Source organism: Serratia sp. H402Y (genome assembly GCF_051172415.1).
Classification (GTDB): Bacteria; Pseudomonadota; Gammaproteobacteria; order Enterobacterales; family Enterobacteriaceae; genus Serratia; species Serratia ureilytica.
On the sequence record NZ_JBPIYZ010000008.1, the window covers coordinates 56,104 to 112,258 of the forward strand.

Annotated in this window: 54 protein-coding genes (1 of these 54 cut by a window edge); 33 read left to right on the forward strand and 21 right to left on the reverse strand. The window is 59.7% G+C overall.

Translation table 11 applies throughout. The features are described 5' to 3' along the window. The 3 genes in view from gpmM to ACSBQS_RS23715 are tightly spaced (at most 9 nt apart) and all read left to right on the forward strand, a layout consistent with a single transcriptional unit that may run on beyond the window. A protein-coding gene (gene gpmM / locus ACSBQS_RS23705; RefSeq protein WP_033645200.1) for a 2,3-bisphosphoglycerate-independent phosphoglycerate mutase crosses the window boundary here: on the forward strand, positions 1-525 show its 3' end. It extends 1,020 nt beyond the left edge of the window; 525 of the gene's 1,545 nt are visible here — the last part of the coding sequence; its start codon lies off the left edge, out of view; its stop codon occupies positions 523-525. 9 nt (positions 526-534) lie between these two features. Then, positions 535-1,869: a murein hydrolase activator EnvC gene (envC, locus tag ACSBQS_RS23710; RefSeq protein WP_028128084.1), complete on the forward strand. Its 1,335-nt coding sequence runs from the start codon at positions 535-537 to the stop codon at positions 1,867-1,869. A gap of 2 nt (positions 1,870-1,871) precedes the next feature. Further along, complete coding sequence (locus tag ACSBQS_RS23715; RefSeq protein ID WP_342165399.1) at positions 1,872-2,825, forward strand: divergent polysaccharide deacetylase family protein; 954 nt, start codon at positions 1,872-1,874, stop codon at positions 2,823-2,825. Between the two features lie 41 nt (positions 2,826-2,866). On the opposite strand, the gene tdh is transcribed toward ACSBQS_RS23715, so the two are convergent. Both tdh and kbl read right to left on the reverse strand, forming a co-directional pair. Further along, complete coding sequence (gene tdh, locus ACSBQS_RS23720; protein ID WP_342165397.1) at positions 2,867-3,892, reverse strand: L-threonine 3-dehydrogenase; 1,026 nt, start codon at positions 3,890-3,892, stop codon at positions 2,867-2,869. A 9-nt stretch (positions 3,893-3,901) separates the two neighbouring features. Then, the gene (gene kbl / locus ACSBQS_RS23725) at positions 3,902-5,098 is read right to left on the reverse strand and encodes a glycine C-acetyltransferase (protein ID WP_033645197.1); all 1,197 of its coding nucleotides are present in this window, start codon (positions 5,096-5,098) and stop codon (positions 3,902-3,904) included. 240 nt (positions 5,099-5,338) lie between these two features. Between kbl and rfaD the strand changes: the two genes are divergently transcribed. Genes rfaD through ACSBQS_RS23755 form a run of 6 tightly spaced genes read left to right on the forward strand, consistent with a single transcriptional unit; the run spans position 5,339 to position 11,715 of the window. Then, a complete protein-coding gene (rfaD, locus tag ACSBQS_RS23730) occupies positions 5,339-6,268 on the forward strand; it encodes an ADP-glyceromanno-heptose 6-epimerase (protein WP_033645196.1) in 930 nt (309 codons plus the stop codon). Positions 6,269-6,290: 22 nt separating this feature from the next. Next, positions 6,291-7,337: an ADP-heptose--LPS heptosyltransferase RfaF gene (gene rfaF, locus ACSBQS_RS23735; protein WP_047025854.1), complete on the forward strand. Its 1,047-nt coding sequence runs from the start codon at positions 6,291-6,293 to the stop codon at positions 7,335-7,337. A 2-nt stretch (positions 7,338-7,339) separates the two neighbouring features. Continuing rightward, positions 7,340-8,305, forward strand: coding sequence for a lipopolysaccharide heptosyltransferase RfaC (rfaC, locus tag ACSBQS_RS23740; protein WP_047025855.1), 966 nt, complete (start codon positions 7,340-7,342; stop codon positions 8,303-8,305). Beyond that, positions 8,302-9,468 (forward strand): glycosyltransferase, encoded by a 1,167-nt coding sequence (locus ACSBQS_RS23745; RefSeq protein WP_042785577.1) that lies wholly within the window; start codon positions 8,302-8,304, stop codon positions 9,466-9,468. Before rfaC ends, ACSBQS_RS23745 begins: the two co-directional genes overlap by 4 nt. 28 nt (positions 9,469-9,496) lie before the next feature. Further along, the gene (locus ACSBQS_RS23750) at positions 9,497-10,738 is read left to right on the forward strand and encodes an O-antigen ligase family protein (RefSeq protein WP_047025856.1); all 1,242 of its coding nucleotides are present in this window, start codon (positions 9,497-9,499) and stop codon (positions 10,736-10,738) included. Continuing rightward, positions 10,735-11,715: a glycosyltransferase gene (locus tag ACSBQS_RS23755; RefSeq protein WP_149542944.1), complete on the forward strand. Its 981-nt coding sequence runs from the start codon at positions 10,735-10,737 to the stop codon at positions 11,713-11,715. Before ACSBQS_RS23750 ends, ACSBQS_RS23755 begins: the two co-directional genes overlap by 4 nt. Before the next feature lie 36 nt (positions 11,716-11,751). Here the strand turns inward: ACSBQS_RS23755 and ACSBQS_RS23760 are convergent, their stop codons facing one another. Both ACSBQS_RS23760 and ACSBQS_RS23765 read right to left on the reverse strand, forming a co-directional pair. After that, on the reverse strand, positions 11,752-12,846 hold the full coding sequence (locus tag ACSBQS_RS23760) for a glycosyltransferase family 9 protein (protein ID WP_047025858.1): 1,095 nt from the start codon (positions 12,844-12,846) through the stop codon (positions 11,752-11,754). 8 nt (positions 12,847-12,854) lie between these two features. Next, positions 12,855-13,811 carry a polysaccharide deacetylase family protein gene (locus ACSBQS_RS23765; protein WP_047025859.1) on the reverse strand — a complete coding sequence of 319 codons (957 nt, stop codon included), beginning with the start codon at positions 13,809-13,811 and terminating at the stop codon, positions 12,855-12,857. Between the two features lie 210 nt (positions 13,812-14,021). Here ACSBQS_RS23765 and rfaQ point away from each other — a divergent pair, with 210 nt between their 5' ends. Genes rfaQ through ACSBQS_RS23780 form a run of 3 tightly spaced genes read left to right on the forward strand, consistent with a single transcriptional unit; the run spans position 14,022 to position 17,331 of the window. Next, entirely contained in the window at positions 14,022-15,104 is a 1,083-nt protein-coding gene (rfaQ, locus tag ACSBQS_RS23770; protein ID WP_033652252.1) for a putative lipopolysaccharide heptosyltransferase III, read from the forward strand. Continuing rightward, positions 15,101-16,228 carry a glycosyltransferase family 4 protein gene (locus ACSBQS_RS23775; protein WP_047025860.1) on the forward strand — a complete coding sequence of 376 codons (1,128 nt, stop codon included), beginning with the start codon at positions 15,101-15,103 and terminating at the stop codon, positions 16,226-16,228. The genes rfaQ and ACSBQS_RS23775 overlap by 4 nt, the downstream gene beginning before the upstream one ends. Positions 16,229-16,230: 2 nt before the next feature. Next, on the forward strand, positions 16,231-17,331 hold the full coding sequence (locus ACSBQS_RS23780) for a glycosyltransferase (protein ID WP_033652254.1): 1,101 nt from the start codon (positions 16,231-16,233) through the stop codon (positions 17,329-17,331). Between the two features lie 44 nt (positions 17,332-17,375). On the opposite strand, the gene ACSBQS_RS23785 is transcribed toward ACSBQS_RS23780, so the two are convergent. Beyond that, positions 17,376-18,389, reverse strand: coding sequence for a glycosyltransferase family 9 protein (locus ACSBQS_RS23785; RefSeq protein ID WP_042785588.1), 1,014 nt, complete (start codon positions 18,387-18,389; stop codon positions 17,376-17,378). 125 nt (positions 18,390-18,514) lie between these two features. On the opposite strand from ACSBQS_RS23785, the gene waaA reads away from it, so the two are divergent. Genes waaA through coaD form a run of 3 tightly spaced genes read left to right on the forward strand, consistent with a single transcriptional unit; the run spans position 18,515 to position 21,055 of the window. Then, positions 18,515-19,792 carry a lipid IV(A) 3-deoxy-D-manno-octulosonic acid transferase gene (waaA, locus tag ACSBQS_RS23790; protein ID WP_019452200.1) on the forward strand — a complete coding sequence of 426 codons (1,278 nt, stop codon included), beginning with the start codon at positions 18,515-18,517 and terminating at the stop codon, positions 19,790-19,792. Continuing rightward, positions 19,793-20,566 (forward strand): glycosyltransferase family 2 protein, encoded by a 774-nt coding sequence (locus tag ACSBQS_RS23795; RefSeq protein WP_033645184.1) that lies wholly within the window; start codon positions 19,793-19,795, stop codon positions 20,564-20,566. Positions 20,567-20,569: 3 nt separating this feature from the next. After that, the gene (coaD, locus tag ACSBQS_RS23800; RefSeq protein ID WP_033645183.1) at positions 20,570-21,055 is read left to right on the forward strand and encodes a pantetheine-phosphate adenylyltransferase; all 486 of its coding nucleotides are present in this window, start codon (positions 20,570-20,572) and stop codon (positions 21,053-21,055) included. A 3-nt stretch (positions 21,056-21,058) separates the two neighbouring features. Here the strand turns inward: coaD and mutM are convergent, their stop codons facing one another. From mutM to radC, 4 genes are all read right to left on the reverse strand, one after another. Beyond that, on the reverse strand, positions 21,059-21,874 hold the full coding sequence (mutM, locus tag ACSBQS_RS23805; protein ID WP_047025862.1) for a bifunctional DNA-formamidopyrimidine glycosylase/DNA-(apurinic or apyrimidinic site) lyase: 816 nt from the start codon (positions 21,872-21,874) through the stop codon (positions 21,059-21,061). 81 nt (positions 21,875-21,955) lie between these two features. Next, positions 21,956-22,123: a 50S ribosomal protein L33 gene (rpmG, locus tag ACSBQS_RS23810; RefSeq protein WP_002442576.1), complete on the reverse strand. Its 168-nt coding sequence runs from the start codon at positions 22,121-22,123 to the stop codon at positions 21,956-21,958. A gap of 11 nt (positions 22,124-22,134) precedes the next feature. Beyond that, positions 22,135-22,371, reverse strand: coding sequence for a 50S ribosomal protein L28 (rpmB, locus tag ACSBQS_RS23815; protein WP_004931195.1), 237 nt, complete (start codon positions 22,369-22,371; stop codon positions 22,135-22,137). Positions 22,372-22,633: 262 nt separating this feature from the next. Then, positions 22,634-23,317, reverse strand: a complete 684-nt coding sequence (gene radC / locus ACSBQS_RS23820; RefSeq protein ID WP_016929682.1) for a RadC family protein — start codon at positions 23,315-23,317, stop codon at positions 22,634-22,636. Positions 23,318-23,500: 183 nt separating this feature from the next. Between radC and coaBC the strand changes: the two genes are divergently transcribed. From coaBC to slmA, 3 genes are all read left to right on the forward strand, one after another. Continuing rightward, positions 23,501-24,718, forward strand: coding sequence for a bifunctional phosphopantothenoylcysteine decarboxylase/phosphopantothenate--cysteine ligase CoaBC (gene coaBC / locus ACSBQS_RS23825; RefSeq protein WP_033634306.1), 1,218 nt, complete (start codon positions 23,501-23,503; stop codon positions 24,716-24,718). After that, positions 24,696-25,154, forward strand: coding sequence for a dUTP diphosphatase (dut, locus tag ACSBQS_RS23830; protein WP_033652257.1), 459 nt, complete (start codon positions 24,696-24,698; stop codon positions 25,152-25,154). Before coaBC ends, dut begins: the two co-directional genes overlap by 23 nt. A 251-nt stretch (positions 25,155-25,405) precedes the next feature. Then, positions 25,406-26,002, forward strand: coding sequence for a nucleoid occlusion factor SlmA (slmA, locus tag ACSBQS_RS23835; RefSeq protein ID WP_025304700.1), 597 nt, complete (start codon positions 25,406-25,408; stop codon positions 26,000-26,002). A 31-nt stretch (positions 26,003-26,033) separates the two neighbouring features. Here the strand turns inward: slmA and pyrE are convergent, their stop codons facing one another. Next, positions 26,034-26,675, reverse strand: coding sequence for an orotate phosphoribosyltransferase (gene pyrE, locus ACSBQS_RS23840; protein WP_042785593.1), 642 nt, complete (start codon positions 26,673-26,675; stop codon positions 26,034-26,036). Positions 26,676-26,771: 96 nt separating this feature from the next. Then, positions 26,772-27,488: a ribonuclease PH gene (gene rph / locus ACSBQS_RS23845; RefSeq protein ID WP_025160305.1), complete on the reverse strand. Its 717-nt coding sequence runs from the start codon at positions 27,486-27,488 to the stop codon at positions 26,772-26,774. A gap of 126 nt (positions 27,489-27,614) precedes the next feature. On the opposite strand from rph, the gene ACSBQS_RS23850 reads away from it, so the two are divergent. Further along, a complete protein-coding gene (locus ACSBQS_RS23850; protein WP_033652259.1) occupies positions 27,615-28,478 on the forward strand; it encodes a YicC/YloC family endoribonuclease in 864 nt (287 codons plus the stop codon). A 54-nt stretch (positions 28,479-28,532) separates the two neighbouring features. Here the strand turns inward: ACSBQS_RS23850 and ACSBQS_RS23855 are convergent, their stop codons facing one another. Then, entirely contained in the window at positions 28,533-28,922 is a 390-nt protein-coding gene (locus tag ACSBQS_RS23855) for a hypothetical protein (protein WP_197790825.1), read from the reverse strand. A gap of 375 nt (positions 28,923-29,297) precedes the next feature. Here ACSBQS_RS23855 and ACSBQS_RS23860 point away from each other — a divergent pair, with 375 nt between their 5' ends. Further along, positions 29,298-30,482 carry a NupC/NupG family nucleoside CNT transporter gene (locus tag ACSBQS_RS23860; RefSeq protein WP_004931212.1) on the forward strand — a complete coding sequence of 395 codons (1,185 nt, stop codon included), beginning with the start codon at positions 29,298-29,300 and terminating at the stop codon, positions 30,480-30,482. A 34-nt stretch (positions 30,483-30,516) separates the two neighbouring features. Here the strand turns inward: ACSBQS_RS23860 and ACSBQS_RS23865 are convergent, their stop codons facing one another. Beyond that, positions 30,517-30,951, reverse strand: coding sequence for a DUF3574 domain-containing protein (locus ACSBQS_RS23865; RefSeq protein WP_434991369.1), 435 nt, complete (start codon positions 30,949-30,951; stop codon positions 30,517-30,519). 253 nt (positions 30,952-31,204) lie between these two features. Between ACSBQS_RS23865 and ACSBQS_RS23870 the strand changes: the two genes are divergently transcribed. The 6 genes from ACSBQS_RS23870 to recG all read left to right on the forward strand — a co-directional run bounded on the left by ACSBQS_RS23870 (position 31,205) and on the right by recG (position 37,896). Beyond that, positions 31,205-31,822, forward strand: coding sequence for a trimeric intracellular cation channel family protein (locus ACSBQS_RS23870; protein WP_025304704.1), 618 nt, complete (start codon positions 31,205-31,207; stop codon positions 31,820-31,822). A gap of 211 nt (positions 31,823-32,033) precedes the next feature. Continuing rightward, complete coding sequence (gmk, locus tag ACSBQS_RS23875) at positions 32,034-32,657, forward strand: guanylate kinase (protein ID WP_033636481.1); 624 nt, start codon at positions 32,034-32,036, stop codon at positions 32,655-32,657. Positions 32,658-32,711: 54 nt separating this feature from the next. After that, on the forward strand, positions 32,712-32,987 hold the full coding sequence (gene rpoZ, locus ACSBQS_RS23880; RefSeq protein ID WP_004931221.1) for a DNA-directed RNA polymerase subunit omega: 276 nt from the start codon (positions 32,712-32,714) through the stop codon (positions 32,985-32,987). Between the two features lie 18 nt (positions 32,988-33,005). Continuing rightward, positions 33,006-35,117, forward strand: coding sequence for a bifunctional GTP diphosphokinase/guanosine-3',5'-bis pyrophosphate 3'-pyrophosphohydrolase (spoT, locus tag ACSBQS_RS23885; protein ID WP_015379445.1), 2,112 nt, complete (start codon positions 33,006-33,008; stop codon positions 35,115-35,117). Between the two features lie 5 nt (positions 35,118-35,122). Next, a complete protein-coding gene (gene trmH, locus ACSBQS_RS23890; RefSeq protein ID WP_041037384.1) occupies positions 35,123-35,818 on the forward strand; it encodes a tRNA (guanosine(18)-2'-O)-methyltransferase TrmH in 696 nt (231 codons plus the stop codon). Continuing rightward, on the forward strand, positions 35,815-37,896 hold the full coding sequence (gene recG, locus ACSBQS_RS23895; RefSeq protein WP_033645178.1) for an ATP-dependent DNA helicase RecG: 2,082 nt from the start codon (positions 35,815-35,817) through the stop codon (positions 37,894-37,896). Before trmH ends, recG begins: the two co-directional genes overlap by 4 nt. Positions 37,897-37,938: 42 nt before the next feature. Here the strand turns inward: recG and gltS are convergent, their stop codons facing one another. Continuing rightward, complete coding sequence (gltS, locus tag ACSBQS_RS23900) at positions 37,939-39,150, reverse strand: sodium/glutamate symporter (RefSeq protein ID WP_033645177.1); 1,212 nt, start codon at positions 39,148-39,150, stop codon at positions 37,939-37,941. A gap of 240 nt (positions 39,151-39,390) precedes the next feature. On the opposite strand from gltS, the gene ACSBQS_RS23905 reads away from it, so the two are divergent. Further along, positions 39,391-40,791, forward strand: coding sequence for a nucleobase:cation symporter-2 family protein (locus ACSBQS_RS23905; protein ID WP_434991370.1), 1,401 nt, complete (start codon positions 39,391-39,393; stop codon positions 40,789-40,791). A 128-nt stretch (positions 40,792-40,919) separates the two neighbouring features. Further along, positions 40,920-42,581, forward strand: a complete 1,662-nt coding sequence (locus ACSBQS_RS23910) for an AsmA family protein (RefSeq protein WP_047025864.1) — start codon at positions 40,920-40,922, stop codon at positions 42,579-42,581. A 38-nt stretch (positions 42,582-42,619) separates the two neighbouring features. Here ACSBQS_RS23910 and fabY read toward each other — a convergent pair whose 3' ends face one another. From fabY to typA, 5 genes are all read right to left on the reverse strand, one after another. Further along, entirely contained in the window at positions 42,620-43,567 is a 948-nt protein-coding gene (gene fabY / locus ACSBQS_RS23915; protein ID WP_004931235.1) for a fatty acid biosynthesis protein FabY, read from the reverse strand. 21 nt (positions 43,568-43,588) lie between these two features. Then, on the reverse strand, positions 43,589-44,026 hold the full coding sequence (gene dtd, locus ACSBQS_RS23920; protein WP_016929644.1) for a D-aminoacyl-tRNA deacylase: 438 nt from the start codon (positions 44,024-44,026) through the stop codon (positions 43,589-43,591). Further along, the gene (locus tag ACSBQS_RS23925) at positions 44,023-44,916 is read right to left on the reverse strand and encodes a virulence factor BrkB family protein (RefSeq protein WP_033652264.1); all 894 of its coding nucleotides are present in this window, start codon (positions 44,914-44,916) and stop codon (positions 44,023-44,025) included. The genes dtd and ACSBQS_RS23925 overlap by 4 nt, the downstream gene beginning before the upstream one ends. Positions 44,917-44,967: 51 nt before the next feature. Next, entirely contained in the window at positions 44,968-45,558 is a 591-nt protein-coding gene (yihX, locus tag ACSBQS_RS23930; RefSeq protein ID WP_042785601.1) for a glucose-1-phosphatase, read from the reverse strand. 166 nt (positions 45,559-45,724) lie between these two features. Further along, a complete protein-coding gene (typA, locus tag ACSBQS_RS23935; protein ID WP_004931243.1) occupies positions 45,725-47,548 on the reverse strand; it encodes a ribosome-dependent GTPase TypA in 1,824 nt (607 codons plus the stop codon). A gap of 370 nt (positions 47,549-47,918) precedes the next feature. On the opposite strand from typA, the gene glnA reads away from it, so the two are divergent. The 4 genes from glnA (at position 47,919) to ACSBQS_RS23955 (ending at position 52,229) form a co-directional block, all read left to right on the forward strand. After that, positions 47,919-49,328, forward strand: coding sequence for a glutamate--ammonia ligase (gene glnA, locus ACSBQS_RS23940; RefSeq protein WP_033645173.1), 1,410 nt, complete (start codon positions 47,919-47,921; stop codon positions 49,326-49,328). Between the two features lie 194 nt (positions 49,329-49,522). Next, complete coding sequence (gene glnL, locus ACSBQS_RS23945) at positions 49,523-50,572, forward strand: nitrogen regulation protein NR(II) (protein ID WP_004931246.1); 1,050 nt, start codon at positions 49,523-49,525, stop codon at positions 50,570-50,572. 8 nt (positions 50,573-50,580) lie between these two features. Continuing rightward, positions 50,581-51,993, forward strand: coding sequence for a nitrogen regulation protein NR(I) (gene glnG, locus ACSBQS_RS23950; RefSeq protein WP_033652266.1), 1,413 nt, complete (start codon positions 50,581-50,583; stop codon positions 51,991-51,993). 113 nt (positions 51,994-52,106) lie between these two features. Next, positions 52,107-52,229, forward strand: a complete 123-nt coding sequence (locus ACSBQS_RS23955; protein WP_015379453.1) for a YshB family small membrane protein — start codon at positions 52,107-52,109, stop codon at positions 52,227-52,229. Positions 52,230-52,263: 34 nt separating this feature from the next. Here ACSBQS_RS23955 and hemN read toward each other — a convergent pair whose 3' ends face one another. Beyond that, positions 52,264-53,637, reverse strand: a complete 1,374-nt coding sequence (gene hemN, locus ACSBQS_RS23960) for an oxygen-independent coproporphyrinogen III oxidase (protein ID WP_197666903.1) — start codon at positions 53,635-53,637, stop codon at positions 52,264-52,266. Positions 53,638-53,819: 182 nt separating this feature from the next. Beyond that, positions 53,820-54,362: a Der GTPase-activating protein YihI gene (yihI, locus tag ACSBQS_RS23965; RefSeq protein ID WP_015379455.1), complete on the reverse strand. Its 543-nt coding sequence runs from the start codon at positions 54,360-54,362 to the stop codon at positions 53,820-53,822. Between the two features lie 734 nt (positions 54,363-55,096). Here yihI and yihA point away from each other — a divergent pair. Continuing rightward, positions 55,097-55,741 (forward strand): ribosome biogenesis GTP-binding protein YihA/YsxC, encoded by a 645-nt coding sequence (gene yihA, locus ACSBQS_RS23970; RefSeq protein WP_004931258.1) that lies wholly within the window; start codon positions 55,097-55,099, stop codon positions 55,739-55,741. The last annotated feature ends 414 nt before the right edge of the window (positions 55,742-56,155 follow it).

The following is a 56,155-nucleotide window of genomic DNA, read 5'->3' on the forward strand; positions in this document are numbered from 1 at the left end:
GTCACCTTCTTCTATAACGGCGGCGTGGAAGCGCCGTTCAAAGGGGAAGACCGCGTGCTGGTCAATTCGCCGAAGGTCGCCACCTACGATTTGCAGCCTGAGATGAGCGCCGCCGAGCTGACCGACAAACTGTTGACCGCCATCCGCAGCGGCAAATACGACGCCATTATCTGCAACTACCCGAACGGCGACATGGTGGGGCATACCGGCGTGTATGAAGCGGCGGTCAAAGCGGTGGAAACGCTGGACGCCTGCATCGCCCAGGTGGTTGACGCGGTGCGCGACGTCGACGGTCAGTTGCTGATCACCGCCGATCACGGCAACGCCGAGCAGATGCGCGATCCGGCCACCGGCCAGGCGCATACCGCCCACACCAGCCTGCCGGTGCCGCTGATTTACGTCGGCAAACCGGCGCAGGCGGTCGAAGGCGGCAAGCTTTCGGACATCGCGCCAACCCTGTTAACGCTGATGGGAATGGAAATCCCGCAAGAGATGACTGGTAAGCCGCTGTTCATCGTGGAATAATCCTTCTCCATGAGGGAGAAGGCGTTTTTTGCACTATCAAGGGTAACCCGAAGCGCAAACGCAGGCAGCCGGCCGCTGCCTGAACGCACCGCGCCAAGGACGTTCACCGCCATGTGCGCCAGCGTATTTTGCGCTGGCGTCTTGCTGTTGCCGCTCGCCGGCCAGGCGGCGGAAGACAATAAATCCCAGCTGAAAGACATTCAGCAGAGCATCGCCGAGAAAGAAAAAGCGGTGAAGCAGCAGCAACAGCAGCGCAGCTCGCTGCAGGATCAGCTGCGGCAGCAGGAAAAAACCATCGCTCAGGCCAGCCGCCAGTTGCGCGACACCCAGGGCACGCTCACCCAGTTGGGCAAGGACATTTCCGGCCTGAACGCCTCGATCGCCAAGCTGCAAAAGCAGCAATCGACCCAGCAAAACCTCCTCGCCAAACAGCTTGACGCCGCCTTCCGGCAAGGGCAGCACAGCGCCGTGCAGCTGATCCTCAGCGGTGAAGAAAGCCAGCGCAGCGAACGTATTCTGGCCTATTTCGGTTATCTGAACGAAGCGCGCCAGAAAACCATCGAAGAACTGAAACAGACCCGCGCCGAGCTGGCGAAGCAAAAAACCACGCTGGTGGCCAAACAGGGCCAGCAAAAATCCTTACTGAGCGAACAACAGACGCAGCAGCAGAAGCTGGAGCAGGCGCGCGGCGCCCGCAAGAAAACGCTGACCGCGCTGGAAGCCTCGCTGGAAAAAGACCAACAACGCCTGGTGGAACTGCGCCAAAACGAAGCCCGCATGCGCGACAAGATCGCCCGGGCGGAGCGCGAAGCCCGCGCGCGCGCCGAACGCGAAGCGCGTGAAGCTGCCAAGGTGCGCGAACAGGTGCGCATCAAGGAACAGCAGGCGAAGAAAACCGGCACCACCTACAAACCTAGCGAAGCCGATCGCTCGCTGATGGCGCGAACCGGCGGCCTCGGCCGTCCGGCCGGCCAGCTGATGTGGCCGGTGCGCGGCCGCACGCTGCACGGCTTTGGCGAGCAGCAGCAGGGCGAGCTACGCTGGAAAGGCATGGTGATCGAAGCCCGCGAAGGCAGCGAAGTGAAAGCCGTCGCCGATGGCCGCGTGCTGCTGGCCGACTGGCTGCAAGGCTATGGCCTGATGGTGGTGGTCGAACACGGTAAAGGCGACATGAGCGTGTACGGCTATAACCAAAGCGCGTTGGTCAACGTCGGGGCGCAGGTGCGCGCCGGCCAGCCGATCGCTCTGGTCGGCACCAGCGGCGGCCAGGGAACGCCGTCGCTCTATTTCGAAATCCGTCGTCAGGGACAGGCGGTTAACCCACTGCCGTGGTTGGGAAGATAGATTTGCGCTATGTCAAAACCCGTACAGCTCTGTTAATGGGCTGTCTGCTGCAGGCTTACGCTGCGCAGGCAGGAAAACTCTCCATCGTCATCGATGACGTGGGCTACCGCCCCCACGAAGAAAATGCGGTGCTGCAAATGCCGACGGCGATCTCGGTCGCAGTCTTGCCCAACGCGCCGCACGCCCGCCTGATGGCCACCCGCGCCCACAGCCAGGGCCGCGAAGTGCTGATCCACATGCCGATGGCGCCGCTCAGCAAGCAGCCGCTGGAGCGCGATACCCTGCAGCCCGCCATGAGCAGCGACGAGATCCAGCGCATCATCCGCAACGCGGTGAACAACGTGCCTTACGCGGTCGGCATGAACAACCACATGGGCAGCGCCATGACTTCCAGCCTGCCGGGCATGCAGAAAGTGATGCAGGCGCTCGAAAGCTACCGTCTGTACTTCCTCGACAGCATGACCATCGGCAACAGCCAGGCGACCCGCGCCGCGGCCGGCACCGGCGTGAAGGTGATCAAACGCAAGGTGTTCCTCGACGATACCGCGAACGAAGCCGATATCCGCCGTCAGTTCAACCGCGCGGTTGAATTGGCGCGGCGCAACGGTTCCGCCATCGCCATCGGCCACCCGCGCCCGGCGACGGTGAAAGTGCTGCAGCAGATGCTGCCGTCGCTGCCCGCCGATATCGTGCTGGTCAAACCGAGCGCGCTGCTGAACGAACCGCAGGGCAACGGTGGCGGCAGCTACGTCCCGCCGCCGGTCAAACCGCAAAAACCGCAGCCGAAGAACCCGTTCAGCGGCGGCATCAAACAGTGCAAGGTCAAACCGCCGAAGGAAAAAACCAACGCCGGCATCGCGCTGGGCGTTATCGCCGACAGCATTGCCACCTCGCCGCCGGTGACCTTCATCAAGCGTCATTGGCAGCACTGGACGCAAACCAAACCGCAAGCATAAAAAAAGGGCCGGAATTCCGGCCCTTTTCACGCCTGCCGAGATCAATCCCAGCTCAGCACCACTTTGCCCGACTTGCCGGAGCGCATGGCGTCGAAGCCCTGCTGGAACTCGTCGATCGAGAAACGGTGGGTGATGATCGGGGTCAAATCCAGACCGGACTGGATCAGCGCCGCCATCTTGTACCAGGTCTCAAACATTTCGCGGCCGTAAATCCCTTTGATAAACAGCCCTTTGAAAATCACCTGGTTCCAGTCGATCGACATATCCGAAGGCGGAATGCCCAGCATGGCGATGCGCCCGCCGTGGTTCATGGCGTTCAGCAGCGTGCGGAACGCCGGCGGCGCGCCGGACATTTCCAGACCGACGTCGAATCCTTCGGTCATGCCCAGCTCGGCCATCACGTCGTTGAGGTTTTCCTTGCTGACGTTCACCGCGCGGGTCACGCCCATCTTGCGCGCCAGTTCCAGACGGTATTCGTTAACGTCGGTGATCACCACATGACGGGCGCCGACGTGTTTGCACACCGCCGCCGCCATGATGCCGATCGGGCCGGCGCCGGACACCAGCACGTCTTCCCCGACCAGATCGAACGACAGCGCGGTATGCACCGCGTTGCCGAACGGATCGAAGATCGAAGCCAGTTCGTCGGAGATGTTATCCGGGATCTTGAAGGCATTGAACGCCGGGATCACCAGATATTCCGCGAAGCTGCCCGGACGGTTCACGCCCACGCCGATGGTGTTGCGGCACAGGTGCGTGCGGCCGCCGCGGCAGTTGCGGCAGTGGCCGCAGGTGATGTGGCCTTCGCCGGACACGCGATCGCCGAGGCTGAAGCCTTTGACTTCCTGACCGATCGCCACCACTTCGCCCACGTATTCATGGCCGACCACCATCGGAACCGGAATGGTTTTTTGCGACCACTCGTCCCAGTTGTAGATATGCACATCGGTGCCGCAGATCGCGGTTTTGCGGATTTTGATCATGATGTCGTTGTGGCCCAGCTCCGGCTGAGGCACGTCGGTCATCCAAATCCCTTCTTCCGCTTTCAGTTTTGACAGTGCTTTCATGGTTTTACCTTATGCAATAACGCCAAGATCCTTACCGATACGTGTAAACGCCGCCACTGCGCGTTCGATTTGCTCCGGGGTGTGGTCGGCGGACATCTGGGTGCGGATGCGCGCCTGGCCTTTCGGCACCACCGGATAGAAGAAACCGGTCACATAGATGCCTTCCTTGAGCAACGCATTGGCGAATTCCTGCGCCAGCTTCGCCTCCCCCAGCATGACCGGGATGATGGCGTGATCGGCGCCGGCCAGGGTGAAGCCGGCGGCGGTCATTTTTTCGCGGAACAGACGCGCGTTGGCCCACAGGCGATCGCGCAGCGCATCGCCCTCTTCCAACAGTTCCAGCACTTTGATCGACGCGGCGACGATCGCCGGCGCCAGCGAGTTGGAGAACAGGTACGGGCGCGAACGCTGGCGCAGCCACTCCACTACTTCTTTCTTGGCGGCAGTGTAGCCGCCGGACGCGCCGCCCAGCGCCTTGCCTAACGTACCGGTAATGATATCGACGCGGCCCATCACTTCGCAGTATTCATGGGTGCCGCGCCCGTTGGCGCCGACAAAGCCCACCGCGTGGGAGTCATCCACCATCACCAGCGCCTGATACTCGTCCGCCAGATCGCAAACCCCTTTCAGGTTGGCGATCACGCCGTCCATCGAGAACACGCCGTCGGTGGCGATCAGAATGTGGCGCGCGCCGTCGGCTTTGGCCTGTTTCAGCTGCGCGGCCAGCTCGGCCATGTCGTTATTGGCGTAGCGATAGCGCTTGGCCTTGCACAGCCGCACGCCGTCGATGATCGACGCATGGTTCAACGCATCGGAGATAATGGCGTCTTCCGGGCCGAGCAGGGTTTCGAACAGCCCGCCGTTGGCGTCGAAGCAAGAGGAGTACAGGATCGCGTCTTCCATGCCCAAAAAGGCCGCCAGTTTCTGTTCGAGCTGCTTGTGGCTGTCCTGGGTGCCGCAGATGAAGCGCACCGACGCCATGCCGAAACCGTGGCTGTCCATCCCCGATTTGGCGGCGGCGATCAGCGCCGGATGGTTGGCCAGGCCCAGGTAGTTATTGGCGCAGAAGTTGATCACATGGCTGCCGTCGGCGACGGCGATGTCCGCCTGTTGCGCGGAGGTAATGATGCGTTCTTCCTTGAACAGCCCTTCACTGCGCGTGGCGGCAAGCTGTTGTTCCAACTGCTGATAAAAAGACGCTGACATTCGGTTATCTCCAGGATTGGGCTAATTGCGGCATATTTTACTGATTTGTAACCAAACTGACGAGAATGCGCGGGAGAGAATATTAAAATTGCAGCAGATATCACGGCAAACGGCGGACTTCAATGGCAATGCGGGATATTCGGAGCCCTTCCGCTGTTTGCCGCGGCATGAAATGCTATGATAACCGCCATTGAGCGTGGGGCATTGTGCCCCACCAGGCAGCTTAGCAGGGGTAACCCAATGATTATCGTTACTGGCGGCGCCGGCATGATCGGCAGCAACATCATTAAGGCACTGAACGACAAGGGATATCGCGATATCCTGGTGGTGGACAACCTGAAAGACGGCACCAAGTTCGTCAACCTGGTCGATCTGGACATCGCCGACTATATCGATAAAGAAGACTTTATCGCCAGCATCGTGGCCGGCGACGATCTGGGCGAGATCGAAGCGGTGTTCCACGAAGGCGCCTGCTCTGCGACCACCGAGTGGGACGGCAAGTACATGATGGACAACAACTATCAGTACTCCAAAGACCTGCTGCACTACTGCCTGGATCGCGAAATTCCGTTCCTGTACGCCTCCTCCGCCGCCACTTACGGCGGCCGCGAAGAGTTTATCGAAGAGCGTCAGTATGAAGCGCCGCTCAACGTGTACGGCTATTCCAAATTCCTGTTCGATCAGTACGTGCGTGAGATCCTGCCGGAAGCGGACTCGCAGATCTGCGGCTTCCGCTACTTCAACGTTTACGGCCCGCGCGAAGGCCACAAAGGCAGCATGGCCAGCGTCGCCTTCCACCTGAACACCCAGATCAACCGCGGCGAAAACCCGAAACTGTTCGCCGGCAGCGAAAACTTCAAGCGTGACTTCATCTACGTCGGCGACGTGGCGGCGGTCAACCTGTGGTTCTGGGAAACCGGCAAATCCGGCATCTTCAACTGCGGCACCGGTCGGGCGGAAACCTTCCAGGCGGTGGCTGACGCGGTGGTGGACTTCCATCAGCAAGGCGCGGTGGAATACATCGAGTTCCCGGAGAAGCTGAAGGGCCGCTATCAGGCGTACACCCAGGCCGATCTGACCAAGCTGCGCGCCGCCGGCTACGACGCACCGTTCAAAACGGTCGCCGAAGGCGTGAAAGAGTACATGGCCTGGTTGAACCGCACCGCATAAGCTGAAGGAATTAACGCTGGGTATGAAAATACTGGTTATCGGCCCTTCTTGGGTTGGCGACATGATGATGTCGCAAAGTCTCTATCGCACCCTGAAGGCCGAATACCCGTCGGCGGAGATCGATGTGATGGCGCCGGCCTGGTGCCGCCCGTTGCTGGCGCGCATGCCGGAAGTCAATCAGGCGCTGGCGATGCCGTTGGGCCACGGCGCGCTGGGGCTCGGCGAGCGCCGCCGCCTGGGGCGCGCTCTGCGCGCCAACCGTTACGATCGCGCTTACGTTCTGCCCAACTCGTTCAAATCCGCGCTGGTGCCTTTCTTCGCCGATATCCCGCAGCGCACCGGCTGGCGGGGCGAAATGCGCTACGGCCTGCTGAACGACGTGCGCGTGCTCGACAAGGCGGCTTTCCCGCTGATGGTGCAGCGCTATGTGGCGCTGGCCTATGACAAAGGCCGCGTTCAGCGCGCAGACGATCTGCCGCAGCCGCTGCTGTGGCCGCAGCTGCGGGTGAGCGACGAAGAGATCGCCGAAACCACCTCGGCCTTCAACCTGACCGACAGCCGCCCGATCGTCGGCTTCTGCCCAGGCGCGGAGTTCGGCCCCGCCAAGCGCTGGCCGCACTATCACTACGCGGCGCTGGCTCAACGGCTGATCGAGAGCGGCTATCAAATCGCGCTGTTCGGTTCGGCAAAAGACCATGAGGCCGGCGAACAGATCCGCGCCGCGTTGCAGGACGACGCGCGCGATTTCTGCCTTAATCTGGCCGGAAAAACCCAGCTGGAGCAGGCGGTGATCCTGATCGCGGCCTGCCGGGCGGTGGTCAGCAACGACTCCGGTTTAATGCACGTTGCCGCAGCGTTGAACAAACCGCTGATAGCCTTGTACGGCCCAAGCAGCCCCGACTTCACGCCGCCGCTCTCCGACAAGGCGCGGGTGATTCGCTTGATCAGCGGCTACCACAAGGTGCGTAAGGGCGATGCCGAACAGGGGTATCACCAAAGTTTGATCGATATTCAGCCGCAGCAAGTGTTGGATGCGCTGACGCCGTTGCTTGTCGCCAGCGAGGAATAGTCATGCAGGTGTTAATCGTAAAAACGTCCTCGATGGGAGACGTGCTGCATACGCTGCCCGCCCTGACCGATGCGCTGCAGGCCATTCCCGATATCCGCTTCGACTGGGTAGTGGAAGAAGGTTTCAGCCAAATCCCCACCTGGCACCCGGCGGTGGATCGCGTGATCCCGGTGGCCATTCGCCGCTGGCGCAAAAACTGGTTCGGCAGCGACACCCGACAGCAGCGCTGCGACTTCAAGCGCGCGCTGCAAGAACGCCGTTACGACGTGGTGATCGACGCGCAGGGCCTGATGAAAAGCGCCGCGCTGATCACGCGCGTCGCCAAGGGCAGCAAACATGGCCCGGACTGCAAAAGCGCGCGCGAACCGTTCGCCAGCTGGTTCTACAACGTGCGCCATGAGATAGACAAACGGCAGCACGCGGTGGAACGCACGCGCGAGCTGTTCGCCAAAAGCCTCGGCTACGATAAACCGGGCAGCTACGGCGACTATGCCATCGCCGCGCGTTTTCTCAGCCAGCCGCCGGTCGATGCCGGTCAATATCTGGTGTTTTTGCACGCTACGACCCGCGACGACAAGCATTGGCCGGAGCAGAACTGGCGCGAGCTGATCGCGCTGACGGCCGACAGCGGGCTGAAGATCAAACTGCCCTGGGGGGCGGAGCATGAACATCAGCGCGCGCTGCGGTTGGCGGAAGGTTTCCCACATGTCGAGGTGCTGCCGAAGCTCAGCCTGCAGCAGGTGGCTGACGTGCTGGCGGGTGCCAGGGGCGTGGTCTCGGTCGACACCGGGCTCAGCCATTTGACCGCCGCGCTCGACAAACCGAACATCACGCTGTTTGGGCCGACCGATCCCGGCCTGATCGGCGGCTACGGGCAAAATCAGCACTCGCTGATTTCGCCGGAAAAAAGCATGGCGACAATCGACGCCGATACGGCATGGCAGGCGTTGCAAAAGGTTATAGCATGAAAAAACTGCACATTATCAACCTGGGTAAAATGGGCGGCGTCGAGCGCCTGTTCCTGCAGTACATCAACGATACCACCGACGGCAGCAACCAGGTCCTGTGCATCAGCGGCGACATCGGCGAGGAGATCCGCCGCCAGTTGCCGGCGCACCAACCCGTCACCTTCGCCAACCGCCTGATCAATGCGCTGCCGCTGCGCTGCCCGCAGTTCCTGCGAAAATTTCTGTTGAAGTGGAAAATCGAGCGGGCCAACGCCGACGTGGTGATCGTCTGGGACCTGGTGCCGGGGCTGGCGGCCAAACCCAAGCGCGGCAAGCTGGTTTACTACGATCACGGCTGCTCCTGGCGCTACCCGAAAAATCAAAAGACGCTGCGTTTCTTCGCCATGCTGGACGGCGTGATTTCCGCCTCACACGCCTCGAAGCGGGTGATGGAGCTGCGCTTTAATCTGCCTTGCCCAAACCACGTGGTGATCAACCGCATCAAGACGCCGGCGGGGATCGACAACACGCCGAAAACGCTGTCACAGCCGATCAGAATCGGCACCGCCTCGCGTCTGGTCAGCCTGAAAGGCATCAGCGTTTCATTATTGATGATGCAGGAACTGCTGCGACGCGGGCATGACGTCACGCTGGAAGTGGCCGGCAAAGGGCCGGATCGCGCGGCGTTTGAGGCGCTGGCGGCCCGGCTCCAGCTCGGCGATCGCGTCACCTTCAGCGGCTACCAGGATGACGTCGCCGGCTTCTTCAATCGCACACACATTTACATGAGCACGCCGATCACCGAGCCGTTCGGCTTGTCCTGCATGGAATCGCTCTATTTCGGCGTGCCGGTCATCTTCCCGCAGGTTGACGGCCAGCCGGAAGCGGTGAAAGACGGCGTCTGCGGCATTGGCCTGGTTCCGTCGGTCACCATCGAACAACACCGGCAGCTCACCGATATCGAGGTCGACTTCCCGCATGAAGTCTACGATCCGTTAACCGACAGCCTGGTGTCGCCCAAGCTGTTGTCGCATATCGACTGCGCGGATGCCGTTGAGACATTGCTGGCGGGCGAAACCTACCAGACGTTGAGCCGAAACGCGCAGCGCTATCCTGCTGAACATTTCAACTATGCTCAGTTCAAAGCTGAGTTTGACGACACGCTGCGATCCTTCATCGTTTAATCAACACGTGAGCCGGAAAACACGCCCGATGCTAAAACAAAAAACGCCGCACCCTGCCTTCAGTTATCTGATTTATCTGGGATGCGCCATCGCTTTTTGCACCATTCCTTTCGGTTCCGCGACCGGACGCAATCTGTTTTACGTTTCCAGCTACATCGCCTTTATCGCCGTTTGCCTGTACCCGCGCTACTACTTCAGCAACGTTAAAAATCTGCTGTTGCCCGCGCTGATGTTCTGCGTCGGCATGGGCACCATCCTGTGGATGCATCACTTCAAACAGCCGGGTGAGTACATCAACATTTATCGCTCTTATATGTCGACCGGCAAACTGCAGCTCGCAACCGCTTTCATCTTGCTGATTGCGCTCAATGAGCGGCTGTGCGTGCAGCGCCTGCTGATCGTCGTGGCCCTCGTTACCGGCCTGGCGATCAACGGCTATTCTCTCTATCAGGGATTGCGGCTGGATATTCCTCGCGTGGAGCTTAACTTCGATCGCGCCACGGTCGCTGCCTATCTGATGACCGCCATCGATCTGGTGATGATGCAAGCCATCCTGATGCTGCGCACCCGCTACCGCCTGGTGCTGTACATTGCGGCGTTCCTGCTTTCCTTCTCTGCGCTGGTGCTGACCGGCACCCGCGCGGCGATGCTGGTTTACCCGGTGGCGATTTGTCTGTCGCTGCTGGCGACCAAGCATCTGGTTTCCAGGAAACACAAGCTCGCGTTGATGGCCTCGGTACCGCTGCTGCTCGTAGCCTGCGGCCTGGTGTTCAAACCGCAGATAGAAGAACGCATTCAGGCCTTTGAGACCGACATGCGTCTGATGGATCAGCCACAGACTGAAAACTCGATCATTTCCCGACTGTCGATGCAAACGCTGGCATGGCGCACCGGCTCACAAGCTCCTTGGGGTCAATCCGCCGAGCAGCGCGGTGAAGAGATCCGCGCCATCGTCGCGCAGCAACCTCGCCTGTCTGGCGTCATGCCTTACATCAACGTGCATCTGCATAACGAGCTGCTGGAAACCTATTCGCTCAAGGGGGTCTGGGGGGCGTTGCTGTTGCTGGCGCTGTATGTCGGCCTGTTCTTCTCTTCATTCCGGCCGCAGCGCAACGCGCTGTTGCTGAGCGTGAGCGCCAGCCTGTTCGTTTACGGTCTTAGCGACGTCATCTTCTTCAGCACGGAAGGCACCGTCATGTTCTGTCTGGCGCTGATCGCCGCCGTGCTCTCCGTGGCGAAACCGCCTTCCGCCCAGGAGCAGACCGCGTGAAAACTCATCAGCCACCGCTGCTCAGCGTTATCGTGCCGTTTTACAATAACGAAGCGTTCGTCATCGCTGCGCTGGATTCGTTATTTACGCAGATTTCTGATGAGATTGAGGTGGTCATCATCGACGATGGCTCTACCGATGCGTCAGGGGCGCTGGTCAGCCGGTATCTGGCGCAGCGGCAGCATCCGCACGTGGCTTTTATTTCACAGGCCAACGGCGGCATTGCGCACGCCCGCAATGTCGGCCTGCAGCATGCCGCCGGCCGCTACGTCACCTTTCTCGACGGCGACGATCTGCTGAGCGACGACTATCTGGCGATCCTGCGGCCCCTGCTGATCGCCGATGAATATGACCTGATCGATTTTAATTATCAGAAGTTCACCGAACAACCGCCGAAACCCGAGAACCGCGCGACGCAGCCCGCAGCCTACGACTTTTCCTCGTTGGGGCTGGGCAGCCTGCAACCGCTGTTCGCACGCTCGATGTGGCATCTCTGGAGCCGGGTATATAAGCGCACGCTGCTGGCAGGGGAAACGTTCGAAGACGGCAGGCGTTATGAAGACGTGATTTTCACGCCTTTTCAGTATTTCAAAACTCGCCGCATCGCCCATCTTGACTGCGAACTCTATTTCTACCGGGATAACAGCCAGGGCATCACCCGCAATATCAAACCCAAAGATATTGAAGATTTGCTGTTCGCCATGGAGAAGATGCTGCGCTTTGTGGCGCAGCATCCTGGGGATGAGCCGCTGCGCCGGTTGGCCGCCCTGATGCTGGCCAACTGCTTTTCCGAGGTGAAAAGCATGTCGAAGGCGGTGTACGGTTATTATCATTACGCGCCGGCAACGCTGCAAATTCTGCGCCGCGCCGCCGCTGTCTGCCGCAACAGCGACGTGCCGGGCAAAAAAGTCCGCCAGATGCGCTATGCGCGAGTGGATACCTTTCTTTCGAAGCTGCGCGGGCGCAAACCACGCTAACCGCATCGGCCTGGCGGCCGATGCGTCGCCGCACCTCTAGCGCGCTAAAGGCACGTGCGCGACCAGTTCGTCATAAATCCGCTGCGGCTGAATGACCCCCATCGGGCTTTCCGCCTCCAGCGGCATCGTATAGCCGGTGCGCGACACCTGAATGATGCGGTGCAGTTCAGGATCCTGAATCGGCCCGGTGGAGCGTGAATCGGCGGTCACGAACAGGCTGATGGTTTTCACCTTCAACGCCACCGCCAGATGCAGCGGCCCGGTGTCGCCGGTGACCAGAACATGGAAACTGTCGAGCAACGTCAGCAAGCCTTGCAGCCCCGTTTTACCGATCTGATTATCCACGCAGGCCTGCGTTTGCGGGCCGATCAGGCTCATAAACTGCTGGGCCTTGCCGTCGTCAAGCGGTGCGCCAATCAGCACGATACGCACATTGGGGTGCTTCGCCACCAGCTCATCGGCCAGGCGCGCATAGTGCGACACCGGCCAGCAACGCGACTCCGTCGATGCCCCCAGTTGAAAACCGATGGTGGGATGGTCGCTGCTTTTGACGCCGCGCTGATAGTCCACGGGAATTTCCATCGTCGGATCGTCGCTACGGCAGCCCAAAATGGAAATCAGCTCCAGTTTGCGGCGCACGAAATGGCCGTAATAATGGAAGATATAGTTGGTTAACCAAGGTTCCAGCCCGCAAATACCCGAGCTGTAGTTATCCCTGATGATGTACTTTGCCCCCGCCATGATGGCGCTGATGATGTCATAAGGCAGGTGAGAGTGCAGGATCAGCGCCAAATCCGGCTGATGTTCGCGCAGCGATTTCAGCAATGGGCGTATCGTCTTGATCTTGCTGTCCCAATACACCACGCGATCGTAATAGCGGCCGTTCTCCACCAGTTCGCGGTTTTTCTTGTGCACCACCAGCGTGATGTGCGCGTTGGGATAGCGTTCCCTCATCGCCCTCAATGCCGGCGTGTTGAACATGAAGTCGCCCAACGCCGTGGTGGAATAGATGACGATATTGTCAAACTGCTGGGCGCCGTCGAACGTCGCCTTGTCCTGAAAACGGCCGTACTTCGCCGTATAGCGCCGCAAAAACCAGTCGGCAACCTTAATTTTCCATTTCTTCGACATGTGCGTGCTTAGTTCGCTTTAAGTTGATAATACTCGGCCAGCGTCATGCCCACCGTGCGCTGCTGCAGCCAGTCAAACAGCTGCTCCAGATCGCGGTACAGCACTTCGATATCCTGCTCGGTTTTGAACGTCGGGCTGCCGCCCGGCATAAACTCGGAGGAGTGCAGCATAAACTCGACAAAATCATTTCCTTGAGACAAGGAAGCTTCTGCCACGGCTTTCATCAGATCCAGGTTGCTGCCACTTGGCCGCAACCAATAGACCGATGCCGGACGCCGTTTGCCGCGCAGCCGATCGTACCCTTGCTTGAATGCGTTAACGAACGCGGAGTGTTTGTACTGGATGCTCATCGGCACTTCCAGCAGCGACGAAGCACCCGGCTTGGCGATGTTCTGCGGATCGATGAAATAGGCGTGCGACGGGAACCGGCTGTAATCGGTACCGCCGTTGCCCTGCGGGTTGCCCGGCGAAAACTGCCAGTTGACCCGCGGCGTAACCGAACAATCCACCTGATAGCCGTATTCCAGCAGCAGTGAGGCATAGTATTCGTTGAACGCCCAACGGCCGGCGCGATGGCTGAGCATTTTGGTCTGGAAGGCGTCCTCCAGCAGTTTGGTCATGTGGTCGACCTTGGCGCGTATCTGATCGGCGGGATACTCGATCAAATAAGGCTTGTGGCGCCAGTCGTCATCGGTGAGCGGCGTCAGCGGTGGGCTGTTCCAGGCGTGCAGATGCATGCCGACTTCACCGGCGCCGCGGGCGATCACGTCACGCGCGAACTCGACGTAAGCCGGATCCATCGCCATTTCATAGTTGGTGAGATAAACCGGCTTGAAGGCATATTTCTCGCACAGCGCCTGAAAGCGCGGCAAGAAACGCGTGTTTTCGGTCGCGATGCGATCGTGGTTTTGCCACAGATTATCGCCTTCGGTATCAATGGTGATGAGAAACGCCGGTTTAGTCATGAATATCGAACCTGATATCAACAGAATACGCTATGTTACGCAGGCCGTTTCGCCAGGGCAAACGACTTTGCTGCCTGGTTTGGACAACGTTGAAGCGCATTCGTCCCTGCTCCGGCGATTTTTTTGCGGCTCGGCAAGAAAACCGAGCAACAGTAGCCACATGCGATCGGGTCATTTAGAATCAAAGATTGGTTTCCCAGAAAGCGACTCATGATGAACGACGCGCCAGCCCTAACTTCCGCCCCATCCGTACAGCGTATTCTGATCATAAAATTGCGCCACCACGGCGATATGCTGCTGGTCACGCCGGTCATCAGCAGCCTGCGGCAAAACTACCCGCAGGCCCGGATCGATGTGCTGCTGTATCAGGAAACGCAGGAGATGCTGGCCAGTAATCCGGAACTGTCGACCCTGTTCGCCATCGATCGCCAATGGAAAAAACAGGGCGCCCGCGCTCACCTCGGACATGAGCTGGCGCTGCTGCGCCGCCTGAAGGCGCAGCGCTACGATCTGGTGGTCAATCTGGCCGATCAGTGGCGCAGCGCCATCATCACGCGCCTGACCGGCGCGCGCATCCGTTTGGGCTTCGATTTCCCCAAACGCCGCGGCTTCCTGTGGCGCCACTGCCACACGCAGCTGGTGCCGGTAGACAATCACGCCCACTTGCATACCGTCGAACAAAATCTCTCGTTGCTGGCGCCGCTGAACCTGCCCGCGCTCAATGAGCATGTCACCATGAGTTATGATCCGCAGGATTGGCAGACCTGTGAGCAACTGTTGCAGAAACAGGGCGTCGCCGGCAGTTATATTGTGGTGCAGCCCACCTCGCGCTGGTTCTTCAAATGCTGGAGCGAAGAGAAAATGGCCGCCACCCTCACCGCCTTGCAGGCCGACGGCCACCAGTTGGTGATCACCTCCGGCCCCGACGCCAGAGAAAAAGCCATGGTCGAGCGCATTTTGGCGCTCTGCCCGCCGCAGGGCGTAATCTCGTTGGCCGGCCAGCTGACGCTACGCCAACTGGCCGCCCTGATTGACCACGCCAAGCTGTTTATCGGCGTGGATTCGGTGCCGATGCATATGGCCGCCGCGCTGCAAACGCCGTGCGTGGCGTTATTCGGCCCTTCCAAGCTGACTTTCTGGCGGCCATGGCAGGCTACCGGCGCCGTGATCTGGGCCGGCGACTTTGGCGAACTGCCCGACCCGGACGCCATCGATACCGGCACCGATGAACGGTATCTCGACCTCATTCCTACAGACGCGGTGATTGCAGCCGCGCGGAGCACGCTGGCATGAAAGCATTTCGTTTGGCGATCGTTCGCCAAAAATACCGCCCGGACGGCGGAGCCGAACGTTTCGTTTCCCGCGCCCTGGAGGCGCTGGAGCAACAGGATCTCGATCTGAACGTCATCACTCGCGAATGGCAGGGTGACGCCAATCCAAACTGGCATATTCACCTGTGTAACCCGTTGAAACTCGGCCGCATCAGTCGCGAACGGGGCTTCGCCGTGGCGGCCAGGGCGCTGTGGCAGAAAGAGCGCTTCGATCTGGTGCAAAGCCATGAGCGCATTCCCGGCTGCGATATCTACCGCGCCGGCGACGGCGTACACCGCCGCTGGCTGCTGCAACGCGCGCGGCTGCTGCCCGAGTGGCGCCGCAAGTGGCTGTTTTCCAACCGTTATCACCGCTATGTGATGTGCGCCGAGCGCGCCATGTACGCCGCACCGGAGCTGAAAGCCGTCATCTGCAACGCCGAGATGATCAAACGGGAAATCATCGCCGACTTTGGCGTGCCCGCCGACAAAATCACGGTGATCTATAACGCCATCGACAATCAAAAGTTCCCGCCCGCCGACGAGGCCCAGCGCCGACGCCTGCGTGAGCAATATCAGATCCCGCAACAGGCGCACTGCCTGATCTTCGTCGGCTCCGGTTTCGAGCGCAAAGGGCTGGCCGCCGCCATCCGCGCCGTGGCGGCGACCGACAGCCACCTCTTGGTGGTCGGTAAAGACAAAGCCGAAAAGCGTTACCGGGCGCTGGCGCAGTCGCTGGGCTGCGGCGATCGCATTCACTTTATGGGCGTGCAGAAGCAGACCCTGCCGTTCTATCAGGCCGCGGATGCGCTGCTGCTGCCGACGCTGTACGATCCGTTCCCGAATGTGATTCTGGAAGCGATGTCCTGCGGCCTGCCGGTTATCACCAGCACCACCTGCGGCGGAGCCGAGTTTATCACCCCGGGCCAGAACGGCTTCGTGACCGACGCGCTCGACGTGCCGGCCATCACGGAAGCCATTCGGGCGCTGCCGCGCCAGGCGCTGGGATCCTCCATGGGCGAAGCGGCAAGATTGCGCATTATGACGGCTACGCCGGCGCATCTCTCCGAACAGCTCATTTCCCTCTATAACCGGTTACTGGATTAGCTATGCGTATTCTGATGATCATCGATGGCCTGCCGGGAGGCGGCGCGGAAAAAGTGGTGCTGACCCTGTGTCAGGGCATGCAGCAACAGGGGCATGACGTCAGTCTGATCTCGCTGCGTGACGTCTGCAATTACCCTATCCCGTCAGGCATTGATTATCAGGTGGTGGCCGATCGCAGCCGAGCCCCCTGGCGCAAGCTGACCGAGCTGTCGCGCCGCGCCGCCGCGCTGGATCGGGCGATAGCCGAACACGAGCGCCAACACGGCGCGTTCGATCTGGTGTTCTCCAACCTGCACAAAACCGATCGCATCGTCAGCCGCAGCAAGCGGCTGGCTTCGGATCGCCTGTGGTTCTGCATTCACGGCATTCTCTCCACCTCCTACCTCGGCCACCGCAAAGGCCTGGATCGCTGGCTCAAGCAACGTAAAATCGCCAACGTTTACCAGGGGAGAAATATCGTCGCCGTTTCACAGGCGGTCGGCGGCGATCTGCAGCAGAATTTGCCGATCCGCCCGCGTCGGCTGGCGGTCATCAATAACCCGTTCGACATCGACGCCATCCGGCAACAGGCAGCGGCGCCTTGCGAACTGGCCGGTCAGGACTATCTGGTGCACGTCGGCCGCTTTCACGCCACCAAGCGGCATGACCGCCTGCTGAAAGCCTATGCGCAATCCGGCATTCAGGCACCGCTGGCTTTGATCGGCACCGGGGATGACGCCCGCGTCGCCGAGGTCAAGCGTCTGGCGGCAGACTTGGGTATCGCAGAGCGCGTGCTGTTCCTCGGCTTCCAGGCCAATCCCTATCCGTTTATCCGCCATGCCTCGCTGTTGGTGCTCAGCTCCGATAGCGAAGGGTTTGGCAATGTGCTGGTAGAATCGCTGTTGTGCGGCACGCCGGTGGTCAGCACCCGCTGTCCGGGCGGCCCTGCGGAAATTCTGGAAAAAGCCGGCATGGCTAACGCGTTGGCGGAATTAAACGAAGCGTCGCTGGCAGAAAAAATGGCGGAAATTTACGCCAACCCGCCGCAGATAAATCAACAGCAATTGCTGAGCTATGGGCTGGAGCCTATTTGCCGTCAATATATTGAGCTGAAAGAAAAATAATAAATTAATAAATAAGGCAGGTGATGCCTGCCTTATTTTCTTCGCTAGCTTAGCGCCTGCATTTTCTGCCAAACCTCATCGACAGAAACATCTTCACAGTGCCCCGACTCACTCTGCAAAATATGATGACGGCCGGTCCATGGATGCCAGGACGTTTTATCGGTATCGCCAAAGAACACCACCATATCCTTATTCAGCGCGGCGGCAAGATGCATCTGCCCGCCGTCGCTGCACAACACCCGGTCGCATAAATCGAACCCGCCCAACAGCTCGCGCACCGAGGCCGTCGGATAAAGCGCGACGCGTTCGTTTTGGCACAGCGCCAACAGCTGTTCTGCGCGCTGCTGATCGCCGATGTCGTCCGGCGCCAGCGTGCCCTGCGGCGACCAGAAGATCAGCACGCCGGTGCGGGGATCGGCGGTCAGGCGGTTGATGATTTCGGCATAGCGTTCAACCGGCCAGCGCCTTTTCGGGCTGCGGCTGCTGATATGCACGGCGCAAACCCGTTCGACCGATGGCAGGCGTTCCTGCAGCCGCTGCGCCGCCAGCTGCCGCTCTTCCGGCGTCAGGAATACCCGCACCGGCGGGATCGGAATGGTTTGATCGGTTATCGCCGATAAATAGCTGTAGGTGTGTTCGACCTGATGTAGACCGCGGAAATCGTCCTTGCGGAACGGGCGCTGAATATCTTTCGTGCCCAAATCGGCGCCGATGATATGGGTGGCGCCGGCCATTTTCGCTAAACGCAGGCTGTATTTGCAAGGCACCGGGTTGGCCAGAATGACCGCATCGAACTTTATTTTGCGCAGCTTCAGGAAGATCATCAGACGTTCGAAATAAACGCCCAACGTCGTTTCATTTTTCGCCTTGTGCTTGGCCTTTTTATAGACAAAGACTTTCTCGAGATGAGGGTTGTTTTTAACAACGTCCTGGCTGACTTTATTGATCAGCAGATAAACTTTTGCGTCTGGATAGGCAATTTTCACCCCTTCAATCAGAGGCGTGGTGCAAACAAGATCGCCGATGTTGTCGCGGCGAATAATTAAAATATTCTTCATTCCGAGCCTATCGGCGAAATCGCTCGCCGGTTGTCTGAAACTGACACCCAAGGTTACCAAATTAGCGCCTTTCCCTTCCAGTTATGGTACTATTCCGAATAACCCATATAAATGAAATTGATAGAATGTTGCTGCGTTTATATCAGGTACTACTCTACCTCATCCAACCCCTGATCTGGCTCCGCTTACTGCTGCGCAGCCGCAAAGCTCCAGCCTACCGTAAACGCTGGGCGGAACGCTATGGCTTCTGCGCCGGGAAAGTCGTGCCGGGCGGCATTATGCTGCATTCCGTCTCCGTCGGCGAAACGCTGGCGGCCATCCCGCTGGTGCGGGCGCTGCGCCATCGTTACCCCGCTTTGCCGATAACTGTGACCACAATGACCCCGACAGGTTCAGAACGCGTCCAGTCCGCTTTCGGCAAAGACGTGCATCATGTCTATCTGCCCTACGATCTGCCCGGTTCCATGAACCGCTTCCTCGACCAGGTGAATCCCAAGCTGGTGATCATCATGGAAACCGAGCTATGGCCTAACCTGATCAACGCACTGCATCAGCGGCAAATCCCCCTGGTGATCGCCAATGCGCGCCTGTCGGCGCGATCCGCCGCCGGCTATAAGAAAATTGGCGGATTCATGCGCGATATGCTGCGCCGCATTACGCTGATCGCCGCACAGAACCAGGAAGACGGCGATCGTTTTATCGAACTGGGCCTGAAACGCTCGCAGCTGGCCGTTACCGGCAGCCTGAAATTCGATATCTCCGTCACCCCGGAACTGGCCGCCCGCGCCGTTACGCTGCGCCGCCAATGGGCGCCGCGCCGCCCGGTGTGGATCGCCACCAGCACCCATGAAGGCGAAGAAACCATCCTGCTCGAAGCGCACCGCAAGCTGCTGGAAAAACACCCCGACCTGCTGCTGATCCTGGTGCCGCGTCACCCGGAACGCTTCCCGACCGCCAAGGAACTGGTACAGAAGGCCGGCTTCAGCTACACCCTGCGCAGCAGCGGCGAAATCCCGTCCGGCAGCACCCAGGTGGTGATCGGCGATACCATGGGCGAACTCATGCTGCTGTACGGCATCGCCGATCTGGCCTTTGTCGGCGGCAGCCTGGTGGAACGTGGCGGCCATAACCCGCTGGAAGCCGCCGCCCACGCCATCCCGGTGCTGATGGGCCCGCACACCTTCAACTTTAAAGACATCTGCGCCAAGCTTTCGCAGGCCGAAGGCCTGATCACCGTGACCGACGTGGATTCGCTGGTAAAGGAAGTGGAAACCCTGTTGACCGACGAAGACTACCGCCGTTACTACGGCCGCCATGCGGTGGAAGTGTTGTATCAGAATCAGGGCGCGTTGCAGCGCCTGCTGCAGCTGCTGGAACCGCACCTGCCGCCCCGGAGTCACTGAATGAGCAGCCGCAAAAGCCTGTCGGTGGTGATGATCGCCAAAAACGAAGCCGGGCTGTTGCCGGACTGCCTGCGCTCTGTCGCCTGGGCCGATGAAATCATCGTGCTGGACTCCGGCAGCGAGGACGACAGCGTCGCCGTCGCCGAAAGTCTGGGCGCCAAAGTCTTCACGCACACCGACTGGCAAGGATTCGGCAAGCAGCGCCAGCTGGCGCAAAGCTACGCCAGCCATGACTACGTATTGATGATCGACGCCGACGAACGCGTCACCCCCGAACTGCGACAATCCATCGAGCGGGTGTTGAACGCGCCGGACGACGGCGCCGTTTACAGCTGCGCGCGGCGCAACCTGTTCCTTGGCCGCTTCATGCGCCACAGCGGCTGGTATCCCGACCGCGTCAACCGCCTGTACGCCAATTCACGCTATCGCTATAACGACGATCTGGTGCACGAGTCGCTGAACATCGGCGACGCCAAAGTGATCCCCCTCAGCGGCGATATGCTGCACCTGACCTGCCGCGACTTCTTCGCCTTTCAGCGCAAACAGCTGCGCTATGCCGAAGAGTGGGCCACACAGCGCCACCGGGCCGGCAAGCGTTGCGGCTATCTGTCCATCCTGACCCACACGCTCGGCGCCTTCGTCAAAACCTGGCTGCTGCGGGCCGGCTTCCTCGACGGTAAACAGGGGTTGCTGTTAGCGGTGGTCAACGCGCAATATACCTTCAATAAATATGCCGCATTATGGGCATTGGGCCGCAACTACTCAGAGAAGTGAATCATGACCAGCAAAGCCATCTATCCCGGGACGTTCGATCCCATGACCAACGGCCACCTGGATTTAGTGACGCGCGCGTCGCTGATGTTCGATCACGTGATTCTGGCCATCGCCGCCAGCCCGAGCAAAAAGCCGCTATTCAGCCTGGATGAGCGTGTGGCGCTGGCGACGCAGGTCACCTCGCATCTGGACAATGTGGAGGTACTGGGCTTCAGCGAGCTGATGGCGCATTTCGCCGCTCACCAAAATGCCAATATCCTGGTGCGCGGCCTGCGGGCGGTGTCTGACTTTGAGTACGAACTGCAGCTGGCGAACATGAACCGCCATTTGATGCCTACGCTGGAAAGCGTGTTCCTGATGCCTTCCGAAGAGTGGTCGTTCATCTCCTCATCACTGGTGAAGGAGGTCGCCCGCCACGGCGGCGATATCGCGCCTTTCCTGCCCGATGTGGTCACTCAGGCGCTGATGGCGAAGCTCGCCGCCGCGTGATACTCAGCGCTGGCAGCGTCGGCAAAAGAAGGTGCTGCGCTGCCCGTGCTTGGCGGATTCAATCGGCGTGCCGCATGTGCGGCACGGTTCTCCCGCCCGTCCGTAAACCTGCAGCTCCTGCGCGAAGTACCCCGGTTTCCCGTCCGACTGCAAAAAGTCGCGCAATGTGGTGCCGCCCTGCTCGATGGAGCGTTGCAACACCGCCTTGATGGTCTTCGCCAACAGCGCCGCTTCGGCTTTGGTCAAGGATCCCGCCGGACGATCGGGCAGGATCCCGGCGCTGAACAGCGATTCACTGGCGTAAATGTTACCGACCCCGACCACCAGCTTATTATCCATCAGCCACGGTTTGATCAGCGTGCGCTTATTACGTGATTTTTCATACAGGTAGTCGCCGTTGAACGCCTCACTCAGCGGTTCCGGCCCCAGATGCGCCAACACGCTGCTGGTCGCCAGGTCTTCGCACCACAGCCAGGCGCCGAAGCGGCGCGGATCGGTATAGCGCAGGATCATACCGTTGTTGATCACCAGATCGACGTGGTCGTGTTTGCCGGCTTCGTCTTCGTTTTCCTCACGCAGCATGCGCAGGCTGCCCGACATGCCCAGATGCACGATGATCCAACCGCGCTCCAGCTCAATCAGCAGGTATTTGGCCCGACGCTGCACGCTGAGCACCGGCTGATCGCTCAGCGTCAGGATCTGCTCGGAAACCGGCCAGCGCAGGCGCGCGTTGCGCACCACCGCATACTGAATGCTGTGGCCGACAAGATAAGGCTCTATACCGCGTCTGCTCGTCTCAACTTCCGGTAATTCAGGCATCTGGCTTCCCCTCCGATGTTTTCTACCCTTTATAAAACAAAAAACCCGGCCAAGGCCGGGTTTTTCATTAATCCACTAAAATTATTTAATTTTAGCTTCTTTGTATACTACGTGCTGACGGACAACTGGATCGAATTTCTTCAGTTCCAATTTTTCCGGCTTAGTACGCTTGTTCTTCGTGGTGGTATAGAAGTGACCAGTACCAGCAGAAGAAACCAGCTTGATCTTCTCGCGAACACCTTTAGCCATGATTCAGTTCCTTAATACTTCTCACCACGGGCACGCAGATCGGCCAGAACCGTCTCAATACCCTTCTTATCGATAACACGCATACCTTTAGCAGATACACGCAGAGTTACAAAGCGCTTCTCAGCCTCAACCCAAAAACGGTGTGAGTGCAGGTTAGGCAGAAAACGGCGTTTGGTCGCGTTCATTGCGTGGGAACGGTTGTTACCGCTCACCGGGCGCTTGCCAGTAACTTGGCAGACTCGGGACATGTCTATTCTCCAAAAATCAAATCAGCTCGAGCTTCGTATAGGGTATGGCCGCCTCGTCAGGCTTTTAGAGCCCATCTCAGCAAACTTCATACTGAGGAGACTCTCGTCATCAGGTAGAAACCACACATCAGGTCAGAAACCTGCTGAGATAGGCTCTTGCGCCAAACCCAAGATTCTCAAAGGTGGCGTAGTATACGCTCTGAAGCGTAAGTGCTCAAGTCCCGAACAGCTAAAGATCCCACAAGGATCGCGAAAAAATCGCTTAAAGCCATCCGCGCTCGGCAAAAGAGACGCATTCACCCCGACCGATCACCAAATGATCGAGCACTCGGATCTCCAATAACTGGCAGGCTTTCACCACCTGTTCAGTTATCAAACGATCGGCATGACTGGGTTCAGCCTTACCCGAGGGGTGATTATGCGCGAGAATCAGCGCGGCGGCATTAGCCTTCAACGCTTCACGCACAATTTCTCTCGGGTAGACGACGACGCTGCTGATGGTACCAGCAAACATCTCCTGATGGCGAATAACCCGATGCTGATTGTCTAAAAACAATACCAAAAAGACCTCTCGCTCACGATGCGCCAGCAGGCTTTGCAGATAATGCTGGGTGACGCGCGGGTTAAGCATGGCGTTTTCCTGCGAGAGATGGCTGGAAAAGAAGCGAAGCGCCAGCTCGGCAATCGCCTGCAGCTGCGTATAGCTGGCGTCGCCCAGGCCTTTTTGACTGCAAAACGCCTGATGATCGGCCGACATCAGATGGTAAAGCGAGCCGAATCGGCGCAGCAGCTGCTCCGCCAGCTGCATTACGTGCACGCCGGGCAACCCGGTGCGCAAGAAAATGGCCAACAGCTCTGCGTCGGACAGCGCCGCGGCCCCCTGCATCAACAGCTTTTCACGCGGCGCCAGCGCGCCCGGCCAGCACGCCACAGTCGGGTTGCTCATCGTGTTCCTCCCTGAAAGGGCTACAGCATGCCATGCGCCCCCCGGCGCGTTCGACAGGTGTTTGATAACATTGCGAAGTGTTTCGCAAAGCACAATGTAACGCCCTGCAGCCATTGCGGAATCGCTCACCTGAACGGCGGATATGCTAAAATGGCGCATCTTTCGGCTTTCAATCGGACAATGATGATGACGGGACTTTCCGGCAAACATATTGTGCTTGGCATCAGCGGCGGCATCGCCGCCTACAAATGCCCAGAGCTGGTGCGCCGCCTGCGCGACAGGGGCGCGGAAGTGCGCGTGGTGATGACCCACGCCGCCAAGGCGTTCATTACGCCGCTGACGCTGCAGGCCGTTTCCGGCCACCCGGTGTCCGACGATCTGTTGGATCCCGCCGCCGAAGCCGCCATGGGCCACATCGAACTCGGCAAATGGGCGGATCTGGTGATTCTGGCGCCGGCGACCGCCGATCTGCTGGCGCGCGTCGCCGCCGGCATGGCCAACGATCTGCTGACTACCGTCTGCCTGGCGACCGACGCCCCTATCGCCGCCGCCCCCGCCATGAACCAGCAGATGTATCGCGCCGCCGCCACGCAGGCCAACCTGCAAACGCTGCAGGCGCGCGGCATGCTGCTCTGGGGGCCGGACAGCGGCAGCCAGGCCTGCGGCGACGTCGGCCCGGGCCGCATGCTGGATCCGCTGGACATCGTCGAGCTGGCGAACGGTCATTTCTCCGCCCCGCAGGATCTGCAACATTTGCAGGTTATGATCACCGCCGGCCCGACGCGCGAAGCGCTGGATCCGGTACGCTTCATCAGCAATCACAGCTCCGGCAAAATGGGCTTCGCCATCGCCCGCGCCGCCGCCGCCCGCGGCGCGCAGGTGACGCTGATCGCCGGGCCGGTGAGCCTGCCGACGCCGCCGAAGGTCACACGCGTGGACGTCACCAGCGCGCTGGAGATGGAACAGGCGGTGCAACAGCGCGCCGCTCAGCAGCAGATTTTCATCTCCTGCGCCGCCGTAGCCGACTACCGTCCCGAGCGGATCGCCGATGAAAAAATAAAAAAACAGGGTGATGAAATCGTCCTCAAGATGGTAAAAAACCCCGATATCGTCGCCGGCGTGGCGGCGATGACCAAAAATCGACCGTTTGTCGTGGGGTTTGCCGCCGAAACCCAGAATGTGGAAGAATACGCGCGGCAAAAACTGGCGCGTAAGAAGCTGGATTTGATTTGCGCTAACGATGTATCGCTCGCAGAGCACGGGTTCAACAGCGACACCAATGCCCTGCACCTTTTTTGGCAGGATGGAGAGAAACGCCTGGCGCTGAGCGACAAGGCACTCCTTGGCCAACGTTTAATAGACGAGATAGTCAGCCGTTATGATGAAAAAAATCGACGTTAAGATCCTCGACCCGCGCATCGGTCAGGATTTCCCGCTACCGACCTACGCCACTCCGGGCTCCGCCGGTCTCGACCTGCGCGCCTGCCTGGACAGCGCGGTGGAGCTGGCGCCGGGTGAAACCACGCTGCTGCCTACCGGTCTCGCGATCCATATCGCCGACGCCGGCCTGGCGGCGGTGATCCTGCCGCGCTCAGGCCTGGGCCATAAGCACGGCGTCGTGCTGGGCAATCTGGTCGGCCTGATCGACTCCGATTATCAGGGCCAGCTGATGGTGTCGGTCTGGAACCGCGGCCAGAAGTCATTCACTATCGAACCGGGCGAACGCATCGCGCAGATGGTCTTCGTGCCGGTGGTGCAGGCCGAGTTCAACCTGGTGGAAGAGTTCGACAGCAGCGAGCGCGGCGAAGGCGGCTTCGGCCACTCGGGGCGCCACTAAGCGCCACCCAATGCACGATGGCCGGCAGGGAAACGTCGCCTGAACCTTGCCTTTCCGGGGAGAAGGATGTCTCTGCGGCAAGGTTTTACCGCGACAATTGCAGCGCACACCAGGCAGCGCGGAAAAAGGCCGTTAAGGCCGCTGACCCCAGCATCGTAAAAAAGCTATCACATAAGCCGCACAGAGCCTGCTCTGCAGCGGCCGGTGCCCGGGTTTCCGTCAGTTAAGTTTTAGCAAGGGTCTAATCAGACATGGCAGAAAAAGAAAATACGAAAAGGAATCGGCGCGAGGAAATATTGCAGGCGTTAGCCCAGATGCTGGAATCCAGCGACGGCAGCCAGCGCATTACCACCGCCAAGCTCGCCGCGAACGTGGGTGTTTCTGAAGCTGCGCTGTACCGGCATTTCCCCAGCAAGACACGGATGTTCGACAGTCTGATCGAGTTTATCGAAGACAGCCTGATCACCCGCATCAACCTGATCTTGCAGGACGAGAAAGAGACGTTTAATCGTCTGCGCCTGATTTTACTGCTGATTCTGGGCTTTGCAGAACGCAACCCGGGGCTGACGCGCATCATGACCGGCCACGCGCTGATGTTTGAACAGGATCGCCTGCAGGGCCGCATCAACCAGCTGTTCGAACGCATCGAGGCGCAGCTGCGTCAGGTGCTGAAAGAGCGCAAATTGCGCGAAGGCAAAGGCTTTATCGTCGATGAAACGCTGCTGGCCAGCCAGCTGCTGGCCTTCTGCGAAGGCATGTTGTCGCGCTATGTGCGTTCGGAATTCCGCTATCGTCCAACGCAGGAATTCGACGCCCGCTGGCCGCTCCTGGCGGCCCAGCTGCAATAACGATAACGCCGGGCATGCCCGGCGTTTTTACTTATATCCCGTACTGCTCGCGGTAAGCGCGCACCGCCGCCAGGTGGTCCGCCATTTCCGGTTTCTCTTCCAGATAGGCGATCAGATCCTTCAGCGTCACGATCGAAATCACCTTGCAGTGGTAGTCGCGTTCCACTTCCTGAATGGCGGAGATGTCCGCGCGGCCGCGTTCCTGGCGGTCGAGGGAGATCAGCACGCCCGCCAACGAAGCGCCGCTGGCGCCGATGATTTCCATCGACTCACGGATCGCGGTACCGGCGGTGATCACATCGTCCACCAGCATCACGCGGCCCTGCAGCGGGCTGCCCACCAGCGAACCGCCCTCGCCGTGGGTCTTGGCTTCCTTGCGGTTAAAGCAGTAAGGCACGTCGCGCTCATGGTGTTCCGCCAGCGCAACCGCCGTGGTGGTGGCGATAGGAATGCCTTTATAGGCCGGGCCAAACAGCAGATCGAAATCGATGCCGGAATCCATCAGGGCTTCGGCGTAGAAGCGCCCCAACAACGCAAGATCGCGCCCGGTATTAAACAGACCGGCGTTGAAGAAATACGGGCTGGTGCGGCCGGATTTCAGGGTGAACTCGCCGAATTTCAATACCTGCTTGTTAAGCGCGAACTCGATAAACTGGCGCTGATAGGCTTTCATTACTGCTTCTCCTCGTCTGAATCTGCTTGGGTCTTATCATTACTGCCGCCCGATCGGCGGGCATAAAAAAGGCGACTTCTCAGTCGCCTTGAAAAATTAGTCCGCCAGCGCCGCTTTCTGCGCCTGGAAGATGGTTTCGATGCCCCCTCGGGCCAGCGCCAATAGCGCCAACAGCTCATCGTGGCTGAACGGCTCGCCTTCGGCGGTGCCCTGCACTTCAATCATGCGGCCGTCTTCCATCATCACCACGTTCATGTCGGTTTCCGCCGCGGAATCTTCCACATACTCCAGATCGCACAGCGCTTCGCCGTTGACGATGCCGACGGAAACCGCCGCCACCATGCCCTTCATCGGATTGGCTTTCAGCTTACCGTTGGCCACCAGGGTGTTCAGTGCATCGGCCAGCGCCACGCAGGCGCCGGAGATGGAAGCGGTGCGGGTACCGCCGTCGGCCTGCAGTACGTCGCAGTCGAGAGTGATGGTGAATTCACCGAGCTTTTTCAGATCCACCGCGGCGCGCAGCGAACGGGCGATCAGGCGCTGGATCTCCAGCGTGCGGCCACCCTGTTTGCCTTTGGCGGCTTCACGGGCGTTGCGGCTGTGGGTGGAGCGCGGCAGCATGCCGTACTCGGCGGTGATCCAACCTTGCCCCTGGCCTTTCAGGAAGCGCGGAACGCCCTCTTCTACCGTGGCGGTGCACAAGACTTTGGTATCGCCAAACTCAACCAGCACTGAACCTTCAGCGTGTTTGGTATAGTGACGGGTCAGTGTCAGGGGGCGAACTTGCTGTGGTGCTCTGCCTGCAGGACGCATGGGCTCTCTCCGGCTTCAAATCAACTATTGGCTGCGCATTATACGGGCTTCGTGACGTAATGCCTATCCTGCCCGCAGCCGCGACGCTATAATCGCCCCATCTTTTCCTATTACGGGTACGCATCAATGATCCGCAGCATGACCGCCTACGCCCGGCGTGAAATCAAGGGTGAATGGGGCAGCGCAGCCTGGGAGCTGCGTTCCGTTAACCAGCGCTACTTAGAAACCTACATCCGCCTGCCGGAACAATTCCGCAGCCTGGAGCCGGTGATCCGTGAACGTATCCGTGGCCGCCTGACCCGCGGCAAAGTCGAATGCAACCTGCGTTTTGAACTGGATCCAAGCGCGCAAAGCTCGCTGATCCTGAACGAAAAACTGGCCAAACAGCTGGTCGAAGCCGCCAACTGGGTGAAAATGCAGAGCGACGAAGGGGAAATCAACCCGATCGACGTGCTGCGCTGGCCGGGCGTGATGTCCGCGCAGGAGCAGGATCTGGACGCCATCAGCGCCGAGCTGATGAAGGCGCTGGACGGCGCGCTGGATGACTTTATCGTCGCACGCGAAAGCGAAGGCGCCGCGCTGAAAACGCTGATCGAACAGCGCCTCGACGGCGTCAGCGCCGAAGTGGTCAAAGTGCGCGCACAGATGCCGAACATCCTGCAATGGCAGCGCGAGCGCCTGGTCAGCAAGCTGGAAGAGGCGCAGGTGCAGCTGGAAAACACTCGCCTGGAGCAAGAGCTGGTGCTGATGGCGCAGCGCATCGATGTCGCCGAAGAGCTGGACCGCCTGGAAGCGCACGTGAAAGAGACGCACAACATCCTGAAGAAGAAAGAAGCCGTCGGCCGCCGCCTCGACTTTATGATGCAGGAATTCAACCGCGAATCGAACACCCTGGCCTCCAAGTCAATCAATGCCGACGTCACCGCCTCCGCCATCGAGCTGAAGGTGCTGATCGAACAGATGCGCGAGCAGATCCAGAACATCGAGTGATCCGCTCCGCACGCCATCAAGCCCGCGCCACGCGGGCTTTTTTATGGCTATAGATCAGCGATAGGCGGCCGCCTGTTCCTCACCGATCAACCCCATTTTCTGCAGTTGCACCGCAATGCTCCAGGTTGAACGCTCGAACTCATCGCTCAGCGCCTCCAGCGTCGCCCCGGCCGCATGGCTCTCGCGCAGCCGCAGTTTTTCTTCTTCCGGCCAGGGGAAGTAGGCATTGGCCGGCCGGCCCTCGGCCAGATTCTTCTGCCGCTTTTCTTCCGGCGTCAGCCTGGCTTTTTTCTGCAGTTCAGATTCACCGTCAAACTCGTCGGCCAACGCGAACAGCAGGCGGATAGCCTCCGGCGCGCAGGCCGCTGAAGCCGGTCTCAATAGCTCGCCGGTGTCGGGATTAACGCCGTTGGCCAGCGCCCTGAGCAACATGCCGATATTCATCGTTCGCCTCCTTGTTCGATAAAATGCGCGCCGATCGCGACCGGCGCCTTGTCCAAACATGTTTCTCTTCCTCAGCCAAGAAAGCCACGCTTTGCGCCATGAAAAATCGCCCATTGCGAGCCAGATTCCAGGTGCCTGAACGTGCGGGACGGTGGTTGCATCAGGCTGCGAGCCGGCAGGCATCATGGAAGACGGCTCACTAAGGCACTTCGGGGGCTTATGAAAAACTGCCGAGCAGCGCGTGCGGATGACAATCGGCAAGATATCCCGCACGCCATAAGTATTTTGTTCTAATTATCACGCAAGGTAATGAAAGGACGGCGATGCTGTGGCTAAATGTGTTTTTTTCCTGCCCGTGAACCGTACGGACCGTTTATGCCACAAATTCTGCAATTTATTATGGCCCTGGTGGTGATCATCGCCCTGGCGCTGCTGGTCAGCAATAATCGCAAGAAAATCCGCCTGCGCTATATCATCCAGCTGTTGGTGATCGAAGGCGCGCTGGCCTATTTCTTCCTGCACTCCGCCAGCGGGCTCAGCGTGATCAAACACGTCGCCGGCTTCTTCGACACCCTGCTCGCCTACGCCGCACAAGGGTCGGAGTTCGTGTTCGGCGGCATGAGCAAAGATGGCCTGGCGTTTATCTTCCTCGGCGTTTTGTGCCCTATCATCTTTATTTCCGCCCTGATCGGCATTTTGCAGCATTTCCGCATCCTGCCGCTGATCATCCGCCTGGTGGGCACCCTGCTGTCCAAGGTCAACGGCATGGGCAAGCTGGAATCGTTCAACGCCGTCAGCACGCTGGTGCTGGGGCAGTCGGAGAACTTCATCGCCTACAAGGGCATCATCGGCGACATCTCGCCGCGCCGCATGTACACCATGGCCGCGACCGCCATGTCGACGGTATCGCTCTCCATCGTCGGCGCCTACATGTCGATGATCGACGCGCAGTACGTGGTGGCGGCGTTGATCCTTAATATGTTCAGCACCTTCATCATCCTGTCGATCATCAATCCGTATCAGGTCGAAGACGAGCCGGAACTGAAGCTGAACAAGCTGCATGAAGATCAGAGCTTCTTCGAAATGTTGGGCGAGTACATTCTGGCCGGCTTCAAAATTGCGATGATCATCGCGGCAATGCTGATCGGCTTTATCGCGCTGATCTCCGCCGTCAATGCGCTGTTCTCGGCGGTGCTCGGCATCAGCTTCCAGCAAATCCTCGGCTACGTGTTCTATCCGCTGGCCTGGCTGATCGGCATCCCGGCGGAAGAGGCCCTGAAGGCGGGCAGCATCATGGCGACCAAACTGGTGGCCAACGAATTCGTGGCGATGATTGAGCTGAAGAAAATCGCGGCGGAGCTGTCGCCGCGCGGACTGGGCATTCTGTCGGTGTTCCTGGTGTCGTTCGCCAACTTCGCCTCCATCGGCATCGTCGCCGGCGCCATCAAGGGGCTGAACGAGCAGCAAGGCAACGTGGTTTCCCGTTTTGGCCTGAAGCTGGTTTACGGCTCGACGCTGGTGAGCCTGTTGTCGGCGGCCATCGCCGGCCTGGTGCTGTAATCCCCACTCCCGGCCGCAGGGCCGGGAGTTCGCTTTAAAACGCCACGCACACCGGCGCATCCACCCGCATTACCGAATCCTGCGCAAACTGCTGCTTATAGCCGCTGCGCAGCGCCTCGATATTCGCCTCGCTCTCTTTGCCCGGCGCATGGATCAACAGCAGCGCCTTGCTGTTCTCGCGCGCCAGCTTGCCGTCGTGACCCAGCCACTGCCCTTTGGCATCAAACACCGTCAGCCCGTCTTTAAAACGCAGCGTCACCTGGCTATCGACGAAGGTTTGCCACTCGGCGGCGGTGATCGCCGGCCCCGCCGGCCGGTTCAGGCCGAAGTAGAGCGTTGTCTGCACCAGCGGATCGCCGGTGCGACAAGCCGGGGCGGGGGAAACAGCCTGGTGGGCTGGCGCCACGCAGCCGCTCAGCAGCAGGGCGGCCACCATGGCGCCGGCGGCCAGTCTCGGGGAGTTTTTCATCTGCAGTCTCGATTTTTCGGTTGAAGGATTCGCTGCAAAAGTCATAGTCAGCGATGGAAATTAGCGCGAAATTTCTAATGCTTTCATTAACAGCCAGATGTTAAAAAAGGCTGGTTATCGGCAATAAAAATGGAGTTTGGATTAGCTATATTAATCCGAAACGCCATCGGTGAAAAAAACTCAGTGGCGCGCGTCCTCGGCGGCGATTACCCTGCCGGCCATCATTCTGACGCAATTACGCTGTGAACCCCTTATGTTACTGAGCATCCTTTATATCATCGGCATCACCGCCGAAGCCATGACCGGCGCGCTGGCGGCCGGCCGCCGCCAAATGGACATGTTCGGCGTAATCATCATCGCCTCTGTCACCGCAATCGGCGGCGGGTCGGTGCGCGATATGTTGCTCGGGCATTTTCCGTTGGGCTGGGTCAAACACCCGGAATACATCGTCATCGTCGCGATAGCGGCGATCGTCACCACCTGGGTGGCTCCTCTGATGCGCCATCTGCGCCGCCTGTTCCTGGTGCTCGACGCCGTCGGCCTGATCGTCTTCTCCATCATCGGCGCGCAGGTGGCCCTGGATATGGGGCACAGCGCCATTATTGCCGCCATCGCCGCGGTGATCACCGGCGTCTTCGGCGGGGTGCTGCGCGATATGTTCTGCAACCGCATCCCGCTGGTTTTCCAGAAGGAGATCTACGCCGGCATCTCCTTCAGCGCCGCCTGGCTGTATATCGGCCTGCAGCACCTTAGCCTGCCGCACAATCTGGTGGTGATCCTCACCTTGGTCGCCGGCCTGAGCGCGCGTCTTATCGCCCTGCGCTTCCGCCTCGGCCTGCCGGTGTTCAACTACCAGCATCCGGATCACTGATCTCGGGGCGGCAACGCGCCGCCGCCGAGGCCAAAACTGCAAAAATGTCGCCCTTCGACGCACAAATTCGCCCTTTCGGCGCTTTTTCCACGCAAAGCCGCGGGCAAAATGCGAGCTAACGCTGCACCCGGCGCGTTAGCCGTGTATACTGTGCGGAGAAAATACACATCCGCTGTTTTTGGCATATCAACCGTTATCAACGAACATCATCATGGCTCAAGGCACGCTTTATATTGTCTCTGCTCCCAGTGGCGCAGGTAAATCAAGTCTGATTCAGGCTTTGTTAAAGACGCAACCGCTGTACGACACGCAGGTTTCGGTTTCGCACACCACGCGCGACAGTCGCCCGGGTGAAAATCACGGCGAGCACTATTTCTTCGTCTCGAAAGACGAATTCCGCCGGATGATCGAGCAGGACGCGTTTCTTGAGCACGCCGAAGTGTTCGGCAACTATTACGGCACCTCGCGCGCCGCCATCGAACAAGTCTTGTCGACCGGCGTGGATGTGTTTCTGGATATCGACTGGCAGGGCGCGCAGCAAATCCGCGCCAAAATGCCGCAGGCGCGCAGCATCTTCATTCTGCCGCCGTCGAAGGAAGAACTGGGCCGCCGCCTGCGTGGGCGCGGGCAGGATTCCGAAGAGGTGATCGCCAAACGCATGGCTCAGGCCGTGGCGGAAATGACGCATTACGCGGAGTACGATTACCTGATCGTGAACGATGATTTCGATCTGGCGCTGTCCGATCTGAAGACCATCATTCGCGCCGAACGCCTGCGTTTGGGCCGCCAGTTGCTGCGGCATGACGCTTTAATCAGCAAACTATTGGCAGACTGAAGGCAGTTTCAGTATCATGCCCAGTCTTTTCGTCACCTGTGGAGTAGCACAAATATGGCACGCGTAACTGTTCAAGACGCTGTAGAGAAAATTGGTAACCGTTTTGACCTGGTGTTGGTCGCTGCTCGTCGGGCGCGTCAGATCCAGACCGGCGGCAAAGATGCACTGGTTCCGGAAGAGAACGACAAGTACACCGTTATCGCCCTGCGCGAAATCGAAGAAGGCCTGATCACCAGCCAGATCCTCGACGTGCGTGAGCGCCAGGAACAGCAAGAGCAGGAAGCCGCAGAGATTCAAGCGGTTACCGCGATTGCTGAAGGTCGTCGTTAATTAGACTGCGAGTCCGCCTTGTACCTGTTTGAAAGCCTGAATCTGCTGATTCAACGTTACCTGCCCGAGGAGCAGATTAAGCGCCTCAAACAGGCATACCTCGTCGCGCGCGACGCGCACGAGGGCCAGACACGCTCCAGCGGTGAGCCCTACATTACTCACCCGGTCGCCGTGGCCTGCATCCTGGCGGAAATGCGTCTCGATCACGAGACGCTGATGGCGGCGTTGCTGCACGACGTCATCGAAGACACCCCAGCCACCTATCAAGATATGGAACAGCTGTTCGGCAAGAGCGTCGCCGAACTGGTTGAGGGCGTCTCCAAGCTCGACAAGCTGAAGTTCCAGGACAAGAAAGAAGCGCAGGCGGAAAACTTCCGCAAGATGATCATGGCGATGGTGCAGGATATCCGCGTCGTGCTGATCAAGCTGGCCGACCGTACGCACAACATGCGCACCCTCGGTTCGCTGCGCCCCGACAAACGCCGGCGCATCGCGCGTGAAACCCTGGAAATCTACAGCCCCCTCGCCCACCGTCTGGGTATTCATCACCTGAAAACCGAGCTGGAAGAGCTGGGCTTCGAGGCGCTGTACCCGAACCGTTATCGCGTGATCAAGGAAGTGGTGAAAGCCGCGCGCGGCAACCGCAAAGAGATGATTCAAAAAATCCTCTCCGAGATCGAAGGGCGGCTGACCGAGGCCGGCATCGCCTGCCGTGTCAGCGGGCGGGAAAAACACCTCTACTCCATCTACCTCAAGATGCACCTGAAAGAACAGCGTTTCCATTCCATCATGGATATCTACGCGTTCCGGGTGATCGTAAAAGAGGTCGATACCTGCTACCGCGTGCTCGGCCAGGTGCACAGCCTGTATAAACCGCGCCCGGGGCGGGTCAAAGATTACATCGCCATTCCCAAGGCCAACGGCTATCAATCGCTCCATACCTCGCTGATCGGCCCGCACGGCGTGCCGGTCGAAGTGCAGATCCGCACCGAAGACATGGATCAGATGGCTGAGATGGGGGTGGCCGCGCACTGGGCTTACAAGGAAAGAGAACAGGGCGAAACCGGCACCACGGCGCAGATCCGCGCCCAACGCTGGATGCAAAGCCTACTGGAGCTGCAGCAAAGCGCCGGTAGTTCGTTTGAATTTATCGAGAGCGTTAAATCCGATCTGTTCCCGGATGAGATTTACGTTTTCACCCCGGAAGGCCGCATCGTCGAGCTGCCCGCCGGCGCCACGCCGGTCGACTTCGCCTATGCGGTGCATACCGATATCGGCCATGCCTGCGTCGGCGCACGCGTCGATCGTCAGCCATACCCGCTGTCGCAGTCGCTGACCAGCGGCCAGACCGTCGAGATCATCACCGCGCCGGGCGCACGGCCCAACGCCGCCTGGCTGAACTTCGTGGTCAGCTCGAAAGCGCGCGCCAAGATTCGCCAGATGTTGAAGAACCTCAAGCGCGACGACTCCGTCGGCCTCGGCCGCCGTCTGCTCAACCATGCGTTGGGCGGCAGCCGCAAGCTGGCCGAAATCCCGCAGGAAAACATTCAGCACGAGCTGGACCGCATGAAGCTGGCGACGCTGGACGATCTGCTGGCGGAAATCGGCCTCGGCAACGCCATGAGCGTAGTGGTGGCGAAGAACCTGCAGGGCGATCAGTCCAGCCTGGGCACCACCTCCGGCGTGCGCAACCTGGCCATCAAGGGCGCCGACGGCGTGTTGATCACCTTCGCCAAGTGCTGCCGTCCGATTCCGGGCGACCCGATTATCGCTCACGTCAGCCCGGGCAAAGGGCTGGTGATCCACCATGAATCCTGCCGCAATATTCGCGGCTATCAGAAAGAGCCTGAGAAGTTCATGGCGGTCGAGTGGGATAAAGAGACCGAGCAGGAGTTCATCGCCGAGATCAAGGTGGATATGTTTAACCACCAGGGCGCGCTGGCCAACCTGACGGCGGCGATCAACGCGGCCGAATCCAATATTCAGAGCCTGAACACCGAAGAGAAAGACGGTCGGGTTTATAGCGCCTTTATCCGCTTGACCACCCGCGATCGCATCCATTTGGCAAACATTATGCGTAAAATCCGTATCATGCCGGATGTGATCAAAGTTAACCGCAACCGAAACTAGCGCTTATGAGTCCTGAACGCTATGCGCGGATTTGTGAAATGCTCGCGACCCGGCAGCCGGATTTGACGGTCTGCCTGGAGCAAGTGCACAAACCGCATAACGTCTCCGCCATTATCCGCACCGCCGACGCCGTCGGCGTGCATCAGGTCCACGCCGTGTGGCCCACCACCCGCATGCGCACCCTGGTTTCCTCCGCCGCCGGCAGCAACAGCTGGGTCAGCGTCAAGACCCATCGTTCCATCGGCGACGCGGTCGGTCACCTGAAAGCGCAGGGCATGCAAATTCTGGCCACCAACCTGTCTGCGCGCGCGGTCGATTTCCGCGAGGTGGACTACACTCGGCCAACCTGCGTGCTGCTCGGCCAGGAAAAAACCGGCATCACCGAAGAAGCGCTGGCGCTCGCCGATCAAGACATCGTCATTCCGATGATCGGCATGGTGCAATCGCTCAACGTCTCCGTGGCTTCGGCGCTGATCCTGTATGAGGCGCAGCGCCAGCGGCAAAACGCCGGCCTGTATCGCCGCGACAACAGCATGCTGGACGAAGAAGAGCAGCAGCGTCTGCTGTTCGAAGGCGGCTATCCGGTGCTGGCCAACGTGGCCAAGCGCAAGGGGCTGCCGCGTCCGCAGATCGACGAACAGGGCCAGGTGGTCGCCAGCGCCGAATGGTGGGCGGCCATGCAGGCGACGGTGCGCAAATGAAAGGCCGCCTGCTGGATGCTGTCCCACTCACCACGCTTTCCGGGGTTGGCGCCAGCCAGGCGGGCAAACTGGCCAAGCTTGGCCTCGACACCATTCAGGATCTGCTGCTGCACCTGCCGCTGCGCTACGAAGACCGCACCCGCCTCTACCCGATCAACGATCTGCTGCCAGGCATCTACGCCACGGTAGAAGGGGAAGTGCTGCGCAGCGACATCAGCTTCGGCCGCCGCCGCATGCTGACCTGCCAGATCAGCGACGGCACCGGCATCCTCACCATGCGGTTCTTCAACTTCAACGCCGCAATGAAGAACAGCCTGGCCACCGGCCGCCGCGTGACCGCCTACGGCGAGATCAAACGCGGCAACCACGGCGCGGAGATCATCCATCCGGAGTACCGTATTCAGGGCGAAACCAGCGAGGTTGAGCTGCAGGAGTCGCTGACGCCGGTCTACCCCACCACCGAGGGGGTGCGGCAGGCCACGCTGCGCAAGCTGACCGACCAGGCGCTGGAGCTGCTGGATACCTGCGCCATCGCCGAACTGCTGCCGCCGGAGCTGAGCGGCGGCCTGATGAGCCTGCCGCAGGCGCTGCACACCCTGCATCGCCCGCCGCCGGACATCCAGCTGGCGGATCTGGAGCTGGGCAAACACCCGGCGCAAAAGCGTCTGATCCTCGAAGAGCTGCTGGCGCATAACCTCAGCATGCTGGCGGTGCGCGCCGGCGCGCAGAGTTATCAGGCGCAGCCGCTGCTGCCGGACGATCGGCTGAAAAACCGTTTTCTCGCCCAGTTGCCGTTCTCGCCAACCGGCGCGCAAACGCGCGTGGTGGCCGACATCGAAGCCGATATGCAAAAAGACTTCCCGATGATGCGGCTGGTGCAGGGCGACGTCGGCTCCGGCAAAACGCTGGTGGCGGCGCTGGCGGCGCTGCGCGCCATCGCGCACGGCAAGCAGGTGGCGCTGATGGCGCCGACCGAGCTGCTGGCCGAACAGCATGCCAACAACTTCCGCCAGTGGTTCGAGCCGCTGGGGCTGGAGGTCGGCTGGCTGGCGGGCAAACAGAAAGGCAAGGCGCGCATCGCGCAGCAGGAAGCCATCGCCAGCGGCCAGGTATCGATGGTGGTCGGCACCCACGCCATCTTCCAGGAGCAGGTTCAGTTCAACGGCCTGGCGCTGGTGATCATTGATGAGCAGCACCGCTTCGGGGTGCATCAGCGGCTGGCGCTGTGGGAGAAAGGCGAAGAGCAAGGCTTCCATGCCCATCAGCTGATCATGACCGCCACACCGATCCCACGCACGCTGGCAATGACCGCCTATGCCGATCTCGATACCTCGGTCATCGACGAGCTGCCGCCGGGCCGTACGCCGGTGACCACCGTCGCCATTCCCGATACCCGCCGCGCCGACATCATTCAACGGGTGAAAAACGCCTGCCTGGAAGAAGGACGACAGGCTTACTGGGTGTGTACGCTGATCGAAGAGTCCGAGCTGCTGGAAGCGCAGGCGGCGGAAGCCACCTGGGAAGAGTTGAAAGCCGCGCTGCCGGAGCTGAAGGTGGCGCTGGTGCACGGCCGCATGAAAGCGCAGGAAAAGCAGGCGGTGATGCAGGCGTTTAAACAGGGCGAGCTGCAGCTGTTGGTCGCCACCACGGTGATTGAGGTCGGCGTCGACGTGCCGAACGCCAGCCTGATGATCATCGAAAACCCGGAACGGCTGGGCCTGGCGCAGCTGCACCAGCTGCGCGGCCGCGTAGGGCGCGGCGCGGTGGCTTCACACTGCGTGCTGCTGTACAAAACGCCGCTGAGCAAAACCGCGCAAACGCGCCTGCAGGTGCTGCGCGACAGCAACGACGGCTTTGTCATCGCGCAGCGCGATCTGGAGATCCGCGGCCCGGGCGAGCTGCTGGGCACCCGCCAGACCGGCAGCGCCGAATTCAAGGTGGCGGACCTGTTGCGCGACCAGGCGATGATCCCCGAAGTGCAACGCGTCGCTCGCCATCTCCATCAGCACTACCCGGAACACGCCCAGGCGCTGATCGAACGCTGGCTGCCGGAGAAGGCGCGCTACTCTAACGCATAAAAAAGGGCGCCGCAGGCGCCCTTCTCATGATGACTCGCGATATCACCCCACCGCCGGGAACACCGGCAACAGCAGATACAGCTTGATGACGATGGCGTTGGCGATATCGATAAAGAACGCCCCCACCATCGGCACCACCAGAAATGCCAGGTGCGACGGGCCGAAGCGATCGGTGATTGCTTGCATGTTGGCGATCGCCGTCGGCGTGGCGCCCATGCCGAAGCCGCAGTGGCCGGCGGCCAGCACCGCCGCATCGTAGTTCTTGCCCATTACCCGGTAGGTGACGAAGATCGCGTACAGCGCCATCACCAGCGTCTGTACGGCCAGGATCGCCAGCATCGGCAGCGCCAGCGAAGCCAGCTCCCACAGGCGCAGGCTCATCAACGCCATCGCCAGGAACAGCGACAGGCTGACGTTGCCCAGCACCGATACCGCCCGCTCGAACACGGTATAGAAACCGGTGAAGGCCAGCGTGTTGCTGAGGATCACCCCGACGAACAGCACGCAAACGAAGTTAGGCAGTTCAAACACCGTACCGCTCAGCAGACCGGCAATCAGTTGCCCCAGGCTCAAACAAATGGCGATCATAGCGATGGTTTCAATCATCACCAGCGAGGTGATCAGGCGGCCACTTTCCGGCTTCTCGAAGCCGCTCGGCTGCACGCTGTCTTCCGGCGTGCCTTCCGGCGTAGAGGAGTGTTTAACCAGATAGCGCGCCACCGGGCCGCCGATCAGGCCGCCCAGCACCAGGCCGAAGGTGGCGCAGGCCATGGCGACTTCCGTCGCGTTTTCAAAGCCGTAGCGCTCGATGAACAGCTTGCTCCAGGCCGCCCCGGTGCCGTGGCCGCCCGACAGGGTGATCGAACCGGCGATCAGGCCCATCAACGGATCCAGCCCCAGCATTTTCGCCATGCCGATGCCGATGGCGTTCTGCACCAGCAGCAGCCCCAACACCACGAACAGGAATACCATCAGCGCTTTGCCGCCGGCGCGCAACCGCGCCAGGTTGGCGTTCAGGCCGATAGTGGCGAAGAAGGCCAGCATCAGCGGATCCTTCAACGACATGTCAAAGCTGATTTCCCAGTTGGCGAATTTTTTCAGGACTAACAGCAGGAGGGCCACCAGCAAACCGCCGGCGACGGGAGCGGGAATAGTATATTTTCGCAGCAGAGGAATACTTCTGACGCACTTGCCCCCAAGGAGCAAAACCAGCGTCGCCGCGACTAACGTGCCATAAGTATCAAGATGAAACATCCAGGTACTCCATGTAAGGGAAAAGATCCAAATAAAAATAATAAGTTATAGAAAACCACGTAGTTTTTAAACTTGATGAGTGCAGGATTAGAAGTAAAAAACGCTGAGATGACAAGAAAAAATGAATGAAAATGCGACATAAACGGGAAAGTCGGCAACATAATATTTAGGCGCAACCGTTTGCTTTTGCGGGGCGGCGCATTAAAATGCCTGCTTTGCCGTATCTGGAAACGCCACACCATGAGCATGTCATCCTCCGAGCTTGATGCCGCACGCCAAACCGCCTCTGAACCCCGCGCCAGCGAACTGATTTATCGCCTCGAAGACCGCCCGCAGCTGCCGCAAACGCTGTTTGCCGCCGGCCAGCACCTGTTGGCGATGTTCGTTGCGGTGATCACTCCGGCGCTGCTGATCTGCCAGGCGCTGGGTCTGCCGGCGCAGGATACCCAACACATCATCAGCATGTCGCTGTTCGCTTCCGGTCTGGCTTCCATTCTGCAAATCAAAACCTGGGGGCCGGTGGGCTCCGGGCTGCTGTCGATTCAGGGCACCAGCTTCAACTTCGTTTCGCCATTGATCATGGGCGGCCTGGCGCTGAAAAACGGCGGCGCCGACGTGCCGACCATGATGGCCGCGCTGTTCGGCACCCTGATGGTCGCCTCCTGCACCGAAATTTTGCTGTCGCGCGTGCTGCATCTGGCGCGCCGCATCATCACCCCGCTGGTTTCCGGCATCGTGGTGATGATCATCGGCCTGTCGCTGATTCAGGTCGGCCTGACCTCGATCGGCGGCGGCTATGCCGCGATGAACGACCACAGCTTCGGCTCGCCGAAAAACCTGCTGCTGGCCGGCGCGGTGCTGGCGGTCATCATCCTGCTGAACCGCCAGCGCAACCCTTACCTGCGCGTCGCTTCGCTGGTGATCGCCATGGCGGTCGGCTACCTGCTGGCCTGGGCGATGGACATGCTGCCCACCGACGCTCCGGCGGCACCGACGGCGGCGATTACCATTCCAACGCCGCTCTATTACGGCCTGGGCTTCGACTGGAACCTGTTGCTGCCGCTGATGCTGATCTTTATGGTCACCTCGCTGGAAACCATCGGCGACATCACCGCCACCTCTGACGTCTCCGAACAACCGGTCAGCGGGCCGCTGTACATGAAGCGTCTGAAAGGGGGCGTACTGGCCAACGGCCTGAACTCGATGCTGTCGGCGGTGTTCAACACCTTCCCCAACTCCTGCTTCGGCCAGAACAACGGCGTGATCCAGCTGACCGGCGTCGCCAGCCGCTACGTCGGCTTCGTGGTGGCGCTGATGCTGATCGCGCTGGGGCTGTTCCCGGCGGTGGCCGGCTTCGTGCAGCACATCCCCGAGCCGGTACTGGGCGGCGCGACCATCGTGATGTTCGGCACCATCGCCGCCTCCGGCGTGCGCATCGTGTCGCGCGAACGCCTGAACCGGCGCGCTATCATGATCATGGCGCTGTCGCTGGCCGTCGGCATGGGCGTCTCCCAGCAGCCGCTGATCCTGCAGTTCGCGCCGGACTGGCTGAAAACCCTGCTCTCTTCCGGTATCGCCGCCGGCGGCATTACCGCCATCGTGCTGAACCTGGTGTTCCCGCAGGAACACGAAAAAAAGTAACCCGCCCATTGGCGTTCAAACGGCCGCTTGCGGCCGTTTTTTATTGTCTATCAGACCATTGCCCTTGAGATGCCCGGCCAATTGCGGCATAAACAGGGTATCTTTTTTGACCGATGCGGATGTAGACGATGAAATTTATCGGAAAGCTGTTGCTGACGTTGCTGCTGCTGATCGTGCTGGCGGCGGTGGTGCTGTATCTGGTGGGGCAAACCCGCTGGGCGGCAGGCCGTCTAAGCGCCTGGATCAGCGACAACAGCGAATACCGCCTGTCGATAGGAAAAATCACCCACTCGTGGAATCAGCCGGGCCAGATCGGTCTGGAAGACGTGCAGCTGGCGCGCAGCGGCCAACCTCAGGCGCTGGTCGCCAAACGCGTCGATCTCGGCCTCAGCCTGCGCCAAATCACCGAACCGCGCTATTTTTACAGCGTCACGCTGCGCGACGGCACGCTGAACGTGCAGCCACAGGCTGCTGCGCTGCCCGTACAGGCCGACGTGCTGCAACTGAGCAACATGGCGCTGCAGTCCAACGATAGCGAGTGGCAGCTCAACGCGCAGCAGGTCAATGCCGGCATCACGCCGTGGCGCCCGCTGGCCGGCCATCTGCTGGGGGACAACAACCAGTTCCAGTTCAGCGCCGGTTCGATGACGCTGAACGGCATCCCCGCCTCGAAGGTGTTGGTGCAGGGGGAGCAAAAACAAGGCCAGCTGCTGTTGAACAACTTCGGCGCCGATCTGGCGCAGGGCGACCTGACCGGCGTGGCCAGCCGCGCCACCGACGGCAGCTGGCAGGTGGATCGCCTGCGGCTGAGCGGCGTGCGCATGCAGACCCCGATGACGTTGGCGGAATTCATGCGGCGCTTCACCGCTCTGCCGCCGGTCACCCTCAAGCGTTTCGATCTGATCGATGCGCGCCTGGAAGGCAAGGCGTGGGCGGTTAACGATCTCGACCTGTCGCTGCAAAACGTCAGCGTCGAAAAAGGCGACTGGCGCAGTGAAGACGGCTCGCTCAACGTCAACGCCGGCGACGTGGTCAACGGCGGTTTCCACCTGATCGATCCGATCGCCACCCTGCGGCTCTCTTCCGCCGGCATCGCCATTCAGCAGTTCACCACCCGCTGGGAAGGCGGGCTGCTACGCACCTCCGGCAACTGGCTGCGCGCCGGCAAACGCCTGCAGCTGGATGAAGTGGCCATGGCGGCGCTGGAGTACACCCTACCGATCGACTGGCGCGAGCTGTGGCTGAAACCGCTGCCGGACTGGCTGGCGGAGGTGTACGTCACCAAGCTGACCACCAACCGCAATCTGATTATCGATATCAACCCGGCATTCCCGTTCCAGATCACCGCGCTGGACGGTTACGGCAGCAACCTGCTGCTGGCGCGCGACCACCAGTGGGGCATTTGGTCCGGTTCGCTGAACCTGAACGGCAGCGAGGCCACCTTCAACAAAATCGACGTGCGACGCCCTTCGCTGGCGCTGAACGCCGACGCCAACCAGATCGCCGTCACCGAGCTCAGCGCCTTTATGCCCAATGGGTTGCTTGAGGCCAAAGCGACCGTCGATCAGCTGCCGGGCAAGCCGTTCCAGTTGACGCTGCACGGCCGTTCGGTACCGATCAACACCTTGCAGCAATGGGGATGGCAGCCGGTGCCGCTGACGGGTGACGGCAACCTTGAGCTGCAGTTGAAAGGGCTGCTGAACAGCGATGGGCCGTTCAAGGCCTCATTGAAAGGCAATCTGCAGGCCACCGCCGGCGACGGCCAAGCGGTGAACCAACAACTGCCGTAGTGCACTGCGCGGCCCGCCCTCAGGGCAGGGCCGCCGCCTTACTCCTCCAGCGCTTCAGAGCCGCCCTGATCCAACGGTACATCCGGCTCGGCCGGCAACACCATATAGGTACCTTCGAACACTGCGCCCTTGTCCTCGTCACCGAACAGATGCACTTCGGCGTGTACGCGCGCGCGGCGGCCACGCGCCAGACGCGCCAAATCGCCGCTCAGCGAGCCGAGATCCGCCACCGCCCGCGGCCTGCCGGTAATCGGTTTGCTGTAGCGAATGTGCGCGTCCGCCAGAATGATGGTGCCGCCCAGATGGCGCTCGCGCAGCAGCAGCCAAATCAGCCCCCAGGCGGTCAGCGTCGCCAGTGAGAACAGGCTGCCGGCAAACAGCGTATGGTGCGGATTCTGGTTGCCGATCTCCGGCATGGTGGTGACGAAGCGCTGGCCGGTGTATTGGCTGATGCGCACGCCCATCTTTTCGCTCAGCGGGATGTGTTCATACCAGGCCTGCTGCAATTGGCCGCACCAATCGGGGCGATGCAGGATATCGTCCAGCGTCGCCACCGGTTTGATCATCAAAAAGTGACGGATCGGGGTGGTCTGCGGCGCGGTGATCTCGCCCTGATTGACGAAGCCCAGTTTGGCGAAGAAATCCACCGCGTCTTCACGGGCGCTGCACACCACCCGCTTCACGCCTTCCTGCCGCGCGACGGACTCCAGCGTCATCGCCACCAGCGTCCCCAGCCCTTTATCCTGCAGCGTCGGATCTACCGCCAGAAAACGGATCGCCGCCTCGTTGTCGGCATTGATGTACAGCCGCCCGATGGCGACGATTTTACCGGCCTCGTCCACCACCATTTGGTGATGGGCCATGGCGTCATAGGCATCCTTTTCCGAACCCACCGGCTGGTGCAGCGGCTTGCGCAGCATTTCCCAGCGAAACTGGTAATACTCCTTCAGTTCTTGCTCTGTTACGGGTACTCGTAGGTGATACATAGACGCCTGTTCTCCGAATGCTTAGACCTGTAGCCAGAATGTCACCGGACCATCGTTGACCAGCGCCACCTGCATGTCGGCGGCGAACTCGCCGGTCTGGGTCTCTACGCCGCGTTCGCGGCACTGGCCAACAAAATATTGATACAACCGATCGGCGACCAAAGGCGCGGCGCCACGCGAGAAGCTGGGCCGCATGCCCTTCTGGGTGTCCGCCGCCAGGGTGAACTGCGAAACGACCAGCACGCTGCCCCCGGCCTGCTGGACGTTGAGATTCATCTTGTCGTTCTCGTCGCCGAAAATGCGGTATCCCAATACGCGTTCGCACAGGCGTTGCGCTTTTTGCTCGTTATCGCCCTGCTCCACGCCCAATAACACTAACAAACCGGGGCCAATCTTGCCTACCGTCTCGCCACCCACCGTGACGCTGGCGTTTAACACCCGTTGAATCAACGCAATCATTCCTGCTGCCCTTCTGGTTTTTGTTCCTGTTGCTCCGCCTTCTGCCGGCGGTAGTCGCGGTATTCGCCGATGGTCACGGTGATTTCCGCGCCGAGTAACACGATACACCAGCTCCAGTAGACCCACAGGAATAAAATCGGGATCACCGCCAGCACGCCGTAAATCAGCTGATAGGAGGGGAACATGGTGACGTACAGCGCGAATCCCTTCTTGCCCAGCTCGAACAGCAATCCGGCCACCACCGCGCCAATCAGCGCGTCTTTGGGCGGCACGCGCACCGTCGGCACGATGCAATACAGCAGCCAGAAGGAGGTGCACGACAAAATCAGCGGAAAGATGCGCAGCACCTGATCCACCAGGCCGTTGACGCCGGTCTGCGCCAGCCAGTTGAGCGACAGCAGGTAGGAACTGATGGCCATGCTGGCGCCCACCAGCAGCGGCCCCAGCGTCAGCACCATCCAGTACACGGCGAAGGAGAAGACGATCGGCCGTTTGTTCTTGCTGCGCCAGATGGTGTTCAGCACGCTGTCCACCGAGGAGATCAACAGCAACGCGGTAACGATCAGCCCGCAGGTGCCGACGGCGGTCATCTTGTTGGAATTGGCGACGAACTGTTCCAGGTAGTTCTGGATCACGTTGCCGGCGGCCGGCACGAAATTGGAAAATATAAAGCTCTTCAGCTGTTCGCTGATGTCGGAAAACATCGGGAAAGCGGCGAACAGGGCGAACACCACGGTGACCAGCGGCACCAGCGACAGCAGGGAAACGTAGGCGAGATGGCCCGCCAACATCGTCAGGCCATCGTGGTCGATGCGTTGGTACAGCAGCCGTCCGAAGGTGACGCTTGGCTTAATCGCAGAAGGCAGCTTCTTGCGGCGGAAAAACGACATGGTCACTCCTTGATGTCCGTTGATACGCCTTAAGCTTAACGCGCCCTGCGCTCATTGAGCAAAATAGGCCGGCACCACGTCGCGATCGGTGACGTGCACCGTCTTGATCCCCAGCGCCTGCGCGGCGAGGACGTTCGCCGGGTGATCGTCAAAGAACACCGCGTCGGCGGCGGCGGTGTTTTCCGCAACCAGCACATGCCGGTAGATGTCAGCTTCAGGTTTGCGCATGCCGAGATCTTGCGACAAATAGAGATGATCGGCGGCGGCGGCCACTTCTGGGTAATGCTGCGGCCAGTAATTGCAGTGCAGACGGTTGGTGTTCGACAGCACCACCACCCGGTGACCTTCGTTGCGCAGGCGCTGCATGATGTCGATCACCTCCGGGCGCAGCGCGACGAATACCGCCTGCCAACCGGTGGCGAACTGCTCAAAGCTGAGCGCGATGCCCATTTCATCGCACAGTTTGCCGGCGAAGTCTTCATCGCTGATTTCACCGCGCTCATGCTGCTGGAACACCTCACCCATGGTGAAACGATCGGACAACACCGCCAACGGCGTGCCGCTCAAATTGCTCCACACGCCCAGCACACGCTTGAAATCGATATCGACGATCACATTACCTAAATCAAAGATATACAGCATAGTCCTCTCCTGATGGGCCGGTGAGATTTCACTGTAGCGGGAAAAGGAACAGCTGAACAGGGAGCGAACGGAAAAGCGCATAGCGCGCCGCACAAACGGGGAACAACAGAGGAAAAAACTCAGGGCGCGAGAGCCGCGCCCTAAGCATGAGACACTCAATCAGCGATTAAGCGTCTTTTGGACCGCGGCTGGCACGCTTACGATCGTTTTCCGTCAGGTGACGCTTACGGATACGGATCGAGGTTGGCGTCACTTCTACCAGTTCGTCGTCATCGATGAACTCCAGAGCTTGCTCCAGGGTCATTTTGATGGCCGGAACCAGGGTAGTCGCTTCGTCGGTACCGGAAGCACGCATGTTGGTCAGCTTCTTACCGGTCAGGCAGTTTACGGTCAGGTCGTTGGAACGTGAGTGAATACCGATGATCTGGCCTTCATACACTTCCGCACCGTGGCCCAGGAACAGCTTGCCGCGATCCTGCAGGCCGAACAGCGCGAACGCGACCGCTTTGCCCTGGCCGTTGGAGATCAGCACGCCGTTCTGACGCTGGCCCACTTCGCCCGGACGCACGTCGTCGTAGTGGCTGAAGGTGGAGTACAGCAGACCGGTACCCGAAGTCATGGTCATGAATTCGTTACGGAAGCCGATCAGACCGCGGCTTGGGATCACGTAGTCGAGACGCACGCGGCCCTTACCGTCTGGATCCATGTTTTTCAGGTCGGCTTTACGCTCACCCATCGCCTGCATCACGGAACCCTGATGCTGCTCTTCGATATCCAGCGTCACGTTCTCGAATGGCTCCTGCTTACGGCCATCGATTTCGCGGAAGATAACTTTCGGACGGGAAACCGCCAGCTCGAAACCTTCACGGCGCATGTTTTCGATCAGCACCGACAGGTGCAGCTCGCCACGACCGGATACGCGGAAGGCGTCAGCATCGTCGGTTTCTTCAACGCGCAGCGCCACGTTGTGCACCAGCTCTTTGTTCAGACGGTCAAGGATCTGACGCGACGTCACGTACTTACCTTCTTTACCGCAGAACGGCGAGGTGTTGACGTTGAAGAACATGGTTACGGTCGGTTCGTCGACGGACAGCGCCGGCAGCGCTTCTACGGCGTTGGTGTCGCAGATGGTGTCGGAGATGTTCAGCTCGCCCAGGCCGGTGATGGCGATGATGTCGCCCGCTTCCGCCAGGGTGCTGTCGATACGCTCCAGACCCAGGTGACCCAGCACTTTACCCACTTTACCGTTGCGAGTTTTACCTTCGCTGTCGATGATGGTGACCTGCTGGTTCGGCTTCACTTTACCGCGCTTGATGCGGCCGATGCCGATAACGCCCAGGTAGTTGTTGTAGTCCAACTGGGAGATCTGCATCTGGAATGGCGCTTCCAGCTCAACCTGCGGCGCAGACACGTGGTCGACGATCGCCTGATACAGCGGGGTCATGTCTTCCGCCATGTCGGTGTGGTCGACGCCGGCGATGCCGTTCAGCGCAGAAGCGTAGATGATCGGGAAGTCGAGCTGCTCGTCGGTCGCGTCGAGGTTCACGAACAGGTCGAACACCTGATCCACAACCCAGTCAGGGCGCGCGCCAGGGCGGTCAACCTTGTTGATTACCACGATCGGCTTCAGACCGTTGGCGAACGCCTTTTTGGTCACGAAGCGGGTTTGCGGCATAGGGCCATCCATTGCATCCACAACCAGCAGCACCGAGTCAACCATCGACATCACGCGCTCTACCTCACCGCCGAAGTCGGCGTGTCCTGGGGTATCCACGATGTTGATGCGGTAACCATTCCAATTAATGGCGGTGTTTTTTGCGAGGATGGTAATCCCACGCTCTTTCTCCAAATCGTTGGAGTCCATTACGCGTTCGGTGGCTTCCGCACGCTCTCCGAAAGTACCGGATTGTTGCAGCAGCTTGTCAACCAGGGTGGTTTTACCATGGTCAACGTGGGCAATAATGGCGATGTTACGCAAATTTTCGATCACAGCTTTGCCTCGGGCATTAGAAATAGCGCGCTATTGTACACGTATTAAGCGAGGGACTAAACAAGATCACAACCATCTCTTATAAACAACCGCGTACCGGTCAGTTTGTGATCCCTTTCACGGTGCAAAAAGCCGCAATCGTTGCACTTTTGCACCATTTCAGTGCCTACCCCCACCCTTATTGCACCATGACGGTGCAAATTATCGCTGATGGTGCATACTGTGTCTGGGTAAAACCCGCGCAGAAAGGCGATGAAAGCCTTTTTAAAAAGTTGGCACGCTTTTCGCTTTAGTCTTTTCAAGGCGAAAAAAAGCCAGTTCCACAGATTCGTTCCACGACGACGACAATGATAAACCGGGAGAGTTAAGTATGTCCGCTGAACACGTTTTGACGATGCTGAATGAGCATGAAGTGAAATTCGTAGACCTGCGTTTCACTGACACCAAGGGTAAGGAACAGCACGTGACTATCCCGGCTCATCAGGTAAACGCCGACTTCTTCGAAGAAGGCAAAATGTTTGACGGCTCCTCTATCGGTGGTTGGAAGGGCATCAACGAATCTGACATGGTACTGATGCCGGATGCCAGCACGGCGGTTCTGGATCCGTTCTTCGAAGAACCTACGCTGATCATTCGCTGCGACATTCTCGAGCCGGGCACCATGCAAGGCTACGATCGCGACCCACGCTCCATCTCCAAACGCGCCGAAGACTTCCTGCGCTCCTCCGGCATCGCGGACACCGTGCTGTTCGGGCCAGAGCCTGAGTTCTTCCTGTTCGACGACATCCGCTTCGGCAGCAGCATCCGCGGTTCCCACGTGGCCATCGACGACATCGAAGGCGCCTGGAACTCCGGCACTCAATACGACGGCGGCAACAAAGGCCACCGTCCGGCGGTGAAAGGCGGTTATTTCCCGGTTCCACCGGTCGACTCTTCGCAGGATCTGCGTTCCACCATGTGTCTGACCATGGAAGAGATGGGCCTGGTGGTTGAAGCGCACCACCACGAAGTGGCGACCGCCGGTCAGAACGAAGTGGCGACCCGCTTCAACACCATGACCAAGAAAGCCGACGAAATTCAGATCTACAAGTACGTGGTGCACAACGTGGCGCACGCCTTCGGTAAAACCGCGACCTTCATGCCGAAACCCATGTTCGGCGACAACGGTTCCGGCATGCACTGCCACATGTCGCTGTCCAAGAACGGCACCAACCTGTTCGCCGGCGACAAATACGGCGGCCTGTCTGAAACCGCGCTGTTCTACATCGGCGGCATCATCAAGCACGCCAAGGCGATCAACGCGTTGGCAAACCCGACCACCAACTCGTACAAACGTCTGGTGCCGGGCTACGAAGCGCCGGTGATGCTGGCCTACTCCGCCCGTAACCGCTCCGCGTCTATCCGCATCCCGGTGGTCGCCAGCCCGAAAGCGCGCCGCATCGAAGCCCGCTTCCCGGACCCGGCGGCTAACCCATACCTGTGCTTCGCCGCACTGCTGATGGCCGGCCTGGACGGCATCATCAACAAGATCCACCCTGGCGACGCCATGGACAAAAACCTGTACGACCTGCCGCCGGAAGAAGAAGCCGAGATCCCAAAAGTGGCCGGCTCGCTGGACGAAGCGATGGCCGCGCTGAACGAAGACCGCGAGTTCCTGACCCGCGGCGGCGTGTTCACCGACGATGCGATCGATGCCTACATCGAACTGCGCAAAGAAGAGATGGACCGCGTTCGCATGACGCCACACCCGGTCGAGTTCGAACTGTACTACAGCGTCTAAGCCCTACCCGCGCCGTCTGCAAAGGCGGACGGCGCCCACAATTTTTGTTATCGCTTTTTTGTTGCCGTGGAAACTTTCAGCCCATCTTCGGATGGGTTTTTTTCTCCACCGTATTTTCTGCAAAACTATTCCATACCGCGCCGATCCCGGATGGAGTAGGATAGATGCACTAAAAAGGTGCAGGAGTCTGCTGTATGGCAACTGGCAAGCTGCCCGATGCTGGGCAGATCCTCAATTCACTCATCAACAGCATCCTGCTGTTGGATGACTCACTGGCGGTTCACTACGCCAACCCTGCGGCACAGCAGCTGCTGGCGCAAAGCTCCCGCAAGCTGTTCGGCACGCCGCTGCCCGATCTGCTCGGCTATTTTTCGCTGAACGTCTCTCTGATGCGTGAAAGCCTGCGCGCCGGTCAGGGCTTCACCGACAACGAAGTGACCCTGGTGGTCGATGGCCGCGCGCATATTCTTTCCCTGACCGCTCAGGCGCTGCCGGAAGGCTATATCCTGGTCGAGCTGGCGCCGATGGACAATCAGCGCCGCCTGAGCCAGGAACAGCTACAGCATGCCCAACAGGTGGCCGCCCGCGATCTGGTACGCGGTTTGGCGCACGAGATTAAAAACCCGCTGGGCGGCCTGCGCGGCGCGGCGCAGCTGCTGGCCAAAGCGCTGCCCGATCCGGCGCTGACCGAATACACCAAGGTGATCATTGAACAGGCCGATCGGCTGCGCAATCTGGTGGATCGTCTGCTCGGGCCGCAGCGCCCCGGTCAGCACATCACCCAGAGCATCCATCAGGTCGCGGAGCGCGTCTGCCAGCTGGTGTCGCTGGAAATGCCGGATAACGTCACGCTGGTGCGCGACTACGATCCCAGCCTGCCGGAAATGGCCCACGACCCGGATCAGATAGAACAGGTGCTGCTGAACATCACCCGCAATGCGCTGCAGGCCTTGGGCGAGGCGGGCGGCACCATTACTCTGCGCACCCGCACCGCGTTTCAGATAACGTTGCACGGCACCCGCTATCGCCTGGCGGCGCGTATCGATGTCGAAGACGACGGCCCCGGCGTGCCGGCGCAGCTGCAGGACACGCTGTTCTACCCGATGGTCAGCGGCCGTGAAGGCGGTACCGGCCTGGGATTATCCATCGCCCGCAATCTGATCGATCAGCATTGCGGAAAAATCGAGTTCAACAGTTGGCCAGGTCATACCGAATTCTCGGTCTACCTGCCCATTCGTCAGTGAGGTTTGCAATGCAACGAGGGATAGTCTGGATCGTCGATGACGATAGCTCCATCCGCTGGGTGCTTGAGCGCGCGCTCACCGGCGCGGGCATGAGCTGCGCCACCTTCGAAGGCGGCAATGACGTGCTGGAAGCCTTGGCCACGCAAACTCCCGACGTGTTGCTGTCCGATATCCGCATGCCGGGTATCGATGGTCTGGCGCTGCTCAAGCAGATCAAACAGCGCCACCCGATGCTGCCGGTGATCATCATGACCGCGCATTCGGATTTGGATGCGGCCGTCAGCGCCTATCAGCAAGGGGCCTTCGACTACCTGCCGAAACCGTTCGACATCGACGAAGCGGTGGCGCTGGTCGAGCGCGCCATCAGCCATTATCAAGAGCAGCAGCAGCCGGTGCGCAGCCAGCCGGCCAGCGATCCGGCGGCGGACATCATCGGCGAAGCGCCGGCGATGCAGGACGTGTTTCGCATCATCGGCCGGCTGTCGCGTTCGTCGATCAGCGTGCTGATCAACGGCGAATCCGGCACCGGCAAGGAACTGGTGGCGCATGCGCTGCACCGCCACAGCCCGCGCGCCAAGTCGCCGTTCATCGCCCTGAACATGGCCGCTATTCCCAAGGATCTGATCGAGTCCGAGCTGTTCGGCCACGAGAAAGGTGCCTTCACCGGCGCGAACCAAATCCGTCAGGGGCGCTTTGAACAGGCCGACGGCGGCACGCTGTTCCTCGACGAGATCGGCGATATGCCGCTCGACGTGCAAACGCGCCTGCTGCGGGTGCTGGCGGACGGCCAGTTCTACCGGGTCGGCGGCTATGCGCCGGTGAAGGTCGACGTGCGCATCATCGCCGCCACGCACCAGAACCTGGAATTACGGGTACAGGAAGGCAAGTTCCGCGAGGATCTGTTCCACCGCCTGAACGTGATCCGCGTACACCTACCGCCGCTGCGCGAGCGCCGGGAAGACATCCCGCGGCTGGCGCGCCACTTCCTGCAGATCGCCGCCAAGGAGCTGGGCGTAGAGGCCAAGAACCTGCATCCGGAAACCGAAACCGCGCTGACCCGCCTGCCCTGGCCGGGGAACGTGCGCCAGCTGGAGAATACCTGCCGCTGGCTGACGGTGATGGCCGCCGGGCAAGAGGTGCTGATTCAGGATCTGCCGAGCGAACTGTTCGAAACCGCCGCGCCGGAGAGCCCCAGCCACAGCCTGCCGGACAGTTGGGCCACGCTGCTGGCGCAGTGGGCCGATCGCGCGCTGCGTTCCGGTCATCAAAATCTGCTGTCGGAAGCGCAGCCGGAGATGGAGCGTACACTGCTCACCACCGCCTTGCGTCACACCCAGGGGCACAAACAGGAAGCCGCACGCCTGCTGGGCTGGGGCCGCAATACCCTGACCCGCAAGCTCAAAGAACTGGGCATGGAATAGGCGCTGAGGTTGATGATAAAAAACGCAGCCCAGCGCACAAAAAAACGCCAACCGCAGACTTTACAGCCGGTGCGGGCGCAGTATGATCGTGTCGCACACTCTGGAGGTTGACGATGCTGGACTCATTCATCGTGTTCATTTCTCAGGGCGCGGAGCTGGGCTCCGCCGCCAGCCACACCCCGCAGGCGGCGGTCGCCGCGGTGTTGTGCGCCGCGCTGATTAACTTCTTCAGTTAAAAAAACAGCCGCATCAGCGGCTGTTTTTTCATCCTCAGATCACCCGAGAGAACTGCTGGCTGCGCGCCTGTTGCCGCAGATAGCGGTCGAAGCACATGCAGATATTGCGGATCAGCAAGCGCCCGCGCGGCGTGACGCGAATGCCTTGCTCGTCGCGCTCCACCAGCCCATCGCGTTCAAACGGCGTCAGCAGCTGCAGGTCTTCGGCGAAGTAAGCGGTGAAATCGATGCCATATTGCCGTTCAAGTGGCTGATACGCCAACCGGAAGTTGCAGATCAACGTTTTGATCAGATCGCGCCGCAGGCAATCGTCGTCCGTCAGCGCCAACCCGCGCCACAGGGCGTTGCCCTGCGCCGGTACGCTCTCATAGTAACGCTTCAGCTCTTTCTGGTTCTGCGCATAGCTGTCCCCGAGCATGCTGATGGCCGACACGCCCAACCCCAGCAGATCGCTGTCGCCCTGGGTGGTATAGCCCTGGAAATTGCGGTGCAGCTTGCCTTCGCGTTGCGCAATCGCCAGCTCATCGTCCGGGCGTGCAAAGTGATCCATGCCGATAAACTGATAGCCGGCGTCAGTCAGGAACGCGATGCTCTGCTGCAGGATATCCAGCTTCTGCTGCGCGCTGGGCAGATCGGCGTCTTTGATTTTGCGCTGGGCGGCGAATAAATTCGGCATATGCGCGTAGTTGAACACGCTGAGGCGATCGGGATTCAGTTCAGCCACCCGCTGCAGCGTGAAGGCGAAGCTTTCCGGCGTCTGTTTCGGCAGGCCGTAGATCAGATCGATATTGGTCGAGCGGAAGCCCAGCGCTTTGGCCCGCTCGATCAGGGCGAAGATAAAGGCTTCATCCTGCTCGCGGTTGACCAACGCCTGCACCTGCTTGTTGAAATCCTGCACCCCCATGCTCAGGCGGTTAAAGCCTTCGGCGCGTAAATGATCGAGCACATCCAGCGCTATCTCGCGCGGATCGACTTCGATCGACATCTCCGCATCGGGCAGAAAATCAAAATGTTCGCGCAGCAGCGCCACCAGCCGGCTGATTTGCGCCTTGTCCAGGTAGGTTGGCGTACCGCCGCCCCAGTGCATCTGGCCAACCTTGCGGCCGGCGAACAGCGGCGCACGGCTGGCGATCTCTTGCGCCAGGACATTCAGGTATTCATCGGCCTTGTGCGTCTGACGCGTCACCAGTTTGTTGCAGCCGCAGAAGTAGCACAGCTTATGGCAGAAAGGGATATGCACGTACAGCGACAGCGGGCGCTCAGGGTAGCGCGCCGCGGCGCGTTGAAACGCCGCTTCGTCGTAGCGCTGGTTAAACTCCAGCGCCGTGGGGTATGAGGTATAACGCGGCCCTGAGTAGTTATATTTTTGGATCAGGGCCAAATCCCAGACAATCGTCTGCTCTGACATGCTCACTCCTTCCGATATCTTTTTCTACCGGGCCGGGAGAGAGGCGGTTGTCTGCGCTGTCTGGCCACGGAAGCGCTGCGAAAACGCGCTTTGCGCTTAGACAGCCGCCATAGTTTACCGAATAACCACAGCAGATAACACATCAAGAGTAGGGCTATTGTCGGGATCAGCCACATGGCGCGTTAAAAAGCGTCCTTCGGGTTGCCGCCTTTCAGCAGCTTCAGAATATCTTCCTGCTTCTCTTCTTCTTCCTCGTCGTCTTCATCGCCCAGCTCGATGCCCAGCACGTCCATCAGCACATCGATGCGATCCAGCGTCTTGTCGACATACGCCTGCTCTTGCGCGTTCAGCGTTTCGCCATCGTCGATGCGATCCAGCAGCGCGTTCAGACGTTCGTCATTTTCCAGCTTCGCCAGCTCTTCTTCCGGCGACAGGCGCGGTTTCGCTTCGGCCTTTGGCTTCGGCTGCGGTTTGGCCTTCACTTTGGTTTCGTCGACCACCAGCGCAACCGGCACTTTACTGCCGATACGCGGATCTTTGGCTTCCGCCGCCGATTTGTTTTTCTGGCTGCCGGACTCGACCTGAGTGCGCGAACCGGAAGCGTGGCCGCGGCGTTTTTTCAGGCGTTTGCGCTCACGCGCTTCCTGATCGAGCTCCATACGGCTTTTCTTTTTCGTTTTTGACTTCGCCGCGCTGCCGCGAGGTGCTTTTGATGGCTGGTTCATAGCGTGTGCTCTTAGGTATGTAGATTCAGTATAGAATTGCGGCGGAATCTAGCAGAAAGCGGACAAAGAAAAAAGGCGGCAGGTTAAACCTGCCGCCTATTTCGCACCTTCTTGCGAAGAGTATTCCTGTTACGCGCTCCTTGTGTACATGCAACATCCCGGTTTTTCCTTCTGCTATAACCGCATTCCCTGCCACTACGTCCTTCATCCTGAAAGGAAAATCGTCCGTGGCGCAATCCATTCGCATCCGCTCTTCCCGAGCGCGCTTCCTGCGGGCATCCAAACTGCCGATACTTCACCATCCGATGTGCCTGCCGCCTATTCCGGTGCGAAAGGGTCACTTCCTTTTGCGTTCATCCTGGCACTCATTGCACGCCCTGTGCATTCCCTGAGATTTGTCATCCTTCCCGGATGTTCCCCAATCCTGCGCAACCCTGCGTTAACGAGTACTTTACGTTATTGTTGCGAAGGCTCAAGGCACCGGAGGCCGATTTGACTGACATTTCCACACAACGAAAAAACAACACATTGTTTTTAAAAAAGAAACAGAAATATCGCTTTCGAATAAAGCGACATTACCCGCGATTCGAATGGCAAATGTCTCACAACGTAAGAGCGGCTTAACCGTCGTTTTATCGCGCCCCGCCGCTTAAAAACGGAGAAACACGCCATTTTTACCGCTGATGCAGTTATAATCGCCAACCAGTTAGCCATCCTCACGGAGACGAAAAATTTTGACCAGCAAGAACTACAACTATCATGTGACCCATTTCGTCACCAGCGCACCCGATATTCGCCATCTTCCGGGGGATGCAGGAATTGAAGTCGCCTTTGCCGGCCGTTCCAACGCCGGTAAATCCAGCGCGCTGAATACGCTGACCAACCAAAAAAGCCTGGCGCGCACCAGTAAGACGCCGGGGCGCACCCAGCTGATTAACCTGTTCGAAGTGGAAGACGGCATTCGTCTGGTCGACCTGCCGGGTTATGGCTACGCCGAAGTGCCGGAAGAAATGAAGCGCAAATGGCAACGCGCGCTGGGCGAATACCTGCAGATGCGCAACAGCCTGAAAGGGCTGGTGGTGCTGATGGATATCCGCCATCCGCTGAAAGATCTCGACCAGCAGATGATCCAGTGGGCGGTCGACGTCGGCACGCCGGTGCTGGTGTTGCTGACCAAGGCCGACAAGCTGGCCTCCGGCGCACGCAAGGCGCAGCTCAACATGGTGCGTGAAGCGGTGCTACCGTTTATGGGGGATATCCAGGTCGAAGCCTTCTCATCGCTGAAAAAGATCGGCGTCGACAAGCTGCGCCAGAAGCTGGACACCTGGTTTAACGAGATCCCGCCGGAAGTGCTGCCGGAAGAGGACATCGGCGAATAAGCCCTGATCGCACGTTTGAGCCGATGCCTCGCCGCATCGGCTTTTTTATGCCCGCAGATCGGCCGCAGGCGGGATTTTTCGTTATCTAATTACATTTTTGAAATAAAGCCATCATAAAGACTTATCGCCAAAACGGGCTTGTTTCGCCGAATTACGCGGATTGAGGGAGCGGAAGCTGAAATGAAAAGCGTGGCCGAGCGATAGGAAAAACGTATGGTTTGCTGCTGTTTTTACAATAAAAAACGCCCCAGTCAATACTGACTGGGGCGGCTAAATATTCAGCCAAATCCGATTACGTGAAGTAAAAGGTCTGAAAGATAGAACATCTTACCTCTGTACCCTACGCCTGTAACTCTACATCATTTTTTCGCAGGGCAAAAGAATTTTTTGTAGTTTACTTACACAATTTGAGAC

Bases quoted from the DNA above. Each gene is read 5' to 3' on its own strand.
- envC (WP_028128084.1), top strand. From the start codon at position 535: ATGAGGGAGAAGGCGTTTTTTGCACTATCAAGGGTAACCCGAAGCGCA.
- tdh (WP_342165397.1), bottom strand. From the start codon at position 3,892: ATGAAAGCACTGTCAAAACTGAAAGCGGAAGAAGGGATTTGGATGACC.
- kbl (WP_033645197.1), bottom strand. From the start codon at position 5,098: ATGTCAGCGTCTTTTTATCAGCAGTTGGAACAACAGCTTGCCGCCACG.
- rfaD (WP_033645196.1), top strand. From the start codon at position 5,339: ATGATTATCGTTACTGGCGGCGCCGGCATGATCGGCAGCAACATCATT.
- rfaF (WP_047025854.1), top strand. From the start codon at position 6,291: ATGAAAATACTGGTTATCGGCCCTTCTTGGGTTGGCGACATGATGATG.
- rfaC (WP_047025855.1), top strand. From the start codon at position 7,340: ATGCAGGTGTTAATCGTAAAAACGTCCTCGATGGGAGACGTGCTGCAT.
- ACSBQS_RS23745 (WP_042785577.1), top strand. From the start codon at position 8,302: ATGAAAAAACTGCACATTATCAACCTGGGTAAAATGGGCGGCGTCGAG.
- ACSBQS_RS23750 (WP_047025856.1), top strand. From the start codon at position 9,497: ATGCTAAAACAAAAAACGCCGCACCCTGCCTTCAGTTATCTGATTTAT.
- ACSBQS_RS23760 (WP_047025858.1), bottom strand. From the start codon at position 12,846: ATGTCGAAGAAATGGAAAATTAAGGTTGCCGACTGGTTTTTGCGGCGC.
- ACSBQS_RS23765 (WP_047025859.1), bottom strand. From the start codon at position 13,811: ATGACTAAACCGGCGTTTCTCATCACCATTGATACCGAAGGCGATAAT.
- rfaQ (WP_033652252.1), top strand. From the start codon at position 14,022: ATGATGAACGACGCGCCAGCCCTAACTTCCGCCCCATCCGTACAGCGT.
- ACSBQS_RS23775 (WP_047025860.1), top strand. From the start codon at position 15,101: ATGAAAGCATTTCGTTTGGCGATCGTTCGCCAAAAATACCGCCCGGAC.
- ACSBQS_RS23780 (WP_033652254.1), top strand. From the start codon at position 16,231: ATGCGTATTCTGATGATCATCGATGGCCTGCCGGGAGGCGGCGCGGAA.
- ACSBQS_RS23785 (WP_042785588.1), bottom strand. From the start codon at position 18,389: ATGAAGAATATTTTAATTATTCGCCGCGACAACATCGGCGATCTTGTT.
- waaA (WP_019452200.1), top strand. From the start codon at position 18,515: ATGTTGCTGCGTTTATATCAGGTACTACTCTACCTCATCCAACCCCTG.
- ACSBQS_RS23795 (WP_033645184.1), top strand. From the start codon at position 19,793: ATGAGCAGCCGCAAAAGCCTGTCGGTGGTGATGATCGCCAAAAACGAA.
- coaD (WP_033645183.1), top strand. From the start codon at position 20,570: ATGACCAGCAAAGCCATCTATCCCGGGACGTTCGATCCCATGACCAAC.
- mutM (WP_047025862.1), bottom strand. From the start codon at position 21,874: ATGCCTGAATTACCGGAAGTTGAGACGAGCAGACGCGGTATAGAGCCT.
- rpmG (WP_002442576.1), bottom strand. From the start codon at position 22,123: ATGGCTAAAGGTGTTCGCGAGAAGATCAAGCTGGTTTCTTCTGCTGGT.
- rpmB (WP_004931195.1), bottom strand. From the start codon at position 22,371: ATGTCCCGAGTCTGCCAAGTTACTGGCAAGCGCCCGGTGAGCGGTAAC.
- radC (WP_016929682.1), bottom strand. From the start codon at position 23,317: ATGAGCAACCCGACTGTGGCGTGCTGGCCGGGCGCGCTGGCGCCGCGT.
- coaBC (WP_033634306.1), top strand. From the start codon at position 23,501: ATGATGACGGGACTTTCCGGCAAACATATTGTGCTTGGCATCAGCGGC.
- dut (WP_033652257.1), top strand. From the start codon at position 24,696: ATGATGAAAAAAATCGACGTTAAGATCCTCGACCCGCGCATCGGTCAG.
- slmA (WP_025304700.1), top strand. From the start codon at position 25,406: ATGGCAGAAAAAGAAAATACGAAAAGGAATCGGCGCGAGGAAATATTG.
- pyrE (WP_042785593.1), bottom strand. From the start codon at position 26,675: ATGAAAGCCTATCAGCGCCAGTTTATCGAGTTCGCGCTTAACAAGCAG.
- rph (WP_025160305.1), bottom strand. From the start codon at position 27,488: ATGCGTCCTGCAGGCAGAGCACCACAGCAAGTTCGCCCCCTGACACTG.
- ACSBQS_RS23850 (WP_033652259.1), top strand. From the start codon at position 27,615: ATGATCCGCAGCATGACCGCCTACGCCCGGCGTGAAATCAAGGGTGAA.
- ACSBQS_RS23855 (WP_197790825.1), bottom strand. From the start codon at position 28,922: ATGAATATCGGCATGTTGCTCAGGGCGCTGGCCAACGGCGTTAATCCC.
- ACSBQS_RS23860 (WP_004931212.1), top strand. From the start codon at position 29,298: ATGCCACAAATTCTGCAATTTATTATGGCCCTGGTGGTGATCATCGCC.
- ACSBQS_RS23865 (WP_434991369.1), bottom strand. From the start codon at position 30,951: ATGAAAAACTCCCCGAGACTGGCCGCCGGCGCCATGGTGGCCGCCCTG.
- ACSBQS_RS23870 (WP_025304704.1), top strand. From the start codon at position 31,205: ATGTTACTGAGCATCCTTTATATCATCGGCATCACCGCCGAAGCCATG.
- gmk (WP_033636481.1), top strand. From the start codon at position 32,034: ATGGCTCAAGGCACGCTTTATATTGTCTCTGCTCCCAGTGGCGCAGGT.
- rpoZ (WP_004931221.1), top strand. From the start codon at position 32,712: ATGGCACGCGTAACTGTTCAAGACGCTGTAGAGAAAATTGGTAACCGT.
- trmH (WP_041037384.1), top strand. From the start codon at position 35,123: ATGAGTCCTGAACGCTATGCGCGGATTTGTGAAATGCTCGCGACCCGG.
- recG (WP_033645178.1), top strand. From the start codon at position 35,815: ATGAAAGGCCGCCTGCTGGATGCTGTCCCACTCACCACGCTTTCCGGG.
- gltS (WP_033645177.1), bottom strand. From the start codon at position 39,150: ATGTTTCATCTTGATACTTATGGCACGTTAGTCGCGGCGACGCTGGTT.
- ACSBQS_RS23905 (WP_434991370.1), top strand. From the start codon at position 39,391: ATGAGCATGTCATCCTCCGAGCTTGATGCCGCACGCCAAACCGCCTCT.
- ACSBQS_RS23910 (WP_047025864.1), top strand. From the start codon at position 40,920: ATGAAATTTATCGGAAAGCTGTTGCTGACGTTGCTGCTGCTGATCGTG.
- fabY (WP_004931235.1), bottom strand. From the start codon at position 43,567: ATGTATCACCTACGAGTACCCGTAACAGAGCAAGAACTGAAGGAGTAT.
- dtd (WP_016929644.1), bottom strand. From the start codon at position 44,026: ATGATTGCGTTGATTCAACGGGTGTTAAACGCCAGCGTCACGGTGGGT.
- ACSBQS_RS23925 (WP_033652264.1), bottom strand. From the start codon at position 44,916: ATGTCGTTTTTCCGCCGCAAGAAGCTGCCTTCTGCGATTAAGCCAAGC.
- yihX (WP_042785601.1), bottom strand. From the start codon at position 45,558: ATGCTGTATATCTTTGATTTAGGTAATGTGATCGTCGATATCGATTTC.
- glnA (WP_033645173.1), top strand. From the start codon at position 47,919: ATGTCCGCTGAACACGTTTTGACGATGCTGAATGAGCATGAAGTGAAA.
- glnL (WP_004931246.1), top strand. From the start codon at position 49,523: ATGGCAACTGGCAAGCTGCCCGATGCTGGGCAGATCCTCAATTCACTC.
- glnG (WP_033652266.1), top strand. From the start codon at position 50,581: ATGCAACGAGGGATAGTCTGGATCGTCGATGACGATAGCTCCATCCGC.
- ACSBQS_RS23955 (WP_015379453.1), top strand. From the start codon at position 52,107: ATGCTGGACTCATTCATCGTGTTCATTTCTCAGGGCGCGGAGCTGGGC.
- hemN (WP_197666903.1), bottom strand. From the start codon at position 53,637: ATGTCAGAGCAGACGATTGTCTGGGATTTGGCCCTGATCCAAAAATAT.
- yihI (WP_015379455.1), bottom strand. From the start codon at position 54,362: ATGAACCAGCCATCAAAAGCACCTCGCGGCAGCGCGGCGAAGTCAAAA.